This is a genomic window from Pseudoflavonifractor sp. 524-17, from assembly GCF_009935845.1.
Taxonomy (GTDB): Bacteria; Bacillota; Clostridia; order Oscillospirales; family Oscillospiraceae; genus Pseudoflavonifractor_A.
Genome location: NZ_QWEK01000023.1, coordinates 1 through 57,671 on the forward strand (window position 1 = coordinate 1; position 57,671 = coordinate 57,671).

The 57,671-nt window shown below is 59.5% G+C and carries 51 protein-coding genes, 3 tRNA genes, 1 other RNA gene and 1 pseudogene (1 of these 56 running past the window's edge); 31 read left to right on the forward strand and 25 right to left on the reverse strand.

Annotated elements, in window-relative coordinates; all coding sequences use genetic code 11:
* Nucleotides 1–189 precede the first annotated feature (189 nt).
* Nucleotides 190–477, forward strand: a complete 288-nt coding sequence (locus D1159_RS09885; RefSeq protein WP_161845511.1) for a hypothetical protein — start codon at nucleotides 190–192, stop codon at nucleotides 475–477.
* A 310-nt stretch (nucleotides 478–787) separates the two neighbouring features.
* On the opposite strand, the gene D1159_RS09890 is transcribed toward D1159_RS09885, so the two are convergent.
* The 7 genes from D1159_RS09890 to D1159_RS09920 form a co-directional block, all read right to left on the reverse strand.
* Nucleotides 788–1,699, reverse strand: coding sequence for a tyrosine-type recombinase/integrase (locus tag D1159_RS09890; RefSeq protein ID WP_347563673.1), 912 nt, complete (start codon nucleotides 1,697–1,699; stop codon nucleotides 788–790).
* 252 nt (nucleotides 1,700–1,951) lie between these two features.
* Nucleotides 1,952–3,559 (reverse strand): molybdopterin cofactor-binding domain-containing protein, encoded by a 1,608-nt coding sequence (locus D1159_RS09895; protein ID WP_161845513.1) that lies wholly within the window; start codon nucleotides 3,557–3,559, stop codon nucleotides 1,952–1,954.
* Nucleotides 3,523–3,897 carry a hypothetical protein gene (locus D1159_RS09900; protein WP_161845514.1) on the reverse strand — a complete coding sequence of 125 codons (375 nt, stop codon included), beginning with the start codon at nucleotides 3,895–3,897 and terminating at the stop codon, nucleotides 3,523–3,525. Before D1159_RS09900 ends, D1159_RS09895 begins: the two co-directional genes overlap by 37 nt.
* An 8-nt stretch (nucleotides 3,898–3,905) precedes the next feature.
* Nucleotides 3,906–4,385: a (2Fe-2S)-binding protein gene (locus D1159_RS09905; RefSeq protein ID WP_161845515.1), complete on the reverse strand. Its 480-nt coding sequence runs from the start codon at nucleotides 4,383–4,385 to the stop codon at nucleotides 3,906–3,908.
* Between the two features lies 1 nt (nucleotide 4,386).
* Nucleotides 4,387–4,899 carry a hypothetical protein gene (locus D1159_RS09910; protein WP_161845516.1) on the reverse strand — a complete coding sequence of 171 codons (513 nt, stop codon included), beginning with the start codon at nucleotides 4,897–4,899 and terminating at the stop codon, nucleotides 4,387–4,389.
* 88 nt (nucleotides 4,900–4,987) lie between these two features.
* A tRNA-Met gene (locus D1159_RS09915) sits at nucleotides 4,988–5,064 on the reverse strand.
* A gap of 3 nt (nucleotides 5,065–5,067) precedes the next feature.
* Nucleotides 5,068–5,156, reverse strand: a tRNA-Leu gene (locus tag D1159_RS09920).
* A 750-nt stretch (nucleotides 5,157–5,906) separates the two neighbouring features.
* Here D1159_RS09920 and D1159_RS09925 point away from each other — a divergent pair.
* Genes D1159_RS09925 through D1159_RS09940 form a run of 4 tightly spaced genes read left to right on the forward strand, consistent with a single transcriptional unit; the run spans nucleotide 5,907 to nucleotide 9,459 of the window.
* Nucleotides 5,907–6,518, forward strand: a complete 612-nt coding sequence (locus tag D1159_RS09925) for a ubiquitin (protein WP_161845517.1) — start codon at nucleotides 5,907–5,909, stop codon at nucleotides 6,516–6,518.
* 12 nt (nucleotides 6,519–6,530) lie between these two features.
* Entirely contained in the window at nucleotides 6,531–7,214 is a 684-nt protein-coding gene (locus tag D1159_RS09930; protein ID WP_161845518.1) for a response regulator transcription factor, read from the forward strand.
* A gap of 44 nt (nucleotides 7,215–7,258) precedes the next feature.
* Nucleotides 7,259–7,756, forward strand: coding sequence for a hypothetical protein (locus D1159_RS09935; protein WP_161845519.1), 498 nt, complete (start codon nucleotides 7,259–7,261; stop codon nucleotides 7,754–7,756).
* Nucleotides 7,757–7,797: 41 nt separating this feature from the next.
* Nucleotides 7,798–9,459 carry a HAMP domain-containing sensor histidine kinase gene (locus tag D1159_RS09940; RefSeq protein WP_243152219.1) on the forward strand — a complete coding sequence of 554 codons (1,662 nt, stop codon included), beginning with the start codon at nucleotides 7,798–7,800 and terminating at the stop codon, nucleotides 9,457–9,459.
* A gap of 95 nt (nucleotides 9,460–9,554) precedes the next feature.
* Here the strand turns inward: D1159_RS09940 and rpiB are convergent, their stop codons facing one another.
* From rpiB to D1159_RS09995, 11 genes are all read right to left on the reverse strand, one after another.
* Nucleotides 9,555–9,992, reverse strand: coding sequence for a ribose 5-phosphate isomerase B (gene rpiB, locus D1159_RS09945; protein ID WP_161845520.1), 438 nt, complete (start codon nucleotides 9,990–9,992; stop codon nucleotides 9,555–9,557).
* Nucleotides 9,993–10,043: 51 nt separating this feature from the next.
* Nucleotides 10,044–10,844 carry a histidinol-phosphatase HisJ family protein gene (locus tag D1159_RS09950; RefSeq protein ID WP_161845521.1) on the reverse strand — a complete coding sequence of 267 codons (801 nt, stop codon included), beginning with the start codon at nucleotides 10,842–10,844 and terminating at the stop codon, nucleotides 10,044–10,046.
* Between the two features lie 15 nt (nucleotides 10,845–10,859).
* Nucleotides 10,860–12,836, reverse strand: a complete 1,977-nt coding sequence (locus D1159_RS09955; protein ID WP_161845522.1) for a phospholipid carrier-dependent glycosyltransferase — start codon at nucleotides 12,834–12,836, stop codon at nucleotides 10,860–10,862.
* 120 nt (nucleotides 12,837–12,956) lie between these two features.
* A complete protein-coding gene (gene dnaJ, locus D1159_RS09960; RefSeq protein ID WP_161845523.1) occupies nucleotides 12,957–14,120 on the reverse strand; it encodes a molecular chaperone DnaJ in 1,164 nt (387 codons plus the stop codon).
* A gap of 69 nt (nucleotides 14,121–14,189) precedes the next feature.
* Nucleotides 14,190–16,037 carry a molecular chaperone DnaK gene (gene dnaK, locus D1159_RS09965; RefSeq protein ID WP_161845524.1) on the reverse strand — a complete coding sequence of 616 codons (1,848 nt, stop codon included), beginning with the start codon at nucleotides 16,035–16,037 and terminating at the stop codon, nucleotides 14,190–14,192.
* A 70-nt stretch (nucleotides 16,038–16,107) separates the two neighbouring features.
* Nucleotides 16,108–16,464, reverse strand: a complete 357-nt coding sequence (locus D1159_RS09970; protein ID WP_161845525.1) for a hypothetical protein — start codon at nucleotides 16,462–16,464, stop codon at nucleotides 16,108–16,110.
* Nucleotides 16,465–16,494: 30 nt separating this feature from the next.
* Nucleotides 16,495–17,082 (reverse strand): nucleotide exchange factor GrpE, encoded by a 588-nt coding sequence (gene grpE / locus D1159_RS09975; protein WP_161845526.1) that lies wholly within the window; start codon nucleotides 17,080–17,082, stop codon nucleotides 16,495–16,497.
* Between the two features lie 16 nt (nucleotides 17,083–17,098).
* Nucleotides 17,099–18,142 carry a heat-inducible transcriptional repressor HrcA gene (hrcA, locus tag D1159_RS09980; protein ID WP_161845527.1) on the reverse strand — a complete coding sequence of 348 codons (1,044 nt, stop codon included), beginning with the start codon at nucleotides 18,140–18,142 and terminating at the stop codon, nucleotides 17,099–17,101.
* Between the two features lie 165 nt (nucleotides 18,143–18,307).
* Entirely contained in the window at nucleotides 18,308–19,084 is a 777-nt protein-coding gene (locus D1159_RS09985) for an MBL fold metallo-hydrolase (protein ID WP_161845528.1), read from the reverse strand.
* A gap of 68 nt (nucleotides 19,085–19,152) precedes the next feature.
* A complete protein-coding gene (locus D1159_RS09990) occupies nucleotides 19,153–20,535 on the reverse strand; it encodes an MATE family efflux transporter (protein WP_161845529.1) in 1,383 nt (460 codons plus the stop codon).
* A 163-nt stretch (nucleotides 20,536–20,698) separates the two neighbouring features.
* The gene (locus D1159_RS09995; protein WP_161845530.1) at nucleotides 20,699–21,835 is read right to left on the reverse strand and encodes a cysteine desulfurase family protein; all 1,137 of its coding nucleotides are present in this window, start codon (nucleotides 21,833–21,835) and stop codon (nucleotides 20,699–20,701) included.
* 82 nt (nucleotides 21,836–21,917) lie between these two features.
* On the opposite strand from D1159_RS09995, the gene D1159_RS10000 reads away from it, so the two are divergent.
* The 3 genes from D1159_RS10000 (at nucleotide 21,918) to D1159_RS10010 (ending at nucleotide 27,510) form a co-directional block, all read left to right on the forward strand.
* Nucleotides 21,918–22,076, forward strand: coding sequence for a rubredoxin (locus tag D1159_RS10000; protein ID WP_161845531.1), 159 nt, complete (start codon nucleotides 21,918–21,920; stop codon nucleotides 22,074–22,076).
* Between the two features lie 236 nt (nucleotides 22,077–22,312).
* Nucleotides 22,313–24,934, forward strand: a complete 2,622-nt coding sequence (locus tag D1159_RS10005; protein WP_161845532.1) for a GAF domain-containing hybrid sensor histidine kinase/response regulator — start codon at nucleotides 22,313–22,315, stop codon at nucleotides 24,932–24,934.
* Between the two features lie 98 nt (nucleotides 24,935–25,032).
* A complete protein-coding gene (locus tag D1159_RS10010) occupies nucleotides 25,033–27,510 on the forward strand; it encodes a response regulator (protein WP_243152220.1) in 2,478 nt (825 codons plus the stop codon).
* Nucleotides 27,511–27,869: 359 nt separating this feature from the next.
* On the opposite strand, the pseudogene D1159_RS10015 reads toward D1159_RS10010, so the two are convergent.
* The 3 genes and pseudogenes from D1159_RS10015 to D1159_RS10025 form a co-directional block, all read right to left on the reverse strand.
* Nucleotides 27,870–28,448: pseudogene (locus D1159_RS10015) on the reverse strand (helix-turn-helix domain-containing protein); the annotation flags it as partial.
* 406 nt (nucleotides 28,449–28,854) lie between these two features.
* Nucleotides 28,855–28,931, reverse strand: a tRNA-Ala gene (locus D1159_RS10020).
* Between the two features lie 325 nt (nucleotides 28,932–29,256).
* Nucleotides 29,257–30,027 carry a hypothetical protein gene (locus D1159_RS10025; protein ID WP_161845535.1) on the reverse strand — a complete coding sequence of 257 codons (771 nt, stop codon included), beginning with the start codon at nucleotides 30,025–30,027 and terminating at the stop codon, nucleotides 29,257–29,259.
* 195 nt (nucleotides 30,028–30,222) lie between these two features.
* Here D1159_RS10025 and D1159_RS10030 point away from each other — a divergent pair, with 195 nt between their 5' ends.
* From D1159_RS10030 to D1159_RS10120, 20 genes are all read left to right on the forward strand, one after another.
* Nucleotides 30,223–31,281 carry an FAD:protein FMN transferase gene (locus D1159_RS10030; RefSeq protein WP_161845536.1) on the forward strand — a complete coding sequence of 353 codons (1,059 nt, stop codon included), beginning with the start codon at nucleotides 30,223–30,225 and terminating at the stop codon, nucleotides 31,279–31,281.
* On the forward strand, nucleotides 31,250–31,669 hold the full coding sequence (locus D1159_RS10035) for a NusG domain II-containing protein (RefSeq protein WP_161845537.1): 420 nt from the start codon (nucleotides 31,250–31,252) through the stop codon (nucleotides 31,667–31,669). Before D1159_RS10030 ends, D1159_RS10035 begins: the two co-directional genes overlap by 32 nt.
* Nucleotides 31,670–31,727: 58 nt before the next feature.
* On the forward strand, nucleotides 31,728–33,242 hold the full coding sequence (gene glpK / locus D1159_RS10040; protein ID WP_161845538.1) for a glycerol kinase GlpK: 1,515 nt from the start codon (nucleotides 31,728–31,730) through the stop codon (nucleotides 33,240–33,242).
* A 215-nt stretch (nucleotides 33,243–33,457) separates the two neighbouring features.
* Nucleotides 33,458–33,723: signal recognition particle sRNA large type (gene ffs, locus D1159_RS10045), an RNA gene on the forward strand.
* 115 nt (nucleotides 33,724–33,838) lie between these two features.
* Complete coding sequence (gene dnaX / locus D1159_RS10050) at nucleotides 33,839–35,542, forward strand: DNA polymerase III subunit gamma/tau (protein ID WP_161845539.1); 1,704 nt, start codon at nucleotides 33,839–33,841, stop codon at nucleotides 35,540–35,542.
* A gap of 30 nt (nucleotides 35,543–35,572) precedes the next feature.
* Complete coding sequence (locus D1159_RS10055) at nucleotides 35,573–35,920, forward strand: YbaB/EbfC family nucleoid-associated protein (RefSeq protein WP_161845540.1); 348 nt, start codon at nucleotides 35,573–35,575, stop codon at nucleotides 35,918–35,920.
* Nucleotides 35,921–36,102: 182 nt separating this feature from the next.
* Complete coding sequence (locus D1159_RS10060; protein WP_161845541.1) at nucleotides 36,103–37,230, forward strand: DUF362 domain-containing protein; 1,128 nt, start codon at nucleotides 36,103–36,105, stop codon at nucleotides 37,228–37,230.
* Between the two features lie 87 nt (nucleotides 37,231–37,317).
* Nucleotides 37,318–37,965: a deoxyribose-phosphate aldolase gene (gene deoC / locus D1159_RS10065; RefSeq protein ID WP_161845542.1), complete on the forward strand. Its 648-nt coding sequence runs from the start codon at nucleotides 37,318–37,320 to the stop codon at nucleotides 37,963–37,965.
* Between the two features lie 216 nt (nucleotides 37,966–38,181).
* Nucleotides 38,182–39,369, forward strand: a complete 1,188-nt coding sequence (locus D1159_RS10070) for a BMP family ABC transporter substrate-binding protein (protein ID WP_243152221.1) — start codon at nucleotides 38,182–38,184, stop codon at nucleotides 39,367–39,369.
* Nucleotides 39,370–39,516: 147 nt separating this feature from the next.
* Nucleotides 39,517–39,819, forward strand: coding sequence for a hypothetical protein (locus D1159_RS10075; protein ID WP_161845543.1), 303 nt, complete (start codon nucleotides 39,517–39,519; stop codon nucleotides 39,817–39,819).
* Between the two features lie 602 nt (nucleotides 39,820–40,421).
* Complete coding sequence (locus D1159_RS10080; RefSeq protein ID WP_202621023.1) at nucleotides 40,422–42,290, forward strand: C69 family dipeptidase; 1,869 nt, start codon at nucleotides 40,422–40,424, stop codon at nucleotides 42,288–42,290.
* 107 nt (nucleotides 42,291–42,397) lie between these two features.
* Entirely contained in the window at nucleotides 42,398–44,311 is a 1,914-nt protein-coding gene (locus tag D1159_RS10085; protein WP_202621024.1) for a C69 family dipeptidase, read from the forward strand.
* A 73-nt stretch (nucleotides 44,312–44,384) separates the two neighbouring features.
* Entirely contained in the window at nucleotides 44,385–45,074 is a 690-nt protein-coding gene (locus D1159_RS10090) for a DUF6305 family protein (protein WP_161845544.1), read from the forward strand.
* A 74-nt stretch (nucleotides 45,075–45,148) separates the two neighbouring features.
* Entirely contained in the window at nucleotides 45,149–46,486 is a 1,338-nt protein-coding gene (locus D1159_RS10095) for a hypothetical protein (protein WP_202621025.1), read from the forward strand.
* Between the two features lie 3 nt (nucleotides 46,487–46,489).
* Nucleotides 46,490–46,663 carry a hypothetical protein gene (locus tag D1159_RS19185; protein ID WP_202621026.1) on the forward strand — a complete coding sequence of 58 codons (174 nt, stop codon included), beginning with the start codon at nucleotides 46,490–46,492 and terminating at the stop codon, nucleotides 46,661–46,663.
* 15 nt (nucleotides 46,664–46,678) lie between these two features.
* Nucleotides 46,679–47,851, forward strand: coding sequence for a succinylglutamate desuccinylase (locus tag D1159_RS10100; protein ID WP_202621027.1), 1,173 nt, complete (start codon nucleotides 46,679–46,681; stop codon nucleotides 47,849–47,851).
* Nucleotides 47,852–47,935: 84 nt separating this feature from the next.
* Complete coding sequence (pgsB, locus tag D1159_RS10105; RefSeq protein WP_161845545.1) at nucleotides 47,936–49,015, forward strand: poly-gamma-glutamate synthase PgsB; 1,080 nt, start codon at nucleotides 47,936–47,938, stop codon at nucleotides 49,013–49,015.
* Nucleotides 49,012–49,440 carry a poly-gamma-glutamate biosynthesis protein PgsC gene (gene pgsC, locus D1159_RS10110; protein ID WP_161845546.1) on the forward strand — a complete coding sequence of 143 codons (429 nt, stop codon included), beginning with the start codon at nucleotides 49,012–49,014 and terminating at the stop codon, nucleotides 49,438–49,440. The genes pgsB and pgsC overlap by 4 nt, the downstream gene beginning before the upstream one ends.
* A gap of 12 nt (nucleotides 49,441–49,452) precedes the next feature.
* Nucleotides 49,453–50,577: a poly-gamma-glutamate system protein gene (pgsW, locus tag D1159_RS10115; protein ID WP_161845547.1), complete on the forward strand. Its 1,125-nt coding sequence runs from the start codon at nucleotides 49,453–49,455 to the stop codon at nucleotides 50,575–50,577.
* Nucleotides 50,578–50,619: 42 nt separating this feature from the next.
* Nucleotides 50,620–51,765 carry a peptidylprolyl isomerase gene (locus tag D1159_RS10120; RefSeq protein ID WP_161845548.1) on the forward strand — a complete coding sequence of 382 codons (1,146 nt, stop codon included), beginning with the start codon at nucleotides 50,620–50,622 and terminating at the stop codon, nucleotides 51,763–51,765.
* Between the two features lie 172 nt (nucleotides 51,766–51,937).
* On the opposite strand, the gene D1159_RS10130 is transcribed toward D1159_RS10120, so the two are convergent.
* The 4 genes from D1159_RS10130 to D1159_RS20030 all read right to left on the reverse strand — a co-directional run bounded on the left by D1159_RS10130 (nucleotide 51,938) and on the right by D1159_RS20030 (nucleotide 56,223).
* Nucleotides 51,938–53,239 carry an FAD-dependent oxidoreductase gene (locus D1159_RS10130; RefSeq protein WP_161845550.1) on the reverse strand — a complete coding sequence of 434 codons (1,302 nt, stop codon included), beginning with the start codon at nucleotides 53,237–53,239 and terminating at the stop codon, nucleotides 51,938–51,940.
* Between the two features lie 346 nt (nucleotides 53,240–53,585).
* The gene (locus D1159_RS10135; RefSeq protein ID WP_161845551.1) at nucleotides 53,586–53,981 is read right to left on the reverse strand and encodes a DUF4368 domain-containing protein; all 396 of its coding nucleotides are present in this window, start codon (nucleotides 53,979–53,981) and stop codon (nucleotides 53,586–53,588) included.
* A gap of 17 nt (nucleotides 53,982–53,998) precedes the next feature.
* On the reverse strand, nucleotides 53,999–55,219 hold the full coding sequence (locus D1159_RS10140) for a PD-(D/E)XK nuclease family protein (protein ID WP_161845552.1): 1,221 nt from the start codon (nucleotides 55,217–55,219) through the stop codon (nucleotides 53,999–54,001).
* Nucleotides 55,219–56,223 (reverse strand): WYL domain-containing protein, encoded by a 1,005-nt coding sequence (locus tag D1159_RS20030; RefSeq protein WP_161845553.1) that lies wholly within the window; start codon nucleotides 56,221–56,223, stop codon nucleotides 55,219–55,221. The genes D1159_RS10140 and D1159_RS20030 overlap by 1 nt, the downstream gene beginning before the upstream one ends.
* A 138-nt stretch (nucleotides 56,224–56,361) precedes the next feature.
* On the opposite strand from D1159_RS20030, the gene D1159_RS10150 reads away from it, so the two are divergent.
* The 3 genes in view from D1159_RS10150 to D1159_RS10160 are tightly spaced (each overlapping or abutting the next) and all read left to right on the forward strand, a layout consistent with a single transcriptional unit that may run on beyond the window.
* Nucleotides 56,362–56,787 (forward strand): hypothetical protein, encoded by a 426-nt coding sequence (locus D1159_RS10150; RefSeq protein ID WP_161845554.1) that lies wholly within the window; start codon nucleotides 56,362–56,364, stop codon nucleotides 56,785–56,787.
* Nucleotides 56,787–57,500 (forward strand): metallophosphoesterase, encoded by a 714-nt coding sequence (locus tag D1159_RS10155; RefSeq protein WP_161845555.1) that lies wholly within the window; start codon nucleotides 56,787–56,789, stop codon nucleotides 57,498–57,500. Before D1159_RS10150 ends, D1159_RS10155 begins: the two co-directional genes overlap by 1 nt.
* A protein-coding gene (locus D1159_RS10160; RefSeq protein ID WP_161845556.1) for a PHP domain-containing protein crosses the window boundary here: on the forward strand, nucleotides 57,418–57,671 show its start. The gene runs 934 nt beyond the window's last position; 254 of the gene's 1,188 nt are visible here — the first part of the coding sequence; it begins with the start codon at nucleotides 57,418–57,420; its stop codon lies beyond the right edge, outside the window. The genes D1159_RS10155 and D1159_RS10160 overlap by 83 nt, the downstream gene beginning before the upstream one ends.

Consider the following 57,671-nt stretch of genomic DNA (forward strand, 5'->3'; position numbering starts at 1 on the left):
TATTTATCTTCCTTGCGAAAATGGAGAATTTGAAACATTTACATACAAAATAAGATAAATATAAGGCGGCTAGTATTGACACAACTAGCCGCCTTGTATTTTGCCTATTGACAAATAGAAAACTAGCCGCTATAATACAAGACAATCAAGCAACAAAATAATAAACAATATCTGAAAGGGGAATAAACAATGGACACGCCGAAAACCTTAAAGGAAATCAAGATGGAATTTATCAAGGAATACGTCATGGAGCAGGGAAATGAAGATATTCAATGGCTGATTGATACCATCAAAACAGAGGTTGACGCAAAGGACAAGGACGGAAAACCCATCAAGCGCAAAGCAACCTATATCGACATTAGAAACGCTTTCGCCCGTAAATACTTCCCTGACCTTGCCCCAAAGGGAACAAGCAAAAAGGCAAACATGATGAAAGATACCCTTGCCGAATTGCAAGCGGCCCTAAAGAAGAAATAACAATCAAGCGGGAGCGGCGCAAGCCGCCCCCGCTTTCCTTATGCGCCCAGCGGAGCGGGAGCAAAGGCCGACAAGCCGCCAACGGCGGCGCAGTCGGCCACATCGAGCGGGAGCGGGACTTGTTCGGCGGCTGGATAGCATAGAACGCCCTACAAGGCCCATAGAAGTCCCTAGGAGCGTTTCTAGTCCCTAGGAAATACCCAACACTACCCACGCCACAAAAGCCGCCTAGCGGTCCTTACAAGCGGCCCAGCGGCGGCGGTAGCAAAAAAGAGGGGGAGCGGCTAGGCCGTTCCCCCTGTCTGGTGTATTAGTCGTTCCTTTGTACGTTCTTTCTCGGCCCGCTCCTAGTTAGGCTTTCAAGCGGATTGTTTTCTATAAACCGTTCCTTTACAGAGTTAGCGTAAACGTGCATATAATGCTCACTCATTCTTAGTGTTGTATGCCCTAATACCTTTGATAGCTGTACTACATCGCCGCCGTTTTCATACCATATTCTAGCGAATGTGTGCCGCAATCCATGTATATTAGTCCTGTTTACGCCCCTACTCTTTGTAAATTGCCCGTATCCAATACGAAAAGCCCCTTTAGAAACTTGTTCGCCGCTAATATTGCAGAATAAGTAATCTTCTGGCTCTGTGTCCTTTGTTCGCCACATAGCTATATAGTCTGTTAATACCTTTATCAACTGCGGCGGCAAATTAACAATTTGGTCTTTTCTATTTTTTGTGTGCTGATAATGTACTGTACCCTCTTTCAAATCTATATCTTTCATTTGTATTTCTACAAGTGTTCCCATTCTTGCCCCTGTTCCAATTACAAAACATGAAGCCGCCCAACTTCTCCATTCAACAAAATTAGCTTTCTTGTCTGGCTTTTTCAATAATAGTTTTACTTCTTCGGCGGAGTAATCTTTTTCTTTTGTAGTATCATCCTGTTCTCTAGTCCTTACAAGCCTTATTTTGCAATGCTCTGTTAGATAATTGTGATTATCTTCCATGCACCAATTCATAAAGGCCCTTAATATAATCAGATAATGATTGATTGATTTTGTTCTCAATCCTTCCTCTTGCATAGCCGCCGCCCATTCTGGAAACATGGCCCCGTAAATATCGCCTATGTATTCTACCCTGTCCCCAAAATACCGACAAAACTTTTTATAGCCATACTCATATGTTTGTATTGTTTCCGGTACTGCCCCTAGTGCTTTCTTTTCTGTTATAAACCTGTGCCATACGTTATCAGTCCATTCTTTTGTTTCTTCCTCTACTTTTTAAGATATTTTTTCTAGTCGGTGGTTGCTCATCACCGTGTACCCTTTGTTCCTCTCCACGCGGAATACTGGCATGGTTCTCCGCTCCTTTCGGTGTCTGGACATGAAAAAACGCCGCAGGCTTTTCTAAATCTGCGGCGTTGGCCGGGACGCAGAAACGGGCGGTGTCTTGCCGACATCGCCCGTTTTCTGTGCTGTTGTTCACTTGTTTGCGCCGCCCCGTTTTCCGCTGCCCTTAAAAAACATTGATTTTACTGGGTTTCTCCATGTTTTCTTATGGCAACGCCCTCTGGAGACGCCGCCTTTGATCTGGCCGATAACCTCTTCCCGATCAAAGGCGTGGCCTACATCATGGGCGGCCACAAATTTCTCTACAGAAACCTGTCCTGCGGCCAGGTCCACCTCTACCTCGGCCATGCATACGCCGTAGGCATAGGACTGATAAGCCTCGCCGCTGCCGTTGGCCCGGTCGTATTTCAGGCCGGCCACTGCATACCAGCCGTGGCCATAGGCGTTCTGTGCCCGGGCGTGGAGCTCCTGCACCAGGTGGAGATAAGTAACATATTTCTCAGGGTGGGCCGGGTCATAGACCTTCTCATCCCGGAATTCCAGACAGTCCGCGCTGACGCCCAGCTCCTCGGCGGCAACAGCGGACATCTTGTCCCGCACCTGCTGCGCGGCGTTGCGCATGGCGTTGCCCACCACTACAGTGGTGCGGGTGGCCACAGTGGCGCCGCTGTTGGGAACATAGTTGGTGTCCACAGGGCACACCACCACCCGCTCCCGGTGGACGCCCAAGGTCTCGCACAGGACATTCACCAGCATGGTGTGACAGCCCATGCCCACTTCGCTGACGCTGGTGAGGATGACGATACTCCCATCCCAGTTGGTGAGCCTGGATACGGCGGAGGTATCCAGGCCCTGTCCGGCGGCACCGAAAGCCTCCCCACGGTGGAGCAGGGCCATGCCCACACCGCGGACTTTGCCAAGACCCTTATTGCTGCGGCGGCTCTCCGCCGCGCGGGCTCTGCGCGTGTTCCAGCCAAATTCTTCATCTGCTTTCTCCAGACACTTGTCCAGAGAGACGCAGGTCATAGTCTGGCCCACCGCGGAGATATCATTCTCCCGGATATGGTTCTTTTTGCGGAATTCCATGGGATCCATACCCAGTTCCCGGGCGACTTCGTCCATTATCAGCTCACAGGAGAAGTCCACCTGGGGGGAGCCGAAGCCCCGCATGGAGTCGGAGTAGAGATTGTTGGTATAGGCAAAGGTCAGATCCGTGTGAGTGTTGGGGACCACATAGGGTCCGCAGGACTCAATGGCGGAGCGGGTGGCCACCGGGTGGGACTTGGAGGTATAGGCCCCGCTGTCCCCCAGAATCGTAACCTGAATGGCGGTCAAGGTACCGTCATTTTTATAGCCTACTTTGTAATGGCAGCGGTAGGGGTGGCGTTTGGTGCCCTCCAGGATGGATTCCTCCCGCGTACAGACCAGCCGCACCAGCTTTCCTGTCACAACCGCCGCCACTGCCGCGCGGGAAGCCATGACCGCCAAATCGTAGTTTTTGCCGCCGAAGGAGCCGCCAATGGTGGGAATGCGCAGACTTACCTGGTTTTCCGGCAGGCCCAAAGTCTCGCAGACGGTCTGGCGGACATTATAGGCACTGTTGGTGGGGGCACAGACCACCATAGACTGGAACTCCGGCACCGCCACCACGGCCTCCGGCTCGATGGGCATGCGCTCCTGCCGCTGTGTGGTGTAATCCCGGACTAAAATGTGGTCGGCGGCGGCAAAGCCGGCCTCCACATCTCCCTTTCCTGTCTGATAGTGGCACAGAACGTTACCATTGGGCTGGAGCTGGGGAGCGCCCGGCTTGAGCGCCTCCTCCTGGTGACGGCGGGAAGCTCCTCATACTCCACCCGGACCAGCTTTGCCGCCTCCCGGGCCTGCTCCAATGTAGCGGCGACTACCATAGCCACGCCCTCCGCGCACTTGGCGGCGGAGTCATCAATGGAAATTACTCTTGCGTGTGGATACGGGCAACGGACCACAGCGCCATGAAGCGCGTCGGGAAAGCGCAGATCGTTGACATACTTGGCCTTATCCAGCACTTTCTCCAGTACGTCGATCCGGTTGTTCGTCATTGTTTACCTCAATTTTCTCCCCGCATCACACGGGCGGCGTCTTCGGCGGCCTCGATAACCTGCTGATAGCCGGTACAGCGGCACAGATTTCCCGAGATAGCCGTCTTAATCTCCTCGCGGGTGGGGTTGGGATTGCGATCCAGAAGGGATTTTACGGACATCACCAGACCGGGAGTGCAGAAGCCGCACTGAAGGGCGTGATGGTCCAGAAACGCCTGCTGAATAGGGTGGAGGGATTCGTCGGCGGAGATGCCCTCCACGGTCTGGATAGATTTGCCCTCCATAGAGGAGGCCAGCACCAGGCAGGAGTTCACGTTTTCTCCATCCACCAGCACGGTGCAGGCGCCGCACTCGCCCACGCCGCAGCCCTCTTTGGTGCCGGTGAGGCCCAGGTCCTCCCGCAGCACGTCCAGCAGACGGGCGTAGGGCTTCACCTGAAGCTCGACCGGCTGGCCATTGACGGTCATATGTACAGATACCAGTTCCATATTAACCAACCTCCAACACTTCTTCCAGCGCCCGGCGGACCAGAGCGGTAATCACGGGCTGCTTGTACTCTGTGGACCAGCGCACCCCGGTGCGCTCGATCATCTCGCCGGCCACCGCTTTGGCGGCGGCGCCAATCAGGGCGGCGTCCGGCTTCTTGCCCAGCAGTACGGACTCGGCCTGTTTGGCGCGCTCCGGCGTGGCAAAGACACAGCCGGGGGCCAGACGGATGTGGTTCACCGTTCCCTGGGCGTCCTGATGCGCCACCACGGCCACATTCATCCGGGAGATGGACAGGGCCTTTCTCCGGCCCAGCTTGACAAAGGTAGTGCGCATGGAAGCCACCGAGGAGAAAAAGACCTCTGTAATAATCTCATTGGCGGCCAGGGCGGTTTTGCCGGGCTTGACAATGATCTCGCTGACAGGGATGGTGCGCGGTCCGTTGGCATAAAAATAGGCGTTGCCAGACCAGCCAGCAACGCCGAGAATGCCACTTTTTTGGAGTGAGTGCCACAAAAATGCCACAAACCTAAAAACCATTCATCTGAATATCTGCCAAAAGTTATAAAAACAGCCGATTTCTTATAGAAATCGGCTGTTTTACTGGTTGCGGGAGTAGGATTTGAACCTACGACCTCCGGGTTATGAGCCCGACGAGCTACCAAACTGCTCTATCCCGCGATATGGTGCCGGAGACCGGGGTCGAACCGGCACGGGAAAAAAGTCCCACAGGATTTTAAGTCCCGGGCGTCTGCCAATTCCGCCACTCCGGCATATCCGCCCTCATGCCGCGCTCCGTTCTCTTGAATACTTAGACAGCATACCACAGCGTCAAGGGTTTGTCAAGCATAAATTTCAACTTTTGCGTTATTATTTTTTTCGCCCATGTTTGCCGCGGTTCCTTTTGTTGTCCCGTCTGCCTCTTGCTTGACCTTTTCTTTTATGAGAGGTATCATATAGCTGACCAAAGGCAGAGCACCGGCGCCTTGCTGTCCATGCTGCCAAAGACAGGACCAGGGTGCGCCCTGTTTCAAATCATTTTCGGGAGTGTTTTAAATGGGAAAACCACTTAGGACGGCAATTACCCTTCGGATAGTTGTCCGTCATCTTTACCGCAAACGTCTGTGGCATTGATTTATACGTTGACGGGCTGAAAGAAAACCCGGATGTCAGCCCGGTTTGCTGTAAACAGCCAGGGGAAAATAACGTTCCGCTTACAATTGGGGCCGTCTGCCGCATATGTGAACAGAATTCCAATATAACCCCAACTGCAAGGCGGTATCTATTTCAAAAGCACACTGTCCCACGCAAAGTGCGCCAAATAGCGCGGCCCAGGGCACTGTTAGGGAGGAGTGGTCCTCTCCAATAGTGCTTTTTGCAGCGGTTCTTTTCCCCCATCGTTTGACGCCAGGAATCTCCTGCCTGATCATTTTTAATTGCATTTTAAGAAATCCTAAATGCCTCAGCCGGTTTTCTGCGGTATAATGACCGTACAGACAACCCCGGCGAAAGGAGCTTTCATTATGGAAATTACGCTGGAACAGGTGGAGCAGCTGCGTCAAAAAGCCGACGTCACCTACGAGGAAGCCAGGGCCGCCCTGGAATACAGCAAAGGGGATCTGCTGGACGCCCTGATTATGCTGGAGCGTCAGGGCAAAACCCGGGCCGGCCGGGGCGGAAGCTATACCACCCGGCCCGGCGGGCAGACGCAGCCCCCCGACAGCTGCGCTGGTGTTCCCACCGGGGCTTGGGAGAAGGCGGGGGGCTCCGGCGGGCGGGGCTCTGACACGTTCTGGGAGCCGGTGAAGGCTGCCGCCCGCACCAGCGTCACTGTCCTCAAGCCCAGCACCCGCAACCGGCTGGAGCTGTGGCGGGGCGGCCGGTATGTTACTTCCATGCCCATTCTGATTCTGCTCATCGCCCTGCTGTGTATCTTCTGGATCGCCGTCCCCCTGCTGATTTTGGGGCTCTTTTTGGGGTACCGCTACCATTTCACCGGCCCGGACGTGGGCCGGAAGGAGCTCAACCAGGTGATGGACACCGTGTCCGACACTGTGGACGACTGGAAGGAAACAGTAAAGCGGGAGTACCAGGACAAGCACCGCAATTCCAAACAAAAGAAGCCCACCCCATAAGGAGGAGAGATCATGGCGGAACAGATTCTGCTGATAGAGGATGAGGAAAAGCTGGCCCGAATGGTGGAGCTGGAGCTGCGCTATGAGGGCTATGAGGTAGAAAAATCCTTCGACGGCCGGGACGGGCTGGAGAAGGCCCTCTCTGGCCGGTATGACCTGATTCTGCTGGACATTATGCTCCCCCTGCTGTCCGGGATGGAGGTGCTGCGCCGCCTGCGGCGGGAGAGCCAGGTGCCTGTCATTATGCTTACCGCCCGGGACACTGTGGTGGATAAGGTGTCCGGTCTGGATTCCGGGGCGGACGACTATATTACAAAGCCCTTCGCCATTGAAGAGCTGCTGGCCCGCATCCGGGTGGCCCTGCGCAAGCAGTCCGCCCCCGCCGCCCGGCCCGCCAACACCCTGTCCGCGGGCCATCTGGTGATGGACACCGACCGCCACGCCGTCACCGTCAAGGGCGCCCCGGTGGAGCTCACCCGCCGGGAGTTCGATCTGCTGCGCTACCTGCTGGAGAACAAGGAGAAGGTCATCTCCCGGGAGTCCCTGCTGGACAACGTGTGGGGCTTTGACTACGTGGGGGAGACCAACGCCGTGGATGTGTACATCCGCTTCCTCCGGGCAAAGCTGGAGGAGCCCTTTGGCGAAAAGCATATCCACACCGTCCGGGGCGTGGGCTATGTCATCCGGGAGGACTGACGTCCCGCCGCTGATCTCATCTTACCGCAAAGGAGTGTTCCCCCATGGCGCCTTCCGCGATTGTCTATACCTCTCACACCGGCTTTACCGCCCGGTACGCCGGGATGCTGGCCCGGGCCTCCGGCATCCCATCCTATGATCTGGCCTCCGGCGAACAGCCCCCCGCCGGTACCAGTATTCTGTTCCTGGGCTGGCTGTGCGCCGGGCGGATCCGCGGCCTGGCCAAGGCCCGGCGGCGCTGGAGCGTCCAGGCCGTCTGCGCCGTGGGCATGGCTGAGTACAAGCCGGAGAACACGGCAAAGCTGATTCAGGACAACAATCTGGGGGAACACCCCTTTTTCTACCTCCGGGGCGGCTATGCCCCGGAGCGTCTGCGGGGAATTTACCGGCTGATGATGGCGCCTATGACCCGTTCCGTCCTCCGCGCCCCCGCTGAGACGCAGGAGCAGCGGGCCATGCAGGAGGCATTCCGCTCCGGCGGCAGCTGGATGTCGGAGGAACAGCTCTCCTCCGTCCTGGACTGGCTGGACCAACAGCGTTAACCCTGACGCTTACTCATACACCTATTTTGGCAGGTGATCCTATGGCGAAACAAAAAAACGATTCTTCCAACCCTCAAAAGCCCCTCAGCCGCCTGAAGTCCTCCATTGTCACCCGGCTGAACACCAAGCTGTTCTTCCGCCTGCTGCGCATCTACGTGGGGATGGACCTCCTGCTGGCCCTGCTGGCCTTGGGGGGCATTCTGGTGTGGGCGGAGTACCAGTGCGCCGACATTGCGGCCCTGGTGGAATGGCGGGGCGTCCCTTCTGCCGAGGCCACCGTCTGGATGCAGGCGGGGGACTACACCGTGGCCGCGTTGGATCGCGCGCCCCGAGGGACCGGCGCCTTCTCCCGCTTCTCCCCCTCGGAGCGGCTGTACACTGCCAGGCGCACCCTCTGCCTGGGGGGGCACATCCTCTTCGGCGACCGGCAGGCCGCTCAGGAGCCGGACGTGGCCTGGAGCGTCCTGGACACGGAGCACACCTTCGATCTGGTCACTTTTCTGGAGGAGGGCGCCGTCTCCTACGGCTGGGTAGAGCAGCCTGTCACAGAGGACGCGCCCCTTCTGGATTCTCCCCGGGCGGAGCGGCAGAACCACACCCTCTATATTGTGGAGCTTACTACCTCCGGCGGCGCGCCCTATGCCATTTGGCTGAACATCCACTGGCCTGTATCCCTCTTCCTGCTGGCCCTGCGGATTTTAATGATCTGCCAGCTCCTCTCTCTGGTGTGCAACCTCTTTAAAAACGCAGGTACTATCCGCAAGACCCTCAAGCCCATTCAGGAGCTGGCCGCCGCCGCCAACCGGCTGGGCCATCCCGGGACCATGTCCCCGGAGGAGCTGCGGGCCCTGGCGGGGAAGCTGGATGAGATCAACGCCACCCATCTGGACACCCGCATCTCTGTCCCCGGCACCCAGAAGGAGCTGCAAACGCTGGCCCAGGCCATCAACGCCATGCTGGACCGGATCAATGAGGCGTACCATTCCCAGATGCGCTTCGTCTCCGACGCCAGCCACGAGCTGCGCACCCCCATTGCGGTCATTCAGGGCTATGCCAACCTGCTCAACCGCTGGGGCAAGGACGATCCTGCCACCCGGCAGGAGGCCATTGACGCCATCCAGGGGGAGGCCGGCGCCATGAAGGAGCTGGTGGAGCAGCTGCTCTTCCTGGCCCGGGGGGACAACGACTCCATGCACATTGAAATGGAGCTGTTCGACCTTACTGAAATGGCCGCCGAGGTACTGCGGGAGACTGAGATGATCGACCGCACCCATGTGTTCGCCGCCCAGTGGGAGGGGGCCGTCCCCATCCGGGCGGACGTGGGCCTCACTAAGCAGGCCCTTCGCATTCTGGTGGACAACGCCATCAAATACACTCCGGCGGACGGGAGGATCACCCTCTCGGTGAAGTCGGAGGGGAACTCCGCCCGGCTCACCGTCCAGGACGAGGGTCAGGGCATCGATGCCGCCTCTCTTCCCCATATTTTTGACCGATTCTACCGCACCGACGAGTCCCGCACCCGCCAGACTGGCGGCACCGGCCTTGGCCTGGCCATCGCCCGGTGGATTGTAGAGCGCCACGGCGGCTGGTTTGAGGTCACCTCTTGGGAGGGCGTGGGCACCCGCATGGCGGTTGTCTTTCCTCTGGACTGTCCCGCCGGGGCGGATCTCCCTGAAGACGCCGCCCCGCCCCGCAGTGCGTAACAACAGAATCCCCGCCGATCCGAGTTTGAATTCCGGATCGGCGGGGATTTTTTACTCCAAACTGTATTCTTTTGACCTTTTATGCCTCTGACCTTTTATGCCTCAATGTCTCCGATCAGGTCCACCCGCCGCTGGTGGCGGCCCCCCTCGAACTGGGTGGTAAGGAAGGCCTCCACAATGCGCTCCGCCAGATTCCGGCCCACCATGCCGCCCCCCAGGGCCAGCATATTGGCGTCGTTGTGGCGGCGGGTCATCTCGGCGGACAGGGGCTCGGAGCACAGGGCGCACCGGATTCCCTTCACCTTGTTGGCGCAGATGGAGATGCCAATTCCGGTGGTACACACCACAATCCCCCGCTCACACCGGCCCTCCGCCACTGCCAGGGCGGCCGCCTTTCCGTAGACGGGGTAGTCCACGCTCTCCGCAGAGTGACAGCCGCAGTCCTCCACCTCATAGCCGTGGTCCGTCAGCCAGGTTTTGATGTGCTCCTTTAAGGCAAAACCGCCGTGGTCGCTGCCAATTGCGATTCTCATCCGACATAACCTCCTAATATAATGCCCTTTGTTGTCAAACTTCCTGGTGTCTTACGGGATGATGGGAATGAACCCCGGCCTGCGCTTCTCGTAGACCGCTACATACCGGAAGCCCAGTTCAGCCAGCAGGGCATAAGCCTCCGGGATGCCCCGGCCCACCATCTGAGGGGCGTGGGCGTCGGAACCCACCGTCACCAACTCTCCCCCGTGGGCCCGGAAGCGCTCCAGCACCGGACGCCAGGGCTGGATGGTCCGGCCGCAGTAGGTATTGACCTCCATGCCCCGTCCGGCCTCCGCCACCCGCTTCAAAATGGCGTCAATCCGCTCCAGGTAGGGATCGATGGCCACATCCTGGGGCATATAGCGCAGGGGATAGATGACGTGACCCAAAATGTCATAGGTCTCCGCCAGCTCCGCCAGCTCCGCCATGGAGGCAAAGTAGTCGTCCAGCACCCGGCGGCACACCTGCCGGTCCTGGTAGTCCAGGAAGAAGAAGTCCCGCCCCCCCTGCTGGGGGCTGAGGTTGTGGAGGGAGCCGATGACGAAATCCAGCTCCGGCAGACTGGTTATCTCTTTGGCGTACGCCGGGTCAAATGGGGCGCCGCCATACTCAATGCCCAGCTTCACGTTCAGCTTCCCGCCCAAGCTGTCCTGGACCGCCTGGTACTGAGCCAACGCCGGGGCCCAGTCATAGCCGGGGGCGAAGTCCCCCTCCTCGGTCAGCCGGTCATAGTGGTCAGTCACGCACAGCTCGGCCAGCCCCGCCTGGACCGCCCCCTGGGCCATGTCCGCCAGGGGAGCCTCGCTGTCCGGGGAGAGGACGCTGTGGGTATGGTAGTCAATATAGTACATAATTCACACTCCAAATCAAAGGGGCCAGGAGGGCAGCCACTGGAGCACATTTGTGGTGTACCACCGGGGAACCGCCAGGCCGGTGAGCACCGGATAAAAGGCCCCGTACACCACTGCCGCCAACACCGCCAGACTGTATACCTCCCGCCGGGCCCTGGGGGGCGCCAGCTCCAGAAAGTCATTACATACATAAGCAAGGGCCACGCAGAGGAACAAAATAGAGGGGAAGTAGTGGTAGGCAAAGGTCGTGCGGGTGATAAAGAACCAGGGCGCCAGCTGGGCCAGATAGGCGATGAGAATAAACAGCGCCTTTCCGCACCGCCGCCGCACCCCCTGCACCGCCACAGACAGGACAGCCAGCAGGCCCCCCCAGCATACCACCGGGTTGGAAAAAGCGGCAAAGGCGGATTTCAGATTGGGTCCTACGTTGTAGTTGAGGTAGTACAGAATCGGCCGGGCGTCCACCACCCACTGATACCAGCGGGACTCATAGGGGTGGACGTCATGCACCCCTTTGTGGTAGTTGAACATATAGAGCTGGTTGTCCCACATCTCCTGAAAGGCCGCGGACAGGGAGGGCGTTCCTTTTGCCGCGGCATAGGGCAGGTAGGACAGCACGTAGATGCACGCCGGAATAAGGACAAAGCACAGTACCGAGAAGGCCAGCGTCTTCCACAGCCAGGGCCCCAGCCGCTCCCGCCGGTTCCCCTCATTGTCCCGGGGCCAGTCCCGAATTTTGAACCACAGGCCCAGGAAGTAGAGCAGAGCCAGCCCCGCGCCGCCGTAAATCACCGTCCACTTGCTGGCCGTTCCTACTCCCCAGGCCAGCCCGGACAGGAAGAGCCACACCGCCCCCTTGGCAAAGGAGGTCCCCGCCGGCAGGGCGAGGTACCGGTACATGAGCCAGTACATGAGCAGGATAAAGAAAACGCCGTAGGTATCGATGGTGGCGATGCGGGTCTGGGTCAGGTGCATGAAGTCGAAAGCAAAGAAAGCCGTGCCGCACACCGCCGTGCCCGTCCGGCCAAAGAGATTTTTCAGAAATACATAGAGCACCGGCAGCATCAGCACGCCGAACAGCACCCCCATAAACCGCCAGCCAAAGGGGGTCATGCCGAAGAGCTGGATGCCTATGCTCAGAATCAGTTTGCCCAGAGGGGGGTGAGAAATTTCATAAGGCGCCGCCCCGCGCACATGCTCATAGGCGGTGCGGGCATGGTAGATCTCGTCAAAATAGGTGGAGTTGGTCCAGTAGGGCGCCTCAGGCACTGTGTCCTGCTCGTCAAAGAGGGGGGACGGCTCCGCCAGCAGAGCGCCCATGTCCAGCCGCCCGCCGTCCTGACCATAGAGAGCCAGCTCCCCCAGCTCCATAGGGGTGCGGTCCGCCCGGCCGGTAATGCGGATAAACTGAACCTCAATGGCGTTTTCCGGCGTAATTTCCAGCCATTTGAACAGGTCCACATAGTGCTGGGGCAGGGCGTAGCTGGGGTCGTATCCCTGGGCATCCGCCCAGTAGTACCCCGTTACCCCGCCGTTTTCGTCCTTCCGGGCCCAGAGGGTGGACCAGTGCTGGCCGTCCGCAGACAGCTCCACATTATAATCCCCGGTGCCCAGTCCAGGGTAGTACATCAGCTTGGACACAATCACCGGCTGGGACAGGGTGAGCTCCACCGGCTGCCGGGTGGAAAAATCCTGAAAGGACTGGGGATTGCGCAGGGACCCCAGCTGAAAGAAGGCAGTGGCTGCGTAAACCGCCGTCAGCACCAGCACCCACACCAAGTCCAGCCGCTCCATGGGGTGGCAGGTTCCCGCAAAGGTAAATTTCCCCCGGTGACGTTCCACCGGCGTTCCGTTGTGGCGCAGGATACGCTCGTGGATACTCTTGGGTCCCAGAGCCAGCTGCCAGTAGTGGACAAAAAAGAACAGTAAAACCGTCAGCAGCGCCAAGGGGAGCAGCAGCGTAGGGGACAAATAGGACAGATAATTTGCCATAGGGACCTCCGGTGATTCAAAACTGGCGGATACCTCCGCATTGCACAGACGAAAAGGGATGGATCCCTCTGTCTGTCCCTTTTCAGACGTCTGGACAGCGCTCAGGTTCCATCCCCTATTTTATTTCTTTTTCTTGCGTTTGTCAAAAAATCCTTTCAGGCCATCTTCCCCTGTCACGCCGCTGTCGGGGAGCTCACCCATAGCCCGGCCAAAGCCGCGCAGGGCCTCCTTCTGGCTTTGGGACAGGCCCCGGGGGACCTCTACCAGCACGGTGACGTACTGATCGCCCCGGCCCCGGCCATTGACGGCGGGGATGCCCTTCCCCTTCAGGCGGAAGGTGGCGCCGGGCTGAGTGCCTTCCGGCAGGGTCCACTTCACCTTGCCGTCGATGGTGGGGATCTCCAGCTCCGCCCCCAGCGTGGCCTGGAGGAAGGAGACCTTCTGGTCCAGGTAGACATGGACCCCGTCCCGCTTAAACTGGGCATGGGGCTTCACGGTGACGCCAATCACCAGATCTCCGGCGGGTCCGCCGTTCTTGCCGGCGCCCCCCTGTCCCCGCAGGGAGATAGCCTGGCCGTTGTCGATGCCAGCGGGGATTTTTACGGTGATCTTCCGCTGCTTGCGCACCGCGCCGGCTCCGTTGCAGCTCTTACAGGGGGTGTGGATCAGCTTGCCCGTTCCGCTGCACTTGGGGCACTGGACCTGGGTGGCAAAGGAGAACGCGCCGCCGCCCCGCTGAATCCGCACCACGCCGCTGCCCCGGCAGTCGGGACAGGTCTCCGCCGTGGTGCCGGGGGCGCAGCCTGAGCCCTTGCATGCCTCACAGGGCTCGCTGCGGGTGAGGCTGATCTCCTTTTCACAGCCGAAAGCCGCCTCCTCAAAGGAGATGGTCACGCTGGCCCGCAGGGTCTCTCCCTTTACAGGACCGTTACGCCGGGCGCCCCCGCCGAAGCCCCCGCCAAATCCGCCGCCGAAGAAGCTGCCAAAAATATCGCCCAGGTCGATATCCCCCATATCGAACCCGCCGAACCCGCCGCCGGGGTTGAAGTTGGGGTCCACCCCTGCGTGGCCGAACTGGTCGTAGCGGCCCCGTTTTTCCTTATCCGACAGCACCTCATAGGCCTCGTTTACCTCTTTGAACCGGGCCTCTGCCGTCTTGTCGTCCGGGTTCAGGTCCGGATGGTACTGCTTGGCCAGTTTCCGGTAGGCCTTTTTCAGCTCGTCATCTGTGGCCCCCTTGCTTACGCCCAGGACCTCGTAGTAATCTCGTTTCTGTTCAGGCATATATGTCCTCACCTCTTTGCGCGGAAAGCGGCGGGGCCGCAGGCCCCGCCCTTTTACCGTTTCTGATCCTTATTTGTCGTCGTCCACTACGGTGTAGTCGGCGTCCACCACGTTGGGGTCGCCGGAATCACCGCTGCCGCTGTCCTGGGCGGCGCCGCCCATATCGGGGCCGCCCTGCTGCTGGCCGTTCTGGGCGTACATCTTCTCGGCGATGGGGTAGAACGCCTTGCTGGCCTCCTCCGTGGCGGTCTTGATGGCCTCGATATCGCTGCCCTTCAGGGCGTCCTTCAGCTTCTGGATGGCGCCCTCTACCGTGGCCTTGTCGCCGGCGTCGATCTTGTCCCCCATGTCCTCCAGAGCCTTTTCTGTCTGGTAGACCACCTGGTCGCCCTGGTTGCGCACATCTACCTCTTCCTTGCGCTTGGCGTCCTCAGCGGCGAACTGCTCCGCCTCCTTGACGGCCTTGTCGATGTCCTCCTTGGACATATTGGTGGAGGAGGTGATGGTAATATGCTGCTCCTTGCCGGTGCCCAGGTCCTTGGCGGAGACGTTTACGATGCCGTTGGCGTCGATGTCAAAGGTGACCTCAATCTGGGGGACGCCCCGGCGGGCGGGGGCGATGCCGTCCAGGTTGAACCGGCCCAAAGTCTTGTTGTACTGGGCCATATCCCGCTCGCCCTGGAGCACGTGGACCTCCACGCTGGTCTGGTTGTCGGCGGCGGTGGTGTAGATCTGGCTCTTTTTCACGGGGATGGTGGTGTTGCGCTCAATGAGCTTGTTCATCACGCCGCCCATGGTCTCAATGCCCAGGGACAGGGGGGTCACGTCCAGCAGCAGCAGGTCCTTCACGTCGCCGGTGAACACGCCGCCCTGGAGCGCCGCGCCCATAGCCACGCACTCGTCGGGGTTGATGCCCTTGAAGCCCTCGCTGCCGGTAATCTTCTTCACCGCGTCCTGTACGGCGGGGATACGGCTGGAGCCGCCCACCAGCAGTACCTTGTGCAGCTGGCTGGCGGACAGGCCGGCGTCGCTCATGGCCTGGCGCACGGGGCCCATGGTGGCCTCCACCAGATGGGCGGTGAGCTGGTCGAACTTGGCCCGGGTCAGCGTCAGGTCCATATGCTTGGGGCCGGTGGCGTCGGCGGTGATATAGGGCAGGTTGATGCTGGTGGACATCACGCCGGACAGCTCAATCTTAGCCTTCTCCGCGGCCTCCTTCAGGCGCTGCATGGCCACCTTATCGCCGGTGAGGTCCACGCCCTCGCTCTTCTTGAACTCGTCCGCCATCCAGTCCATGACGCACTTGTCAAAGTCATCGCCGCCCAGGCGGTTGTTGCCGGCGGTGGCCAGCACCTCGATCACGCCGTCGTCAATGTCCAGAATGGACACGTCGAAGGTGCCGCCGCCCAGGTCGTAGACCATGACCTTCTGAGCCTCTTCCTTGTCCACGCCGTAGGCCACGGCGGCGGCGGTGGGCTCGTTGATGATGCGCTTGACCTCCAGGCCGGCAATTTTGCCGGCGTCCTTGGTGGCCTGGCGCTGGGCGTCAGTAAAGTAGGCGGGGACAGTGATCACGGCCTCGGTGACAGTCTGGCCCAGATAGGCCTCGGCGTCCGCCTTCAGCTTCTGGAGGATCATGGCGCTGATCTCCTGGGGGGTATAGTTTTTGCCGTCGATGCCTACCTTGTAGTTGCTGCCCATCTCCCGCTTGATGGAGATGACGGTGCGGTCGGGATTGGTGATGGCCTGGCGCTTGGCCACCTGGCCCACCATGCGCTCCCCGTCCTTGGAGAAGGCCACCACAGAGGGGGTGGTCCGGTTGCCCTCCGCGTTGGGGATGACCACGGCCTCGCCGCCCTCCATCACCGCAACGCAGGAATTGGTGGTACCCAAATCAATGCCAATAATCTTAGACATAACAGAATTCCTCCCAAAATATAGAAATTTATGTTTTTACAAAGAAAATGGGGAAAACGCGGGGCGCGCCTTACCGGCACTTGCAGCACCGGCTCTGATCCCGCTGCATATCCGTGCGGCGGCCGCTCTTGTCAAATTGGGACAGAGGCTTCTTTCTTTTGCACTTGGGGCACCGCTTGCGCAGCTCCCCCTTTTTCGCCCCGGTCAGGTTGGTGATCCGGACCAGCTCTCCGGTGTCCTGGTCAATATAGTAGCCGTTGGCCCGCTGGCCCTGGATGGAGAACGAGCCCCGCTTCAAGTGGCAGTCCTGCAGCTGGAACGTATGAATCTTTTTACCGTCTTTTTTATACCGCAGGGTTACAAGCCGCTGGGTATTTCTCCAGCCCCTGCCCCGTTTGGTAAAATAAATTGGAAGCTGCTGCTCCATACCGGCACCCCTTTCTCTTTCAGGCAGCCGTTAATTGGCCACCTTCACCATGGCAAAGCGGATGACCTTCTCCCCGCACTGGAAGCCGGTCTGGAAGACCTCTACCACGGTGCTGGCGCCGGCGGACTCGTCCTCCACATGCATCACCGCGTTGTGGCGGTTGGGGTCGAAGGTCTCTCCCAGGGCGGGGATCTCCTCCACGCCCAGCTTGGCCAGAACCTCTTTGAAGCCGGCCATGGTCAGCTCCACGCCCTTTTTGTACGCCTCATCGCCGGTCTCCTGCTTCAGGGCCCGCTCCAGATTGTCGTAGACGGGAAGGAATGCCACAACCGCATCTGCTTTGGCATTGGTATAGGCGTCGGCCTTCTCCTTCTGGGTGCGCTTGCGGTAGTTGTCGTACTCGGCGGCCAGGCGGAGGTACTGGTCCTCCTTCTGGGCCAGGGCCTCCTTGGCGGCGGCCAGCTCAGCCGCGGGGCCGCAGGTCTCTTCCCCGGCCTCCTCCGGCACAATGGCCTCGGGGGCTTGGGGCACCGCGCCGCACTCAGGGGCCTGCTCCTCTACGCACTCGCCGGCCTGCCGCTCCGGGACTTCGCCGGTGTCTTTCTTCTGTCTGCTCAAAGGAAATACCTCCTAGTTATCGTTCTTCCTCTATCCCCGGCCCCTGGCCGAAGAGGCGGGACAGCCCCTCCGCCAGATAGGTCAGCCGGGCGGTAATTTTCGCGTAATCCATCCGGGTGGGGCCCACTACGCCGATGACCCCCCGCATCCCCTCGCCGATGTCGTAGCTGGCCACCACCACGCTGGTGTCCTTCAGGGCGTCGGCCACGTTCTCCGGGCCGATGAGGATGTTCATGGCCTCGTCCTTGGGCACGGGGAAGCGTCCGGCGTCCTCCGCTTCGGACAGGTAGCTCATCAGCGGCTGGGCCCGCTCCAGGTTCTGGTATTCCGGCAGCTCCAGCAGGTGGGCCAGGCCGGAGGTATGCACCCGGCGGTGCTCCAGACTCTCCAGCACCTCCATGGCGAAGGACACCACCAGGCTGATCAGCCCGTAGGCCTCGCCCGCCGCGTGCTGGGCCACCCGCATCAGCTCCGGCGTAATCTGCTCCAGAGTCAGGCCGGTAAACGTGGTGTTGAGCAGGGTATTGAGCATCTGCAGCTGGGCCGCCGTCAGATCGGAGGGCAGCTGGACCAGCTTGTTCCGCACCACGTTGGTGCCGGTCATCACCACAATAATGAAGGCGTTGCGCTCCACCATCAGCAGGTCAAAGCGCCGTATCGTCACCTGGGAAAATCCCGCTGACAGGGCGAAGGCGGGATAGTTGGTCAGCTTGGACACCACCCGGCCCGCTTCTGAAATCACCCGGTCCAGCTCCGCCATTTTCATCCGCAGGGCCTGGTTCATCCGCTCCGTCTCCTGAAGGGACAGCTTGTGGGCCTCCATCAGCTCGTTGACGTAAAGCCGGTACCCCTGTGGAGAGGGGATGCGCCCGGCGGAGGTATGGGGCTTCTCCAGCAGGCCCAGGGCCTCCAGATCTGCCATTTCGTTTCGGATGGTGGCGGAGGAGACAGACCGCCCCAGGAATTCCGCAATGGCCTTGGAACCCACCGGCTCGGCGGTGGCGATATAGCTTTCAATGATGGCACGGAGTATTTTCTTTTTTCGCTCGGTGAGATCCATGCCGCCACTTCCTTTTTCAAAGGCTTTAGCACTCTTTGCTCCTGAGTGCTAAAGATAATGTACCACCCTCCCAAATAATTGTCAAGGGGCGGGTTGTAAATTAAATATGAACACCAAGCCAAAAAAATATCCCTTGCCCAAATCTGGACAAGGGACGGCGGCGGCTTATTCAAAGGAAATTCTGTCTCCGGTGTGCAGGGGGAAGAAATGTCCCGGCGCCGCGCGCTGGAGCAGGTCCAGGGCGGGACTGCCGGTGCAGTGGCCGGTGTAGATCCGCTCCACGCCCAAGCCTTGGGTGAGGGCCAGGGCCAGGGCGCGGACCTTGGCAGGGGCGGTACCCAGAGAGCCCATACCGTGCCGGCCCACCAGATGGAAGCCCCCCAGCAGGGCGTATACCCTCTTTTGGGGGAAGTACTCCAACACCTGGGCCACAATGCGGTCTGCTCCGGCGTGGCAGCAGGAGTTCAGCACCACCAATCCCCTGGCAGTCTCCGCCACCAGAGACTGCTCGTGGTCCACGCTGTCTGGCACCAGGTGGAGGCCCTGTGCCAAAGGGCGGGGTCCGTCGGCCAGGTCAAAGCGGTCCCGCCAGTTGGGAAACAGATCCGGGTCCACTCCGGCGGGCCGGCGGGCTTCATCCGCCGTGTCCAGCGCGTAGGCCGGCGCCGCCTGGGGCCGGGCCAGCACCTTGGCGGCGGCGTTGATCTTCAAAAAAGCGGCCAAACCGCCGGCGTGGTCGTCGTGTCCGTGGGAGAGGGCGGCCCCCTCCACCTGGGCCAGGTCGATCCCCAGCCGCCGGGCGTTCTCCAGCAGGGCGCCGCCCCCGGTCCCCCCGTCCAGGAGGAAGGTCCGCCCCCCGCAGTCCAGATGAAAGGACAGGCCGTGCTCCGCAATCAGGTGCGGCGGCGCGGAATTCTCCACTAAAACCGTAATTTTCAGCACAGGCAGCACCCCTTTCCCTTCGTGCTCAGGTATTGTGCCATTTATCAAGCAAGAACCTGGCCGCGAGGTCAGCTTCCCGCCCGGGTGATGTCGTTGATCCATGCGTGGGAACGGAAACGCAGGATACCCAGCGTGCTCTTTACCAGCTGCTCTGCCGATATGGCCACATACACCCAGAAGATACCCCACCGCAGCACCAGGGCGAAGAAGGCGGCCAGCGGGATGGCCACCAGCCACATGGCGGACACGTCGATAAAGGCGGCCACCCGGATATCCCCGCCGCCCCGGAGCACCCCCACCGTATTGGTGGTGTCAAAGGCGCGCAGAGGCATGGGGATGGACACGAAAGTAAGGATTAGGGTGGCCACCCGGCCCGCCTCCGGGGAGAGGTGGAAGACGGGGTAGACCAGCGCCGGCAGCCAGGTATGGCAGGAGAGCAGCAGCACTCCGCCGATGACCACGCCGCACAGCACGGATAAAAGGTTCAGCGCCGCGGCCACCTCATACACCGTGGACCGCCGGCCTGCGCCGATCTCCCGGCCCACGATAATGGCGGCGGTGCCGGCGATGGCGAAGACGGCCACCATGGTTACATCCTCAATGTTGCCTGTAATGGCCCGGGCGGCTAAAATCTCCTTGCTGCCCTCCATATGGCCCATGATCACCTTATACATGGAAGTGCCCAGACCCCAGAGGGTCTCGTTGAGCACCACCGGCGTGCCGAAGCGGAGGAACTTTTTCAGCAGCGCCTGATTGGGCCGGAGCATCAGCTGAGGTTTTAAGCGGAAGCGCTTGTTGCACAGGGCGTAGGCCGCCATGGCGGCGAATTCCACAATGCGGGAGATCAAAGTGGCCAGAGCCGCCCCCTCCACCCCCAGCCGGGGTGCGCCCAGGTTGCCGAAGATGAGCACCCAGTTCAAAAAAGTGTTGGTTCCCATGGAGACAGCGAAAATGATCAGCCCCAGCTTGGGGTTCTCCATGCTCCGATGGGCCCCCACGTACACGCCGGTGACGCTGTTGAACAGATAGGACAGGCCCACAATGCGGGCGTACCGCGCCGCCAGGGGGATCAGCTCCTGATTGTCGGTGAGCAGAGACATCAGCTCCACCGGGAAGCAGGTCATCACCACCGCGAATACCGACGAGATGGCCAGGGCAAAATACAGCCCGATGCCCATCACCCGGTTGATGGCGTCCGTATCCCCCTTGCCCCAGTACTGACTGATGAGGACGGAGGACCCGCTTTGCAGTCCAAAAATCACCAGCTGGATGATAAACACCGGGATGTTAGCCTGGGCGACCGCCGCCAGGGGCGCTTCCCCCAGCGTGCCCACCATAAAAGTATCAATCATTCCCAGGGAGGTGGTAATCAAATTTTGAAGCAGAATGGGCAGTGCCAGCGACACCACATTGCGGTAAAACGCGCTGCCCCGCCTGAGACAGGAAAACATAAAGCAAACCAACTCTCTACAAATCTATCAATGGACATACTCAGATATGAGAACCTGGACTTATAACCGTGGAATGGCGGATGACCGCGGGAGTTTCTGCCGCCGCGGGGGCGGCAAAAGACCCGGCCGGACAGCGTTCAGCGGCTGTGGATACAGGTTCTTTTTATGACAGTCCCACCCGGCCGGCCTGAATCTCTTTCAGCGCGGCGATGAGGGCGCCGGCCTCCTCATAGGTGCTGTCCGGCCCGAAGGACAGGCGCAGCACCCCCATCCGGGTCCGCTTGGGCAGATCCAGAGCGGCAAGGACGTGACTGGGCCGGCCCTTGTGGCAGGCGGAGCCGGAGGAGACGCAGATCCCAAAATCTCCCAGGGCCCGCACCAGCATCTCGCTGGGGTAGCCCGGCAGGGACACGGCGCAGATATGGGGCGCCTCTCCGGCGGATACAATCTCTATCCCCGGCACGTTTGCGCACAGCTCATTCAGGGTATACTCTTTCAGGGAAGCCATGTGGGCGCGGTAGGCCGGGGCATGGGCGGTCCAGTCCCGGCAGGCGGCGGCCAGGGCGGCAATCTGGGCGGTGGCCTCTGTGCCGGAGCGCAGGCCCCCCTCCTGTCCGCCCCCCCGCAGCAGGGGGGGCAGCTTTAACCCTCTGCGGATATACTGCGCCCCAACCCCCTTGGGCGCGCGGATCTTGTGTCCGCTGACGGTGAGCAGGTCCACCCCCAATTCTGCCGGGGTGAAGGGGATTTTTAAAAATCCCTGCACCGCGTCGGTGTGGAAGAGGATATCAGGGCAGAACGCCTTTACCATTCTGGCGCACCCGGCCACCGGCTGAATCGTCCCCAGCTCGTTGTTCACCAGCATCACGGACACCAGCACGGTCTCCTCCCCCAGGGCGGCGGCTAACTCCTCCGGGCGGATGCGCCCCTGCCGGTCCGGCTTGAGCCGGGTGACGGTATATCCCTTCCGCTCCAGGGCTTTGATGGGCTCCAGTACGGCGGCGTGCTCAATGGCGGTGGTGATGATGTGCCTGCCCCGGCGGCGGCCGTGGTCCGCGGCGGCAGCTACCGCCCAGTTGTCCCCCTCGGTGCCGCAGGAGGTAAAGCAGATCTCCCCTGCCTCACACCCCAGGGCGGCGGCGACAGCCGCCCGATATTCCCCCAGCCGTTGGGCGGCCGCCCGTCCGAAGGCGCACTGGGCGGAGGGATTGCCGAACTGCGCCGTCATCTCCTCCGCCGCGGCCTGGACGGCGGCGGCGCACACCGGCGTGGTGGCTGCGTGATCCAAATAGGCAAACATCCCGAGCGCCCCTTCCCATTGGTAATTCAGTTATTGTATCCTTCCAGCACAAAAAAGTCAACCACACAGAGGAGTGAAAGGTATGGAATCCTATGTCTGCGGCCCCTGCGGCTATGTATACGACCCCGCTGTGGGGGATCCGGAGCACGGCGTCGCCCCCGGCACCCCCTTTGAGGCCCTCCCCGACGGCTGGGTCTGCCCCATCTGCGGCCTGGGCAAAGAGGTCTTTGAAAAGCAATAAGCTGCCTGAAACCGCCCCCATGGGGCGGTTTTTCGGTGCGCAAGCGACCGCCGGTGCATCTGAAAAACTCCGGCAGGCGGGCTGCCCTTTGTCAAGCGATGGCATCATAGATTGAGATAACTTAGATGGGCTTATTATTGACGTAATCGAGGGTATATGATATTATGACAAAGATTTTCTGACTTTTGCGGCGAAGCTGTGGGAACAGGGCGGAAAGCGGTCTGGAGGGTAGGCGTATGGAGCATTCAGAGGGATTTTGGGAACAGACTGGAGAAGGCGCTCCGGACTTTAGGGTCCATGAGCAGCAAAGTGGTATGCGGAGCGTGCAGAATCTGGAGGTTATTATCAACGAGGGCCTTCGCGTCGCCCTGTTGGAGGAAACGCCGGATGATTCACTCCAGGTGCTGCTGAAGCACCTGGGAAAGGCCCTGAACGGGGCGCGGACCTATATCTTTGAGCAGAATGAGTCCGGTGGCGATGACAACACCTACGAGTGGACGGCCGATGGGGTGGCGCCGGAAAAGGAGAATCTTCAAAATGTCCCTGCGGAGGTGTGCGCCAGCTGGTATCGGAATTTCAGCACCGGCAGGCACATTGTCATCAAGGACCTGGAAAATATCCGGGAGACCGAGCCCCTTCAATACGAGAACCTGAAGCGCCAGGGCATTCATTCCCTTGTCGTGGTCCCCTTGTATGACGGCAAGCGGATCGTCGGCTTTTACGGCGTGGACAATCCCCCTGTAAAATCGCTGGAATACGCGTCAAATATGCTTCAGACAGCGGCATACTTTATCGTATCCTCTCTGAAACGGCGCAACCTGTTCCGGGCGCTTCAAAAGCGCAGCTACAACGTGCTTCACGCCCTCAGCGTGGATTATCTGGGCATCTATCAGGTAAACTTCGACACAGGCGAGTGCGAGATCTACCGGAACAGCAAACGGGTGGGCTTGGATTGGGCGGCCCATTTTATTAAGGATGGCTATCAGGCGGCGATGGAGCGGTACATTTCCAAGTGCGTGGCCCCCCAGGACCAGGAACGCCTGCGCGCCATGACGAAGAAGGACTATGTGCTCACCCAGCTCCGGACAGAGAAGAAGTTTTCTGTCCGATACCAGGTAAGTGAGAATTTTTTTGGACTAAAATACCTGGAGATTCATTTTTCCGCCACAGAGAAGACCCAGGCAGAGAACTGCGCTATTTTTGCCCAGCGGGACGTCAACGCCGTGGTGGAGCAGGAGGAGACGTACAAGCTGGAGGCGAGGCAGAGCCTGGAGGACATTCTGGAGGGCGCCAGAACCGGCATCTGGACCATTGAGCTGGAGGAGGGGTGCCAGCCGAGGATGTACGCGGACCGGACCATGCAGATTCTTCTGGGCGTGCCGGGCGAGATCGAGCCGGAGGCGTGCTACCGGCACTGGTTTGAACATATTGATCCGGACTATGTGGAAATGGTACAGGAATCCGTACAGGAAATATTGAAGACCGGGCGTTCGGAGGTAATTTACCCCTGGAATCATCCGGAGCTGGGGAAAATTTATGTCCGTTGCGGCGGTGTGCCGGACAAGGCTTTTAAAAAACCGGGCGCCTGCCTGAACGGATACCATCAGGACATCACGGAGACCATGGTGGCGCGGAAGAAGCAGGAGCAGTCCATCATGGAGCTTCTGGAGCGGGTGAGGCAGGCAAATTCGGCAAAAAGTGAATTCCTCTCCCATATGTCCCACGACCTCCGCACGCCGATCAACGGGATTCTGGGAATGCTGGCCATTTTGGAAAAAAGCCAGGATGACCCGGAGCGGCAGAGGGACTGCCAGAGGAAAATTCGTGCGTCAACCGAGCATCTGCTGTCTCTGGTCAACGACGTTCTTCAGGTCAGCAAGCTGGAGAGCGGAAGGCCGGCGGCGGTGGAGGAGCCCTTCGATCTCCGCAATACCTTGGAAGACTGTATCACCATTCTCTCCCCCCTGGCGGAGGAGCGGGGCATCCGGCTGGAGCTGGAGGCGTCCGGCCTGCGCCATAACAGGGTCATTGGGAATCCGCTGCACTTGAGGCAGATCCTGATGAATGTCATCGACAACGCCCTCAAATATAACCGCCCCCGCGGCTCTGTCTTTGTCCAGGCGGAGGAGACCGCCTTCCAGGACGGCACCGCAACCTGCCGGTTTGTCATCAAGGACACCGGCATCGGCATCGGAGAGGACTTCAAGGCACACATTTTTGAGCCCTTCACCCAGGAGCATCAAGGCGCCAGGACCAACTATAACGGCGTTGGGCTGGGCATGTCTATTGTAAAGAAATTGGTAGACCAGATGAAGGGAACCGTTACAGTAGACAGCCAGCCGGGCGAGGGAAGCGTGGTCCAAATCACCCTGCCTGTTCGAGTGGATGAGACATGGGACGGACAGCCCGCAGATGAAGAGGGCGATGTTGCCGGGATGTGTGTCCTTTTGGTGGAGGACAACGAGATCAACTGTGAAATCGTAGAATATATTCTCAAGGAGGCGGGCGCGCAGGTGGTAACCGCCAACGACGGAAAGGCCGCCGTAGATGCGTTTACGGCGTCCGCTCCGGGGACGTTTGACTGCGTACTCATGGATTTGATGATGCCGGTTATGAGCGGGTATGAGGCGGCGCGGGTGATTCGCGGCCTGAACCGGGCGGACGCACAGGCCGTGCCCATCATAGCGCTGTCGGCCAACGCATTTGAAGAGGATATCGCACTGGCAAAGGACGCCGGGATGAATGAGCACCTGGCAAAACCGGTGGACATCCGCAGGATGCTCCAGGTCATGAGCCGGTTTCGAGGCCAGTATCAGGCGGCACAAGAGTTAAAAACTGTGGAGATGGAAGAAATATGAAAAGCATGACTTTGCCGCGCTCGTTAAAAATCAGCATAGCGGTAGTTATTTGTCTCATTATTTTCGTGTTTTCCCTCCTTGGAGTATCCATTCACAATATGAGCGAAAACACCATCGAGGATATTGGCACTGCATATATGGCCGGAATGAACCAGCAGGTGTCCTTACACTTTGAAACCATCATCGAGCTCCGCCTGACGATGGCGGAATCCATCGCGCACATCGCGGCAGGGGAGGGAGCGCCCAATTACGGCTCGAAGGAGGAGATCGAATACGGCGCAAGGGCAAGGCATTTTTTGTGCGCCGCCCTATATTCGTCTGACGGCGAAATTGAAATGATCTACGGCGACCCTGTGGCGCTCAACCACCCGGAGCCGTTTTTGGAGAGCCTGAGGAAGGGGGAGCGCAAGGCGGCGTCCGCCGTTGACAGCAGCGGCGCAGGGGTTATTTTGTTCGGTGTTCCCTGTAACTACCCCATGTCCGACGGAAGCGACAGTCTGGCCATCATTGTGGGGCTGTCTACCAAATACATGGGCGAGGTTCTCTTCCTCGATTCAGACAGTTCGCTGATGTATTCCTTCGTCATACGAAAGGATGGCAGCTACGTTGTCGGGAACGAGGGCGACGGCCACGAAACTTATTTTGACCGGCTCTACAGTATCTTTGACGGCCAGGACCTGGAGGCGGCCTTCTATATTAAACAGCTGACGGCGGCCATGAATGCCAACGAAGACTATTCCGTTATTGTGAAAAACGGCGGGTCGCGCCACCATGTATATTGTACCAACCTCCCCTACTGCGAGTGGTACTTGGTGACAGTTCTTCCCTTCCAGGGGCTGGATTACGCTATCTCCGGCATGGGGGTTCGTTGGCTCGCCATCGTCTATGCCTCCTCGTTTGCGGTAATCGCCATGCTCCTCTACATATTCTGTCAGTGTCTGAAGCTATTCCGAAACCAGGTATCTGAGCTGAAGCGCATGAACACGGAAATGGATGCGGCGCGGAAATCTGCCGAGCAGGCACGCAGAGAGGCGGAATATGCCAACGCGGCGAAACAGGGCTTCCTCTCCAGCATGAGCCACGACATACGCACCCCCATGAATGCCATCATCGGTATGACCTCTCTGGCCATAGACAATATGGGCAACCCAGAACAGGTTCAGGATTACCTGCATAAAATTGCGCTGTCCAGCAAGCATCTGCTGGGTCTTATCAATGATGTGCTGGATATATCGAAGATTGAAAGCGGCAAGATGACGCTGAACATTGAGCCGGTGTCGTTAAGGGATGTGATGGACAGCATTGTCAATATGATGCAGCCCCAGATTCAGGCGAAAAATCAGAGGTTCCACGCAACGGCCTACGAAATTCTGTCGGAAGATGTATGCTGTGACAGTGTGCGGCTGAATCAGGTGTTGATTAACCTGCTGGGGAACGCCGTCAAATTTACGCCGGAACAGGGCTGTGTTGAGGTGTCAGTCTATCAGGAGGCGCTGCCGGAGGATACTGCCTGCGTTCGCACCCATTTCCTGGTGAGCGATACGGGGATCGGCATGTCAGAAGAGTATCAGAAGGTAATCTTTGAGTCCTTCAGCAGAGAGGACAACACCCGTGTACAAAAAATAGAGGGTTCCGGGCTGGGAATGGCGATTACCAAGCGTATTGTAGACGCCATGGGCGGAACCATTTCTGTCCGCAGCGAACAGGGCAAGGGCAGCGAGTTCCATGTCACCCTTGACCTGGCAAAGGCGGCACGGCGGGAGACCAGCGCGGAACGTCCAGATTGGAATGTGCTGGTGGTTGACGGCAATCAGCGGTTGTGTGTCAATGCGGTTCATGCGCTGCAGTCTGTCGGCATCCGGGCTCAATGGTGTCTGAGCGGGGAGCAGGCGGTGGAACAGATTGCGCAGCACCGCCGCGATGACAGCTATCAGCTGACGATTCTGGGCTGGGACCTGCCGGATATGAATGGGATCCAGGCGGCCCGGGCGATCCGGCTCAGCTGTGGAGAGGACGGTCCGGCTATGCTGCTCTCGGCCTGCGATTGGAGCGGGATAGAAAAGGAGGCCAGGGAGGCGGGAATTTCCGGGTTTATCTCCAGGCCGCTGTTCAAATCCACCTTGCTTGACGCCCTGAGCGCATTTTCCGGCACTGCCGTTGAAGAAGCTTCCGCCGAAAAGGCGGCGGACCTGGTGCTCCGCGGGAAACACATCTTACTGGCAGAGGATAACGAACTTAACTGGGAGGTTGCAAGGGAGCTCCTTTCCGCCCTTGAGATGGAGCTGGATTGGGTGGAAAACGGGAAAATCTGCGTTGCGAAATTTGAGGCATCCCCTGTCGGGTACTATGACGCGATTATTATGGACGTGCGGATGCCTGTTATGGACGGCTACGAAGCGACCGCGGCCATTCGCGGGCTGAAGCGTGAGGACGCGGGCATTCCCATTATCGCGATGACCGCCGATGCGTTTTCAGAAGATATTCAAAGGTGTCTGGAGTGCGGTATGAACGACCACCTGGCAAAACCGATTGACATCCAAACCGTCGCCTACAAATTAAAAAAGTATCTCAGATAAGAGAGATTGAATAGATAAAAAAGAGATTGCCTGCCCCCTTTGGGGGGCAGGCAATCTCAAAGTGTCAAAAAACGCAAAATTTGAAGGTTTCGGAGGGAGGGATAGTGTGAAAGGGAACCGTCAGGGTTCCCTTTCGCGTCCAGGCAAATCAGTTTTCAGAACTTTTTGAAGTTCTGAAAACTGCCCCCAATCTGTCAAAAAAGCCTCGCATTTTAGGAATAGACTCAAAAAGGCTTTGACCCTGATTCGGATTTTGTATCTGAAGATGATGCAATACGCATTCGAAACGGTTGCGGGTTATGGCGATTCCCGGGTTTTTCCTGGAGCCGTCTGTTCCGGTTCAGCAAAACGTCAAGCTCATACTTCATCAATCCGTGTTTGGTGCAGTACAGATATAGGCTTCCTCCGCCCCACATATCGGGGAATCGAAAATTGGGACTTTGTTCAGGGTATAGCCTGTTAATCCAAACGCGGTCGTCGTTTACACAGGCTGCAAAAAGGAGATAATGCTCCCGCCGCATGTCGTGCTGTACAGTGGCATAATATTCAGCATCAACGTCCTCTATCTGCGGCGTGTGTTTAGGGGCGGCTGTGTTCGGGAGCAGCGGCTGCAGCTGACGCCCGCAGCAGGCAATCGAAGCGGCCCCTGTGCTGGTGAGGATATTTCCGCAGACAGGGCAGACGTAAAATTGTATCCGATCCATTTTCCCCACGTCAGGGCGGTTGGGATTCAACTCCCCCTGGAGCAATTTGAGAATATCTGCGCCCAGGACATTCGCCAGCGCTTCCCAAAGTGAAACGTCGGGGCATCCCAGGCCGCACTCCCATTTTGAAATCGTCTTATTGCTGATATTCAGCTGATCGGCAACCTGTTTTTGCGTTAGACCTTTTTCTGTACGAAGCTGAAGGATGAGCTTTCCAACCTTTGCACAATCCATCTGTTCGCCTCCCTATCAAGTACAGCTATTGTGCAGTAATTTGAACCAAACGTATTGGCGGCGGCTCATGCAGAGGAGCACCACTGCACGACGTTTGAATGGTAGACAAGGAGAGCTGTCAGAGCGAAATCCAGGGCCTTGTATATCAGCTCGAAGTGCCTGGAGGTTGATACGGTCTGTCAGCTCTTTGCAGCAGCCGCCTATTTATGTTCTCCTCTGCGATTGCGATAGAATATAGCAAATATTTTAGAATTTTTCAGATAAATGCAAAAAAGGCCGCTACCCTGGAAGCACCAAGGCGGCAGCCTTTTTTCACTTGTCCATGGCATAAACCAGAGGACACACCAGCACGAACAGGCTCCCGGCCACATAGATGACCGGCTCCTGGGTTCGTCTGGCGCACTTTTGGTGGACCTGAAGGGGATCGAACCCTCGAACCTCACGGATGCGAACCGTGCGCTCTCCCAGCTGAGCTACAGGCCCATATCATAAACCCTAACTAAGCCCTAATGGGGCGACTGGCCTATGGGACTTGATTATTATAGCACACTTTGGAAAAAAGTAAAGCCTTTTTTTAAAAAATATAAAAATGTGCTTTCCTGTTTGGAAATACAGCCTTTCATGGCCAATAGGGCCGCGCGGGAAAGCCATCGCTGGTCAGCTTTTCCGCCAGCTGCCGGGTCCGTTCCGTCCGGGAGACGCAGACAATGGCGGTGCAGCAGAAAAAGGGCTTGTCACCTGTGAATCACAGGCGGCAGGCCCTTTCAGACGCATATCGAACCTTTTTTATCTTCTCCCAGGAGAGCTGTTACATGAGACGGGCGGTGTAGTAGACTGCCATTACCAGGAGCCACACGATGAGAGCCACATAGAGGAACATCATAGCGCCCACAATCAGACCTACCACCTGAATCAAGGCCACCACCAAGCAGTTAATATACAGCATGGTATAGCTGGCGTGCTTGGACAGCAGGGCCATAGGCTTGCCCTTGACGGAGATCGTGCCGCCGTTGGTCTGGAGGGTGCGGGTGAGCAGAGCCACCGCGGCCAGCAGCAGACCCTCCGCCACCAAATAGGAGTAGACCACCGCGCCGTGGGCGATCCGCCGCTCCAGCAGCCACAGGCCCAAAAAGCCGGCCACACCCATCAGCGCCACAAGGAAAAACTCCCGCTGGTAGAGGTAGTAGATCAGCGCCAGCACCGCCATGCAAGGCACTGCGGTGTAGAGCACCCGGATGCCGGTAGAGGGGTACAGCCGCAGGATCACCGCGCAGGCCGCCAGCACTGCCAGCACCGTGGTGACAATCTGGGGCAGAAGGGTGGGCTTGCCGTCCTTGCGGCTCTTCAGCCACCAGGCGAGGGAGGCGGCGAAGCAGAGGGGCAACGCAATGGCCAGAACTTGAAAGACCTTATCCAACGCCAGACGCAGGGGAATCTGCGCTACGGTGTAATTGACATAATACCGGCTGAGGAAGAGCAGCAGGGCCTCCAGTACAACGGAGCCGGCGATCCACACGAGAACGCGGTTAAGAATCGCGTCTTCCTGCTTGCTCCGCTCCGCTTTTTCTCTCTTGTTCATGTATTCATCTCCTGTATTTTATCTCATGTTTTTACATTTTAGCAGATTGCCCACCAATTTGCAACAGGGAAAAGCGGGTTTGGTTGAGAGAAGGCTTTACCCCCACCCCGTGCTATGCTACAATAGGCTTCAGGCAAAACAGGGGGGTTTCTCTTGAATGAGAGACTGTTTTTTACAAGGGACAGGAGTATGTTGATGAAAAAGATCGGTTCACTGCTGGGATTGGGCGTCCTCACTCTTTTGCTGGGGGCCTGCGGGGCGCCGGGGCGGGGGAGTGCGGCGCAGACCCCGGCGGTGCGTGAGTTCTTTGCTATGGATACCTTTATGTCGGTGCAGGTGTGGGGCGCCGGGGGAGAGGCGGCGGCCGCTGCCCTCCAGACAGAGACGGTACGGCTGGAGGGCCTGTTCTCCCGCGCCAGAGCGGAGAGCGACATCACCCGGCTCAACGCCCGGGCGGGGGACGGGACGCAGGTGCCCCTGTCGCCGGAGACCGTACAGGTGCTGGCGGCAGCGGGGGAAGTCCGCCGGGCTGTGGGCGGGACCTTTGACGTGACCGTCGCTCCGGTAATGGACCTGTGGGGCTTTGGGGCCGGGGGGACAGGGTGCCGGGTGCCGGACCCGCAAGCCCTGTCCCGGTGTCTGGCCCTGGTGGACGGGGGAAAGCTGGAGACCGGGGACGGCTGGGCCCGTCTGGAAGAGCCGGGAATGGAGGCGGACTTGGGAGGCATCGCCAAGGGGTATACCGCCGGCCGGCTGGTGGAGCTGCTGGGGGAGTATGAGGTGTCCTCCGCCCTTCTGAACCTGGGTACCAGCACTATTGCCGCCGTGGGCGCCCGGCCGGACGGCACGCCCTGGCGGGTGGCCCTCCGGGATCCCCGGCAGGAGGAGGGGCAGATCATGGTGCTGGCGCTTTCGGACCGGATTTTGTCTACCTCCGGGGGCTATGAGCGGTTTTTTGAGGCGGATGGCAGTATCTATCACCACATTCTGGATCCCCGCACCGGCTGGCCCGCCGGCAGCGGCCTGCTGTCGGTGACGGTGGTGGCGGAGGATGGCGCCCTGTCCGACGTCCTGTCCACCGCCCTGTACGTCCTGGGACCGGAGGCGGCGGTGGACCTGTGGCGGACCGCCGGGGATTTTGAGTGCGTGCTGTGCCAGACAGACGGCGTAGTGCTGGTGACGGAGGGGCTGGAGGACCAGATGACGTTTGGGGGGGAGGACTATGGGTACACCTGTGAGATCGTCCGCCGCTGACCGCCCGGGGCCCCGTCTGTGGGACGGGGCGGTGGTGCTGGCGGTGCTTATCGCCGCCGGAGCGCTGTTCTGGTGGCTGAGACCGGCGGGGGGCGGGGCGCTCACCCTCACCATCCGCCTGGACGGCGCAGTCGCCGCAGCCTATGACATGACTGCCCCCGGCGTGCCGGAGACGATCTCGATTGACGCGCCGTGGCCCCTGTGGCTGGAGCGGTCTGGGAACCGGGTGCGGGTGGCGCAGAGCAGCTGCCCCGGCCGGGACTGCGTCCACACCGGCTGGATTGGCCGGGCGGGAGAGCAGATCATCTGTCTTCCCAACAAGCTCATTATTTCCCTTACAGGGGGACAGGATACGTCCACAGACAATTTTGACGTAATTGCCGGATAAGAAGTTCCCGCCAGAAGAGAAAAAGAGACAGCCTTTATTATTTAAGGAGGGCAATTCTATGGGTCCCTATCTGCTGGCCCTGGACCAGGGCACCACCAGTTCCCGCGCGATTTTGTTTGACCGGGAGCAACGTATCTGCGCGATCTCCCAGAAGGAGTTTACCCAGTTTTACCCCCGGGAGGGGTGGGTGGAGCACGACGCCATGGAGATCTGGTCCACCCAGTACGGGGTGATGATGGAGGCCATCGCCCAGTCCGGCGCGGCGGCGGGGGAGATCGCAGCCATCGGCATCACCAACCAGCGGGAGACCACGATCCTTTGGGACCGGGAGACCGGCCGGCCCATCCATAACGCCATTGTGTGGCAGTGCCGCCGCACCGCCCCTTTGGTGGACGGGCTGCTGGAGCGGGGGCTGGGGCCGTATATCCAGACAACTACGGGTCTGGTGCCTGACGCCTATTTCTCCGCCACCAAGATCAAGTGGCTGCTGGACCATGTGGAGGGGGCCCGGGACCTGGCCCGGCAGGGCCGGCTGTGCTTTGGCACGGTGGACGCCTGGCTGCTGTGGAAGCTGACAGGCGGGGCAGTCCACGCCACCGACTACACCAACGCCTCCCGCACCATGCTCTACGACATCCGCCGCCTGCGCTGGGACCAGCGTTTGCTGGACGAACTGGACATCCCGAAGGGCATTTTGCCTGAGGTGCGGCCCTCCAGCGGGATTTACGGCTATACGGACATTCAGGGGGAGAAGGTGCCCATTGCCGGCATCGCCGGAGACCAGCAGGCCGCCCTCTTTGGCCAGACCTGCTTTGAGCCGGGGGACGCCAAGAACACCTACGGCACCGGCTGCTTCCTGCTGCTCAACACCGGGGCGGTCCCCTGCGAGAGCAAAAACGGCCTCATCACCACCATCGCCGTGGGGCTGGAGGAGGGGGTGCAGTACGCGCTGGAGGGCTCCGTCTTTGTGGGGGGCGCGGTGATCCAGTGGCTGCGGGACGAGCTGCGCTTTCTGGACGAGAGCCGGGACGCGGAGTATTATGCCCAAAAGGTGCCGGACACCGGCGGAGTGTACCTGGTCCCCGCCTTTACCGGCCTGGGGGCGCCCTACTGGGATATGTACGCCAGGGGGTGCATGGTGGGGCTCACCCGGGGCACCCGGCGGGAGCACATCATCCGGGCGGCCCAGGAGTCCATCGCCTATCAGGTGGCGGATCTGGCCCGGGCCATGGAGGGGGACACCGGCCTGCCCCTGTCCCAGCTCCGGGCCGACGGCGGGGCCAGCCGGGACGGCTTTTTGATGCAGTTCCAGGCGGACATTCTGGGCCGGCCTGTCCACCGCCCCGTCATCCGGGAGACCACCGCCCTGGGCACGGCCTATCTGGCCGGTCTGGCGGTGGGGGTGTGGCGGGACCGTGCGGAACTGAAGCAGCTGTGGCGGGAGGACCGGGCCTTTGTCCCCGCCATGGCGGAAGACCGCCGGTCCGCGCTGTTCGCCGGCTGGCACAGGGCGGTGGGCCACAGCCGGGGCTGGGCGGCGCCGCAAGGCGGGGGAGAGTTTGGCCAGCAATGAGGCCCTGGGGAAGATATGCCAGTCAGGTATTGCCGTCTATATTAAGGAAGTATTTGCTTTTTCAAAATCCCCCTGCTCTGCGCCGCGTCTCCGGGGAGCTGTGTGGGAAAAGAGATAAAAATATGAAAAGCCATATTGCGAAACAGAGAAAAATGATGTATGATAACAAGCGGAGCTTTCCGAAAGCCGGGACGGCGGTCCGGCTTACGGCAAGGCCGCACTAGTCGGGGAGATAGCGGTGCCCTGTTACCTGCAATCCGCTACAGCAGGGATGAAGCCCGGCCCCCGGATTTTCGCTGTGTCGTCTGACCCAGGCAAGCGGTGATGATGGATCGGTCCCGCGCAACGGGACCCCGTGAACCGTGTCAGGTGGGGAACCAAGCAGCACTAAGCGGACTGTCCCGTGTGCCGCGGGAGGCCCGCTCCTGAGCTGGCTGCCTGGGTAACGGACAGGGCGGAAACTTCAAAGGCCGGTGTGCGGTCTTGCCATAAGCCGGCACAGTCGGAAGCGCAGGAGCGAAGCGGCGGGGGTGCCCCCATCCTCGCTCCTTTTCTCTATTTTTATGGCGTTTATGCCGCGGAAGAGGTGAACCGCTTTGTATCAGGCCCTTTATCGAAAGTGGCGGCCCCGCACCTTTGACGATGTGGTGGGGCAGTCCCATATTACCGATACCCTCAAGCGGCAGGTGGCGGCGGGGCGGCTGTCCCACGCCTACCTGTTCACCGGTACCCGCGGGACAGGGAAGACCTCCTGCGCGAAAATTCTGGCCCGGGCGGTAAACTGCGAGCACCCAGTGGAGGGAAACCCCTGCAACCAGTGCCCGTCCTGCCTGGGGATCGAGAATGGCTCCATTCTGGACGTACTGGAGCTGGACGCCGCCTCTAACAACGGCGTGGATCAGGTCCGGGCCCTGCGGGACGAGGCGGTGTACACCCCCGCGGCGGTGCGCCGGCGGGTGTACATTGTGGACGAGGTCCACATGCTGTCCACCGCGGCGTTTAACGCCCTGCTGAAAATCCTGGAGGAGCCGCCGGCCCATTTGATGTTCATCTTAGCCACCACAGAGCTGCATAAGGTGCCGGCCACCATTAAATCCCGGTGCCAGCAGTTCGCCTTCAAGCGCATTCTGCCCTCGGACATCACCCAGCGCCTGGGCTATGTGGCGCAGCAGGAGGGCATGGAGCTCACCCAGGAGGGCGCGCAGCTGCTGGCCCGTCTGGCGGACGGGGGCCTGCGGGACGCCCTGTCCCTGCTGGATCAGTGTACCAACCCCACCGGCGTGGTGGGGGAGGCGGAGGTGCTCAGCGCCCTGGGCCTGGCAGGCAATGTGGAGACGGCGGCGCTGATGGAGCGCATTGCCGGCGGGGACACCGCCGGCGCCTTGGAGACGTTGGGCCGGCTCTACGCCGCTGGGAAGGACGTGGGCGCCCTGCTGGGGGAGCTGGCCTCCCTGACCCGGGATTTGCTGGTGCGCAAGACTGCACCCCAGGGGGGCGCGGCGCTGCTCACCGGCGGCTATGAGGAGCGCGTCATGGGACAGTTGGGCGGCCGGCTGGCGGCGCCCCGGCTGATGCAGATGCTGGAGCTGCTGCAATCCACCCTGGCGGACCTGTCCCGCAGCAGCAACCGCCGCACCGATGCGGAGCTGTGCCTCATCAAGCTGTGCGACACCACGCTGGACCACAGCCCGTCCGGCCTGAGCGCCCGGCTGGCCCGGTTGGAGGGGATGATTTCCGGCGGCGGGGCGGAGTGGCCGGCGCGGCCGGAGCCGGCCCCGGTATCCCCGGCCCTGGCGGCAGAGCCGGCCACTCCCGCTCCGGCGGAGAGAGCGCCTGCGCCGGCGCAGGCGGAAAAGTCAGACTCCCAAAAGGCGGAACCGCAGAAGGCAAAGGCTCCCCCGGCCCGGCCCGGCGGGGATCTCTGGCCCAGGCTGGCGGAGGCCCTGCGGGGACAGGTGCCCATGAGCGTCTACCCCTTCCTCAGCAACCCCGCCATGGTGCAGGGACAGCTGGAGGATGAGCGGCTGATCCTGTGGGTGGACAGCGAGTTCACCCGGGACCTTGTGGGCAAGGCCGCAGTTGTGGAGGCGGTGAAGCGGACGGCGGAGGGACTGCTGGGACAGAGCGTGGGCTGCACAGTCTCCGTGGGCAGGCCCCCAGAGGCGGCGCCCGTGCCGGGACAAGCCCTGGCTTCACAGACGCGGCCGGCAGCAGAACACCCTGGGGAGCCGGCCCATGACAAGCTGAAGGACCTGGCAGCCCGCGGGGCCCGGTTTGATAATATTATTGTGCAAGCGTGATCGGACAGAGATGAAGGAGGAACCACAGCCATGGCAAAAGGATACGGACGGCCCGGCATGGGCGGTATGGGCGGCGGCATCAATATGAATATGATCAAGCAGGCCCAGAAAATGCAGCAGGACATCGCCAAGAAGCAGGCGGAGCTGGAGGAGAAGGAGTACACGGCCCAGGCGGGCGGCGGCGTGGTGGAGGCCAAGGTCAACGGCCAGCGGACGCTGCTCAGCGTGACCATCAACCCGGAGGCGGTGGATCCGGAGGATGTGGAGATGCTCCAGGATCTTATTGTGGCCGCGGTGAACGAGGCTCTGCGCACGGCGGAGAGCGAGATGGCGGCGGCGATGCAGAAGATCACCGGCGGCCTGAGCCTGCCGTTCTGAGAGCCTGTACGGCTTGGCGAGGACCCCGGATTCTGGCCGCAAAGATTTGCGCTGAGGCGGTTGGCACCGCATCCAGGACGGAAAACCAGCGGCGGGGCCGGCCCGCTGCGGTACAGCAACAAAACCTCCACAAGCGGGAGGTTTTTTGTTTCTTTTCAACCGAAACAGACAGGGAGGTTTTTATGGAACAGGCGAAGGTATACTTTACCGATCTGCGGGTAACAGCAGGAGACAGTCTGCCCAAAAAGCTGGCGCGGCTGATCCGGACGGCGGGCATTGAGACCATTGACTTTACGCGGAAGATGACGGCCATTAAGCTCCACTTCGGCGAGCCGGGGAATCTGTCCTACCTGCGGCCCAACTACGCCAAGGCGGTGGCGGACGTGGTGAAGGAGCTGGGGGGCGTTCCCTTTCTGACGGACTGCAACACCCTGTACGCCGGACGGCGGAAAAACGCCCTGGAGCACCTGGACAGCGCCTATGAAAACGGCTTCTCCCCCTTCTCCACCGGGTGCCAGGTGATCATCGGGGACGGGCTGAAGGGCACCGACGACATTGAGGTTCCGGTGGAGGGAGGCGTCTATGTCAAAAACGCCAAGATCGGCCGGGCTATCATGGACGCGGACGTGTTCCTCTCCCTGAGCCACTTCAAGGGCCACGAGGCCACCGGGTTCGGCGGCGCGCTGAAAAACATCGGCATGGGCTGCGGAAGCCGGGCGGGAAAGATGGAGCAGCACTCCGCCGGCAAGCCGGAGGTGAACCAGGCCAAATGCGTGGGCTGTAAGCAGTGCGCCAGGCAGTGCGCCCACAGCGCCATCTCCTACGGAGAAGGCCGGAAGGCCGCCATTGACCACAGCAAATGCGTGGGCTGCGGGCGGTGCATCGGCGTATGCAATTTTGACGCCATCCACAACCCCAACGACTGCGCGAATGACGAGCTCAACGCCAAAATCGCCGAGTACAGCAAGGCGGTGGTGGCAGGACGGCCCCATTTCCACATCAGCCTGGTCATTGATGTGTCCCCCTACTGCGACTGCCATGGGGAAAACGACGCCCCCATTCTGCCGGATGTGGGCATGTTCGCTTCCTTTGATCCGGTGGCCCTGGACCAGGCCTGCGCGGACGCCTGTCTGCGGCAGACCCCCCTGCCCAACTCCAGACTGACGGACAACATGCAGGCGGCGGACTTCCACGATCACCACGACCACTTCTGCAACAGCTTCCCCGAGACCAACTGGAGAACCTGCCTGGAGCACGGGGAGCGCATCGGCCTGGGTACCCGGCAGTATGAGCTGATTCAGGTAAAATAGGGAAGGGATCGATTGACTTTTTGGGGCAATCAGGATATAGTTGGCGTGTAGCATGGATAGAATAGGGTAATAGAAAGGGATGAATTTATGGATATCGCCAATATTCTCTCACGGTGCGACCATACGCTGCTGAAGCAGGACGCCACGTGGGAGCAGATTAAGACCATCTGTGATGACGGCATGGCCTTTCATTGCGCATCAGTGTGCATCCCGGCTTCCTATGTGAAGCAGGCCTCCAACTATGTGGGGAACGAGCTGAAGATCTGCACAGTGATCGGCTTCCCCAACGGCTACTCCACCACCACGGTGAAGGTGTTTGAGACGGAGGACGCCATCCGCAGCGGCGCGGACGAGATCGATATGGTAATCAATCTGGGCTGGGTAAAAGACCAGCGTTGGGACGACGTGCTGGAGGAGATCAAGACCATCAAGGCGTCGTGCAAGGGCCGCATTCTCAAGGTCATTGTAGAGACCTGCCTGCTGACCGAGGCGGAAAAGATAAAGATGTGCGAGCTGGTCACCAAGGCGGGGGCGGAGTATATCAAGACTTCCACCGGCTTTTCCACCGGGGGGGCCACTGCCGCGGATGTGGCGCTGTTCAAGGCCCACGTGGGGCCGGACGTGAAGATCAAGGCCGCCGGCGGGATACACTCTTTTGAGGAGGCCCAGGCCATGCTGGACGCCGGCGCGGATCGGCTGGGGGCCAGCGCTCTGGTAAAGCTGGCCAAAAACTGAGATTTGCAACGATTTATGCTCTTTGGGCGGGCTTCTGCGCTGGCAGAGGCCCGCTTTGTTACTCATGTAACAATTCTGAAACTTTTTTCGGAAACCGGACAAATGTAGTTGCTCTTTGAACGGACATATTGTATAATACACCTATCCCCAGACCGGTGCGGGACAGACCGTCTTACGGATTGGGGTCCTGTATTTAGGAAAGGAAGGTCGATTACATTGAAGAAGTTACATAAGGCCGCGGCTTTGCTGCTGGCCCTCGGCATGGTAGGCCCCCTGGCCGCCTGCGGCGGCGGCAGCACCCAGCCCAGCAGCGCCCCCACCCCCGCCAACAGCGACGCACCCGCTCCCTCCAACGCCGGCGGCCCGACCGCCAGCAGCCCCATCACCAAGGTGGCCCTGGTCACCGACGTGGGCACCATTGACGACGAGTCCTTTAACCAGGCCTGCTGGCAGGGCGTGGAAACCTGGTGCAAGGCCAACGGCGTGGAGTACAACTACTATCAGCCCACTGAGGATTCCGACGACGCCCGTCTGGTCTCCATCAACCAGGCTGTGAATGAGGGCTACAATACCATTGTTATGCCCGGCTACCTGTTTGGCCCCTCCCTGGCTACGGCCCAGGATCAGTTCCCCGACACGTACTTCATCGCCGTTGACGTGAGCGAGGGCGACCTAAACACCGCCGCCGGCCCCAACACCGTGTGCATTACCTTTGCCGAGGAGCAGGCCGGCTATCTGGCGGGCTACGCCACGGTAAAGGATGGCTACACCAACTTGGGCTATCTGGGCGGCATGGCCGTGCCTGCCGTGCAGCGCTTCGGCTACGGCTATGTCCAGGGGGCTGACGCCGCCGCCCAGGAGATGGGCACCAACATCACCATCAACTACACCTATGGCGGCCAGTTCTTCGGCGACCCCTCCATCACCTCCAAGATGGAGGCCTGGTACTCCAACGGCACGGAGATCGTCTTTGCCTGCGGCGGCGGCATCTACACCTCCGCTGTGGACGCCGCGGTGCTACATGACGGCAAGGTCATCGGCGTGGACGTGGACCAGCACTATGTGGGTGAGGCCAAGAATGAGGACGGCTCCAACAAGTACCCCTACAATCCCTTTGTTACCTCTGCTATGAAGGGTCTGCAGAACGTCACTGAGAGCGTTCTGGACGATCTGAGCAAGGGCAACTGGTCCAACTACGGCGGCAAGTTCATGACCTTCTCCCTGAATGAGGGCGATTATGTGGGCCTGCCCACCGACGCCGGCTCTTGGGGGTTTAAGACCTTTACCCTGGATGAGTATAACGCGGTTGTGGATCAGATCAAGAGCGGCGCCATTGAGGTAAGCAACGATATCACCAAGATGCCCGCCGTCTCCGCTAATACTACCGTCAACGAGATCCCCTAATTGCTCTTTGCGATAATCAGAGATAATAAAAAGGTGCGCCGCCCCCGGGCGGCGCACCTTTTTTCCCGCCGCTTGGATCCTGAAAGACCATGCCCGGTCAGCCGGCGGTGATGGAACCGCATCAATGAGAATAGGGAGTGAATGGCAATGGAAGAAATTTATATCCCCGTGCTGTCCCATTTTGAAAATGGAAACCTCTGGACAGCCAGTGACGGCCGTATGCGCTATCTGGTCCGGCCGGAGGAGAATGTTCTCACCGCCCAGGTTTGGGAGGGGCCGTGGAGCTATGAGTTCAGCACGGTGGAGGAGACCCGGCAGTTTCCTATGGACCTCCAAGGGCTTGACCAGCTGGCCCAGTGGGTCCGCGCCTGGGCGGCAGCGATCAACGCCCGCCCTGTTCCCACGCTGGAGCAGAGCATCGCCCGCCGGGCAGAGACGGTCGCCGAATAAGAAAGCGGCCGGCGTCCATCCAAATTGGCCGGTAAAGGAATTCTTTCACTGGCGGACATATGAACCGCTTTACAGGGAATGAATAGTTTCTGAAAGATAGTGAATATATCCGGGAATATAGACATAATATGAATGGTTGGATGGGGATAGTTTCGGTCAAAATTCATGAATTATTTGAGTTCTGCTTGAAGAAAGAGAGCCGCTTTAGTACTTATTTCTATTTCCAAAGTCTATATGGCTTTTGTAGGACTCTCAACGGGATGAATTTGTATAAGTTGTATATTCTTTGTCTATAATTTAGCATACTTTTATTTTGGATTGACGATATTAGGGGTTCTGTGTTATACTCTTATCTGCAACAAGAAGTGGGCGGCACCGATGATCAATTCCATATGCTCCCACAGGTATGCAAGCAGTGTGTCATGTCAGATCAGAACAGACCATGCGCGACTGGCCAACACAGGCCCTTATTATGGCCTTGATTTGTCTGCGCCCCAGCAGGATATGTTATGACTGACGCGGGAAAGAGGGTGAAGGAAGGAAGAGTGCTCTTGCACCGCAGCAGAGAAACACAGCAGCCCATTATTGAGTAGGAGGAAACTATGAAAAAGAACAAGCTTTTCAGAAGCGTCGTCTCCCTGTCAATGGCTTGCGCAGTTACTCTAGGCACAATGCAGAGTGCCAGTGCCTGTACTACCGTGGCCGTCGGCAAGGACGCCTCTGATACCGGCTCCGTACTGGTGGCCCACACCTGTGACGGCTGGTATGACCACCGGATCCAGATCGTAGAGGGCGGCACCCACGCCGCCGGCGAGATGGTGGACATCTACAACGACCCCTGTACCGCCACCAAGAGCGAGGTTACTCTCGTGGGCCAGGTCCCCCAGGCGGAGGAGACCTATACTTACTTCAACATCGCCTACCCCTTCATGAACGAGAAGGGCGTGGTCATCAGTGAGTTTACCTGGAGCGGCCGCAGCGAGGTGGGCTCCCCCGAGGGCATGATGGTCATCGCCAACCTGGAGATGCTGGGCCTGCAGCGGGCCGCCACCGCCCGTGAGACCATCGAGGTGATGGGAGCCATGGCGGAGAAGTACGGCTACTGCGACGGCGGCGAGTGTCTGCTGGTGGCCGACCAGAACGAAGTGTGGATCTTTGAGGTCTGCGGCGGCGGTCCCCTGTGGACCCAGGGCAGCGAGGCCCCCGGCGCCCACTGGGCCGCCCGGAGAGTGCCTGACGACCAGGTCTTCGCCGGCGCCAACCGGTCCCGCTTGGGCGTGATCGATTTCAACGACCCTGACAACTATATGTGGTCCACCGACATCACCGCCCTGCCCAAGCAGATGGGCTGGTGGAACGACGGCGAGGAGTTCAACTTTACCAAGATCTTTAACCCCGAGCCCTATGGCTATGAGTTCTACGCCAGCCGCCGTGAGTGGCGGGTGTTCAGCCTGCTGGCGCCCTCCCAGGACTTCCCCGTACTGGACCGCCAGAGCCACTACGACTTCACCATCGTCCCCGATGAGCTGGTCTCCATCCAGGACATTATGGACATCTACAGCGACCACCTGGAGGGCACCGAGTACGACATGACCAAGGGTCTGGCCGCCGGCCCCTTCGGCAACCCCCACCGCTGGCAGGTCCCCGGCAGCATGAAGCCGGAGTACGCCTCCTCTGAGGACTGGGAGCGCGAGATCGCCCAGTTCCGCTGCACCTACGCCTTCGTGGCTGAGCTGCGGCCCGACATGCCCGGCGAGATCGGCAGCGTGCTGTGGTTTGGCGAGGACTGCCCCGATACCACTGTGTATACCCCCATCTACGCCGGCACCACCCGGGTGCCTGAGGAGTGGTCCACGGGCGACCGGAAGTCCTTTGACCAGAACTGTGCCTGGTGGGCGTTCAACTTTGTGGGCAACTACGCCCAGCTCAACTGGAACGCCATGTACCCCGTCATCCGGGAGCGCAAGGCCGGTATCGAGTCTGAGTACTTCGCCGAGCAGGCCGAGATCGACGCCAAGGCGCTGGAGCTGTACAATACCTCCGGCGTGGACGCCGCCAAGGAGTACCTGACCAATTACGTTTACAGCAACATGGAAGAACTCAACGACACCTGGTGGGCCTTTGCCTGGGAGCTGGTTGGCACCTACTACGACGGCATCCAGATCAACGAGGACGGCTCCTCCACCACCCTGGGCTATCCCACCGAGTGGCTGGAGGCCGTGAAGTTCGGTGAGACCAGCCTGGCCGACAAGGGTGAGAGCATCCCCGGCGGCGAGGAGCCCGCTCCCTCCGCTGAGCCCACTGCCGCTCCCGCTCCCTCCGCCGCCCCCGCGCCCGCGGATCCCGGCCCCAGCAGCGCCCCCGCGGTGAACACCACCTCCAGCAACTCCACCGCGCTGCTTATCGGCTCTGCCTGCGTCATTGTTGCCGCCATTGCCGCTGTAGTTATTCTGCAGAAAAAGAAGCAGTAAAGCATCTTCCATAAGCCCGCGCCGGCCGCTGTGCATAATATCTCCGGCCGGCGCGGGAAAGAGACAGAGAACCATGCAGGCAGCCCATTATTGAGTAGGAGGAAACTATGAAAAAGAGAAAATTTTTCAGAGGCGTTATCTCCCTGTCGATGGCTTGCGCGATTGTGTTTGGTACCATGCAGAGTGCCGGCGCCTGTACCACCATTGCGGTGGGCAAGGATGCCTCGGCGGATGGGGCGCCTATGATCGCCCACTCCGTTGACGGCTGGTACGACGAGCGGATTGAGGTTGTCGCCGGCGGCAAGCATGCGGCCGGTGAGATGGTGGACATTTACCGGGATCCCTGCCAGGACGGCTATCAGCCGGTAGAGCTGGTGGGTCAGATTCCCCAGGTGGAGGAGACCTATACTTATTTTGACACGGGCTATCCCTTCATGAACGAGAAGGGCATCACCATTGGCGAGCACACCTGGAGCGGCGACTATGCCGCGTTCTATAACGGGGAGCAGGCCATGATGGTGATTGCCAACCTGCAGGCGCTGGGCCTGCAGCGGGCCTCCACCGCGAAGGAGTGCGTCCAGATCATGGGCGAGCTGGCCGAGAAGTACGGCTATGCCGACGGCGGCGAGACCTTGCTGGTGGGCGATTCCAACGAGGTGTGGATCTTTGAGATCTCCGGCCCCGGCCCCCTGTGGACGCCTGACAGCGGCAGACCCGGCGCCCACTGGGCCGCCCGCCGCCTGCCTGATGACGAGATCCACTCCGGCGCCAACCGCTCTGTCCTGCGCGAGATCGACTTCAACGACCCGGACAACTTCATGTGGTCCACCGATATCACCCAGTATCCCAAGGAGCTTGGCTACTGGAAGGAAGGCGAGCCCTTCAATTACTCTATCATTTTTGATACCGTAGAGGGCAACGAGGCCTACACCTGCTCCGGCCGTGTGTGGAGAGTGTATGACCTGCTGGCCAACTCCCAGAATTTCCCCATCTGTAATGAAGAGCAGGCGCTGACCGAGCTGCCCTTCTCCACCAAACCCGATAAGAAGCTTACCATTCAGGACATTATGGCCGTCTATTACGACCACTATGAGGGCACCCCCTTTGACATGACCACCGGACTGGCCGCGGGCCCCTGGGGCAACCCCGTCCGCTACCGGGCCAAGAAGGACAACAAGCCCGAGGATGTAGCCAAGTTTGACTGGGAGCGCTCTATCGCCATCTACCGCTGCTCCTATTCCTTCGTGTCTCAGATGCGCCCCAACATGCCAGCTGAGATCGGCACGGTTCTGTGGTACGGCTGCGATTCCCCCGACACCACTGTTCACGTCCCCATCTACGCCGGTACCACCGAAGTCCCCAAGGAGTGGTCTGAGAGCGACCGCTGGAAGTTTGACACCAACTGCGCTTGGTGGGCGTTCAACTTCGTGAACAACTGGGCCACAACGGGCTGGAACATTATCTACCCCGACATCGCAGCCAAGCGCGACAGCATTGAGTCCAAGCTGTTTGCCGAGCAGGCCGAAGTGGACGCCAAGGCGCTCGAGCTCTACAACAGCGGCGATGTCGCCGGCGCAAAGGCGTATCTCACCGGTTATGTCTGCGACACCATGGACGATGTCTATGACCAGTGGTGGGCCTATGCCTGGGAGCTAGTAGGCAAGTTCAACGACGGACAGTCCTACAATGCGGAAGAGCACAGCACTTCCGGCTTCCCCTACAGCATGGAGTATCTGGACGCGGTTGACTACGGTCACAGCCACCTGGACGCCTCCAAGGGTCTGAACGGAGCGCTGCCTGCCGGCGGTGCCGCAGAGCCCGAGCCCTCTGCGCAGCCCGAGCCCTCTGCGCAGCCCGAGCCCTCTGAGGCTCCCGCCCCCTCTAAGGCCCCCGCTCCCAGCGGTGATTCTCAGCAGACTGCCTCCAGCAGCTCCGCTGCCCCGGTTATCATCGTGGTCTGCCTGATCGCTGTGGCCGTTGCCGCTGTGGTCATCCTTCAGAAAAAGAAGAAGAAGAACTAACCTTTATTCGCCTGCGTACATGCGGGCAGAGGCCCCGCTTCTGCCCGCTCATTTATCAAGGAGGATACGAACTATGAACTTCAGCAAAAAGCTTGCCGTTTCTCTGCTGGTCCTGTCCATGACCGCCTCTCTGGCCGCCTGCGGCGGCGGTGGCGGACAGGGCAGCGCCCCCTCTGCCGCGCCCTCCACCGCCCCTGTGGAGTCCACCACCCCCGACGCCAATACGCCCAGCGGCGGCGGCAGCTCTGGCGGCGGCGCCTCCTCTGCCGAGTTTGACGGCAAGCTCCACGGCCCCTTCGTGATGACCACCTGCGGCCAGTCCACCGGCTCTGTCATGTGCCATATGGTGGCCACCCAGGCCGGCGTGACTTCTGTTGATGAGCACCAGCTGATGGCCAGCGAGCTGGACACCCTGGCTCCGGACGCGAAGACGCTGATCATCAGCACCGGCACCTCCGGCAAGGGCATGGGCGCCGCGGGCACCGACGTGGGTGACGAGATCGAGCGCTGCACCGCCGTGGCCCAGGCCGCAAAGGAAAAGGGAATGGTAGTTGTCTGCGCCCACGTGGAGGGCATGTCCCGCCGCACCGACGCCAACGACCAGGCCTCCATCGACGCGATTCTGCCCTTGGCGGATGTGATCGTCTGTGTTGAGGAGAGCGACAGCGACGGCCTGTTCTCCAACTATGCCCAAGAGCACAGCATACCCATCATCACCGCCAAGGATACCCTTAGTCTGAGTGATTATATGACTGCGGAGTAAATCTACCCGCGATTCTTGTCTAGGACTGCGGGCTTGTTCTCACAGCCCGCAGTCCTACCTGAGGAGGTAATTTTGTGACTATGTTCCAGCACTCCTTGGCCGTCATTGCTGTAATCGCGATTGTTTTCGCCGTGGCGAAGAAAATGAAGGTCTGCACTGAGCTCACCCTGCTGCTAGCGGCACTGGGCGCTTTGGTGGCCCATCTGATTATCCCCATGGGTGTGGATGAGCGCTCTGCCTTGCCCTTTACTGAGATCATCCGGCACCTGGTAGAGGGTACCTTCAATTACTTCGACGTGTGTATGACCTTCCTGACGGCTACCTTCTTTATGACCCTGTACAAGGAGACAGGGGGCGTAAACTACCTGGTCCGCCAGATCGTGGGCCGCTTCTATAAGAAGCGTGTATTCTGCCTGCTGCTTCTCCTGGTGGTCATGATGGTTCCCGGCGCTGTCACCGGCTCGGGCGCCACCACCGTGCTGACTGTGGGCGGCTTGGTGGGCGCTGTGCTGGCCGCCATGGGCGTGGCGGAGGATCGCCGCGTCGCGCTGGTCTTCATTCTGGCCGCCATGAGCGCCGCCTGCCCCCCCATCAACTTGTGGACCATGATGGCCGCCGCCGGCGCCAACATGCCCTATGTAGGCTTCACCGCCCCTCTGGCGCTGCTGTCCATCGTGGGCGCCCTGTTCGCCACCTTCTACCTGACCCGGGGTACCAAAAGCGATTCCCCGGTGGACGCCGTCCTGGATACCCTGCCTGAGGCGCCCCAGGGGTGGAACGCCCTGCGCGCTTTCGTTCCCTTCGTAGTCATGCTGGTGCTGATTCTGGGCGCCCGGGTGGTTCCCGCTTACTGGCCTGTGATCGGCCTGCCTATGATTTTCATGCTCAGCGCCGCCGCGGTGCTGCTGTGCAGCCCCAAAAAGGTCAACGTACTGGACGTGGCTGTCACCACTGTGGTCAACCTGAAAGAGCTGGTGGGCATCATGGTTGTAGTGGGTATCCTGAACCAGATCCTCACCCTCACCGGCGCACGGGGCCTTATCTCCCTGGGCGTGGTCATTCTGCCCATCTGGCTGCTGTTCGCCGCCCTGTGGCTCATCCTGCCCGTGGCTGAGGGTGTGCTTCAGTACGCCGTCGCCCCCCTGCTGGGTGTGCCCTTGATTATGCTGTTCAACATGAAGGGCTTCAATGCCGTCATCGCCCTGTCCACTTGGTCCGTCATGTGGCCTTTGGGCGACTGCCTGCCCCCCACCGCCGTGGTCGGCCGGGCCACTGTCATGCAGCTGGACTACAAGGGCAACTACTATAAGGGCTTTGTCAAGGCCGCCTTGGTACCTATCCTGTTTATCCTGGCGCTGTGTACGGTCTCCATGATCTTCAACAACCAACTGGGCAATTTACTGGGGGTGTAACGTATGGATATTCTGGTTATTATCAATGCCATATTCACGATCCTTACCTATGCCACCGCGCTGTTCTTCCTGGTCGCGATTGTCCGCGCGTTCTTTAAGACCAAGAACGTGCAGAACGCCTTGGTGTACTGCATCATCATGGTTCCCTTCGTACTGCGTCTGCTGCGCTTGAAATAAGGGGGAGGGATACAGTTGAGGAATCTGAATATCAATACGGTGAAAGCCATCGCCGTCATCATTGCCGCTTTCTGTATGGGCGTATCCGGCTACCTGTTCTGGGAGCACCGCAACTATAAGGAACCTGTGGTGGTCAGCGAATATATTACCGAAGTCAAGAAGCTCAGCGACTACAGCGATGTGGTTAAAGGCACAACCAACGACTGCAATGTGTATATCTTTGACAGCGGCGTGGAGGGTGGCTGTATGCTCATCTGGGGCGGCACCCACGCGGAGGAACCCGCCGGCGTCATGGCCGCCAACCTGCTGGTAGAGAACCTGAAGGTCACCCAGGGCAAGGTCATCCTCATCACCCGGGAGAATAACAGCGGCTCCACCGTCAGCCGCGTGGGCGAGGCCTACCCCCGGTTCTACAGCTATCAGACCCCCTGGGGCACCAAGACCTGGCGCTTTGGCGACCGCCACGCCAACCCCCTGGACTCCTGGCCCGACCCCGAGGTCTACATCCACTATCCCAGCGGACAGACCTTGGCCAACGTGGACATCCGCAACACCAACCGCAATTGGCCCGGCAAAGAGAACGGCCTGCTCACCGAGCGGACCAACTACGCCGTGACTCAGCTCATCAAGGCTGAGGGCGTGGACATGACGCTGGATTTCCATGAGGCCGAACTGGAGTACACGGTGGAGAATACCATCGTGGTCCATGAGAAGGGCCAGGCTGTGGCCGCCATGGTGTCCATGATGCTCACCTCCCAGACCTTCGACGTGCCCATCGGCATGGAGTTCTCTCCCACCGCCCTCCACGGTCTGAGCCACCGTGAGGTAGGCGACCACACCGACGCTGCGTCCTATCTGGTAGAGGTGGCCGAGCCCATGCTGGATCGCATCCGCGGCATCACCGACGAAGAGCTGCTGATGAGCGGCAAGGATGTCTTCGTGATCAAGGCCGGGGAGCGGGGACTGCTCTACGCCCCCATTGACGAGAACGGCTGGCCCATTGACAAGCGCGTGGCCCGCCACGTCACCACCGCTCTTACCATTATGGAGGTCAACAACACCGTCAACCCCGACCAGACCATTCTGATTGAGAACGTCCCCTCTTACGAGGAAATGATGAGCAACGGACTGGGTATCTACTACCACAACCCGCTGGCCGTCCCTGCCGACCGGGTGTACTATGACTGACCGTCCGTGAACTGAAAACCTGCTTGGAAAGCCCTTCGTCTTGCGGCGAAGGGCTTTCCAAAGGCTAGGGAGGAATACAGCCCTATGCTTGTGATTTCACTGCTTCTGTTTGCAGGGTATCTCGCCTGGCTGCTGTGGGAGGGCTATGCCAACCGGCGGGCCCGGCGAACCTTCCGGCATGTGATCCACGTCAACGGGATCCGGGGCAAAACCGCCACCTGCCGCTTGATTGACGCCCAGCTCCGCCAGGCCGGCTTCAAGGTGTTTACCAAGACGACCGGCACCGCCCCCTTGTACATTGACACCAGCGGGGCGGAACACCCTATCCGCCGGCGCGGCCCTGCCAACATCATTGAGCAGGCCGCCATCCTCCGGCGGGCCCGGCGGGAGGGGGCGGAAATTCTGGTGGTGGAGTGTATGGCTGTGGCGCCGGAGCTCCAGCGTGTGGCCCAAGAGAAGATTGTGCAGGGGGATTGGAACGTCATCACCAACGTGCGCTATGACCACGTTTTCGAAATGGGAGAGCGCCTGGAGGACATCGCCCACAGCCTGAGCGCGGTGATCCCCAGAAGCGGGGTACTGTTTACCGGGGACGAGAACTTTTTCCCCTTTTTTGAGGAACAGTGCCGCGCCGCCGGGACACAGGCCGTACTGTGCCGGGGCGGAGAGGGCGCGGGGAGCGAGAATCTGGCCATCGCCCAGAGCATCGCCCGGCGGCTGGGGGTGCCTCAGGAGCGGCTTCTGGGGGCGGAGGACTGCCGGCAGGAGTTTGGCGCCTGCAAGCGGTACCCCCTGGGGGAGCGGCAGTTCCTCAACCTCTTCTCCGCCAACGATCCCCAGTCCTCTCTGCTGCTGCTCCGGGAACAGTTCCCCCAGCCGGGGGAGCTGACGCTGATTTACAACCACCGGCTGGACCGGCCCGACCGGCTGCTGCTCTTTATCCGGTACTTCTTCCCCTATGTGTCCTGTCAAAAGCTCATTGTTATGGGCGGGGGACGCCGGCTGGCCCGGCGGTTGCTCCGGAGGGCGGGGCTGGAGGCGGAGACCGCCCCCAGCTGGCGCGCCGCCCTGGAGCGGGCGGACACCCCCCTTGTGGCCGGGATCGGCAACATCAAGGGCTGGGCCTGCCAGATGATTTGCGCCCTTGAGGAGGGAAGCCTATGAACGAACTGGCCATTCTCTCCCTCCTGGTGACCCTGATCTTTACCGAAGTAACTCAGATCATCCCAGGGGGGATTGTGGTGCCCTTTTATTTTGCCCTCTACCTGGAGGAGCCGGTAAAGGTAGCCGCCACGCTGGTGTCCGCCCTGATTGCCCTGGGGGTGGTAAAGCTCATCGGCAGCGTCACTATCCTGTATGGGCGGCGGAAGTTTGCCCTGTACATTATCGTCGGCCTGCTGGAGAAGGCCCTGTTTACCTACCTGTATTTCGGAAACTCCTACCTGTTCTACAATCTGTCCATGACCATCGGCTATCTGGTGCCGGGCATTCTGGGGGGACAGATGGAGAAACAGGGATGTGTGAAGACCCTGTGCGCCCTGGCGGCAGTGGTATTCCTCATCAAGCTGATTCAGATTATTGTGACATAAGAGCCTATGAAGATGACAAAGACCAAACTGCTGGCAGCCTGCGCGGCCATCCTGGCAATCACCTGGCTGCTGTTGATGCTCACCAGGGCCACCGCCCCCGCGGCCCACTGGGCGCAGAAGCTGGAGGCTGCGGAGCGGACCCAGGCCTGCCTGGCGGCGGTGCGGCAGCTCAAGGAGGACCGGGGCGTCCCCATCAGCGCCGTCAACGATATCAATCACACCGGTGTCATCGGGCAGGATTACTCCCTCATTACCACCACTCTGGGCAACCTGGAGGCCAAGCGGACCTCCACCAATCCCAACATGGCCGCTATGGTGGTAGATATGTTCTGTGAGCTGGGCCTGGAGCCTGGAGACAAGGTGGCGGTGAACTGCTCTGGCTCCTTTCCGGCCCTGAACCTGGCGGTGCTGTGCGCCATTGAGGTCATGGAGCTGGACCCTCTGCTGATGACCTCCTTTGGCTCCTCCACCCACGGGGCCAACGATCCAGAGCTGACCTACCTGGACATGGAGTACGCCCTCTACCAACAGGGCTTGCTGGGGATCCGGAGCGATTGCTTTTCTATCGGCGGTCTGGAGGATGTGGGAGGAGACATGAACCCGGCGGTGGTGCAGACCATTGTGGACCGGCTCACTGGCTGCGGCTATCCCTTCTACTATGAGGCCGACCTGCTGGACAACATCCACCGGCGCTTTGAACTGTACCAGGATTATGGGGACATCCGCTGCTTTATCAATGTGGGGGGCAACGACGTGTCCTTTGGCAACAGCAAGATCATTGTGTACAGCGACGGCGGCATTCTCACCGCCCTGCCGGAGAACGACCATTCCACCGGCCTGGTGCAGCTCTTTCTGGCCGAAAATACGCCGGTGATCCACCTGCTCAATGTAAAGAGCCTGGCCACGGCTTACGGACTGCCCATCGATCCCAGCCCCATGCCACTGCCGGGGGAGGGGGGCGTCTACTTCCAGTACACCTACCACAAGGCTGTCGCCTGGGGAGGGCTGGCTCTGACAGCGCTGATATGCGGCCTGGGGTGGAACAGCCTTCGGACGCCCGAGCCCCGTTGGAGAGGGAGGGGCCGGCCCAAAAGCCGGCGGAACGGGCCGCCCACAGATACGCGGGAGAAAATTTGAATGCGATTTGCGCCGCTTAGAGCGGCAGGATGGTGAATTCATATGAAAAAAAGAGTGTTTCTACTGTTTGTCATGGCTGCTGTGCTCCTCACGGCCTGCGGAGGCCCGGAAAAGGGGGAGACCATGGGGGTCTATCACCAGATCACCGGGGTGAAGCCGGAAGAAGTGGTGCTGGTGCTGGACGGCAATGAGATTTCCGCAGAGCTGTACTGCTATTGGACGGCCTTCAATTGCAGCGCCCTGGAGTATCAGCTCAACATGTATCACGACTATGGCATGTATCAGGAGCTTTTCCAGGAGGACGGCAGCCTCAACTGGGGGGCGGAGTTCCCCGCCGGCTCCGGCATGACACTCTCCCAGTATGCCAAGACCATGGCAGAGGACACGATCTTTTTCTACGCCGCCATTGAGAATCTGGCAAAAACCCACGGCGTCGTGCTCAGCGCGGAGGATGAGGCCGTCATTGAGACGGAGCGGCAGAATATGGAGGAGGCCCTGGGCGGACCGGAGGGCTTTGAGAACTACCTGACAGAGATGGGGCTGAGCCGGGAGAGCCTGACCCGGGTCATGGCGGTGACCAGCCTGCTGGACGGGCTGATTGAGCTGGCCGGACAGCAGGACAGCCCCCTCTATTTGCCGGAGGCGGACTATCCAAAGTATCTGGGCTATACCGACTTTCTTTTCTTCGCCGTGGACGCGGATAAAGACCAGGAGCAGGCGCGCAAGGAGGCGGAGGAGATCCACCAACAGCTCGGCCAGGCCGAAAATCCGGCGGCCCGCTTTGGCGAGCTGGCGGTACAGTACACTGCGGAGGGCCGGGCCATGACGGACTATTTCTACACGCCGGGCTCCATGCCAGAACCCTTTGAAGCCGCCGCCGCTCAGCTCCAGCCCGGCCAGCTCAGCCCTGTTGTGGAGACGGAAAGCGGCTGCTATATTTTGTTGGGCAAGTCCCTGCCAGAGGGGCTGGAGCGCCAGCCAGAGCAGCGCAAGACACTGCTGGAGAACTACATCGTCGCCCAAGCGGGCCAGTACCAGGAAGAGATGGAAGTGGTGCGGAAAGGGGACCTGACCAGCCTGGACGCGGGGAACTTCTATCAGGACTACCTGAAATATATGGAGGACAGGGCCGTGGAAAATGCCACCGCCATACTGTCCGGGAAGGAAAATGGGGCGTCTGAGTCATAGTGTCTGTTTTAAAACCTGCGCAATGGCCAAGGCCGCTGTGTACCCCGCCATTTATCAAACAAAGCCTGGTAAAGATGGGCGCGTCCTCCCCCAGAGACGCCAGTCCACAGGATTTTCCGCGTGCTGGAGGAGGTAGGGGCTGGTCTCGCGTTGCAGGTGGTTTGACACTGGCTTACATCTTCTTTTTGTCGTCTGCCGCCGGGTTGTCAATAAGAGTTCCGTCCTCTCCAAAGCGGGAGCCGTGGCAGGGACAGTCCCAGCTGTGCTCGGCGGCGTTGTACTTCAGGGCGCAGCCCATATGGGGGCAGCGAGGTACGGTGGGAGTAAGGAGCCCAAGAGCGGACAACAGCCCGTTCACCGCCAGCTGAGGGCGTAGGATGGTGCGGGCGGGGGAGAACACGGCGGCATACGGATTATCTCTTCCCAGCACCAGGTCCGTTAAAATTCCGGCCGCGGCCATAGAGGAGGTCATGCCCCATTTGTTGAAGCCTGCCGCCACATAGAGTCCCGGCGTGCGCTGGGAATAGGGTCCGATATAGGGGATTTCATCCAGGGACATGCAGTCCTGTGTGGCCCAGCGGGCGGTCTCTTGGGCGTCGGGATAGCGGCTTCTGGCAAAGCGCGTCAGCTCCTGCCAGCCGCCGCCTTGCCTGCCGGTCCGGTGGCTGCCGCCGCCCAGGAGCAGCAAATCGCCATAATTGCGGAAGGACAGCCCCTTTTTGTCCGCATCTAAATACATGCCGCAGACATCCGGGGCGTTTTTCAGGGAGAGGACATAGGAGCGATGCTGGTACAGCTTCAAAAAATAGCCGCCGTGCTTGTTGAGAAGGGGGAAGTGGGTGGCAGCGATTATTTTGTCCGCCGAGATGGTTCCGGCGTGGGTGACCGCTCTGCCGGGGGCCAGCTCCAAAACCTTGGTGTACTCAAAAATACGCAGAGGCTTGGCGAGAGCGGCGATGAACTTGAGGGGGTGGAACTGGGCCTGGCGGGGGAATTTTACCGCCCCGGCCACAGGAAAGGGGAGGGGGAGATTCTCCGAACACACCGCGGGAAAGCCCAGCCGCTCCAGCGCCGCCAGCTCCCGCTCCACCTTCCGCCGGCTGTCTCTGGAGTAGACAAAGGCGTCCTTCTCCTCAAAATCACAGTCAAACTCCCGGCACAGCTTGCGGTAGGCCTCTAACGCCCCCAGGTTAGCCTCCAGGCAGAGCCGGGCGCGCTCCGCACCGAATCGCTGTATGAGCTTGTGGCAGATCAACCCGTGCTGGGCGGAGATCTTGGCCGTGGTGTTCTTGGTGATGCCGCTGCCGATGCGGTCTGCCTCCACCAGGGCGCAGTCCACACCCGCCTGGGCCAACCGGTAGGCGCACAGCAGGCCCGCCATGCCGCCGCCGATGATCAATACATCGGTTTTCAGGTCTGACCGGAGGGGAGCGAATTTGGGGAGCTGTACCGTTTGAAGCCATACGGAGTCCATCTCATCACCTCAATGGAATTAAGAAGCGGGATTCATAACCGGAGAATGCTGGAGAGCCATTGGATTTTGCTGTCCCGCAAGGAAAAAGACCGGCTGGACAACGTTCTGCGGTTGTGAATATAGGTTCTAAGGTGTCCGCGAACTTGACGGATTATACCCCAAGAGATGCCCTGCGCCCACAGTGCAATCAAAAGAAATCATCCGAACCATTCCCCACAGAGGAGACCTGGTTCGGATGATCTTCAGAAATCCCAAAACGCCGGTTGAATTACTGACTGCAAGCAAAAATCCCGCACAAATGGGGCGGTGGCGTAAGAAAACATTTTAAGCGAGGGTCGGCGTAGCGTTAAGCTGCGCCGACTTTCGCATTATTTGTGTCTTGGGCAGTTTGAGATTGCTCCCGAGCTCCCTCAAAATCAAACGCACCTATGAAGTTATAGACAATTTCGATTTCCCGGATTTTCACCCGCTTCTGCTGTTCGTCGGTCGTGTAGGTGTCGGACACCCTGATCTGTTCCACGAACTCACGCAGGATAGTGGCGTCAAGCTGGGTCATGTCCGTATATTTCTTCACCACGGAAATGAACTTCCTGACGATGGTTTTCTTCTGCTCCTGCTGTTTCACTTCCCGCCCCAGGGTTTCCACGACGGCCTTTAACTGTTCCTGCTCCTGCTCGTAGTCACGGGGACAGCTTGCCAGAAATGTTGTCCTCAGAGAGCTTTTGTCAAGGGTAAATCTCAAAAAAACGGTTCGTCTGTCTAGACGAAGACAGACGAACCGCTTTTGAATCTATGATGTATCCACAGCTCAGGTGGGGACTTTAGATACTGCAAAAGCTGCTCCTCAAAGATTTGAAGCGTTTCTTCCGCAAATTCTTTCAGCTTAACTGGGTCACGCAAGTCCACGGCACATTGGTTCATGGTCTTAAAATTAGGCACGTCATCGTAGGACACGGCCTGCTTACCGTTGGAGTAGCGCCAGACAAACCACCAATAGTTCCGGGAAGCAATGACGCGGAAAGCAGGAAACTGCTTGTTGACCGTCTCCATGGCTGCGTCATCTACTTTTACTGGCATCCAACCGTTTTCTCTCTTCTTCTCCACCAGACAAAAACCACCAACCAGATAGCCGTCGTCAGATGCCTCAATGCGGAACCACATCTCTTGGTTCGAATCAGAAAATTCCAGTCCCTCCGCTTTTACCTTGTAGTTCACGCCGGGGCAAAAGTTCAAACATTGTAGGTTCGTTTTCTTTTTTTCCTTCAACTCCGCACTGCAATAGGACTTGTAGGAATCCTCCAACCATTCCAACTGGTAGGTTTCCGCAATCGCTTTCCTGTCGATTGCTTCCTTGAATGTCTCTAATACAGTACAAGCCAAGCTGCTATCCGCTGATTGCTTTTTCGAGTCGGACAAAAACCACTCAATAGCCTCTATGTACTGCCGAACTTGTTCCAAAAGTTCAGCGTTTTGGTCAGATTTAGGCTGTCTCGTCCTCCATTCCTCCAGCCATGTGCAGATACTTTTCCAGGAGATGCATGTGACAGCGTTTTCTTCTAACGTATTCCCCTTATCCTTGGACTGCATGGTCCACAGGGAGGGTTTCGTTTTATCGTCCTTCGTCAAATAAACCAATTTGGCGTTTCGGGAATAGAAGTGATAGTCATAGCATTGAGCCTCTTGGTCACCAGCGTTGATCTTGACCTCAATCGGAACAGAAAACTGGGGATGTTGGAGCATGATATCGATTCTCCGCCCGTTATCAATCAGGTATTCCGTCATGACGCAGGTTCTTTCCAGGTTTTTCAGCTTCGCACTGTCCATTTGCAAAGGCACTTCCAGGAAGGACTTCAAGAAGGACGTATCCGGCTTGCTCCCAGCCGACCTGTGTCCCTTTGGGTCCAGCAGATCCGCCAGAAAACGGCACATCAACACCTCGTCCTGTGCCACTCTCAGCGCCTTGAAAATATTGCTTTCCATCACGATTTCTCCTTCTCTTTTTTTAATAGCCAAGAAATTTTCTGATACCTCTCCCATCCATTCCGCAAAATTTCTCCAATCTCCCGCCGCAGCCACTCCGGCTCCAGGACCTGGCACACCGCTACATATTGCAGCGCCCAGAATTTCAGTCCAGCCGCCCCGGTGGACACCATGGCGTCAAAGGTTCCGTCACCATTGTCCCGAAGCTGCGTCTCCATGCCAAACCGGTCCAGCACGTCGCTGACCAACTCCGCTTCGCAGCGCAGCACCGCCTGGACAGCCTCGCCGGGAAAGGGGTACACACGCTCCCGAACATACCGCTCCAGGTCCAGTCCGGGCGGCAGAGGAGCTATGGACTGGTCCTCCAGCAAAACCGGCGACTGAATCCGGTCCACCCGATAGTGGCTGATGTTCTCTTCTCCCTGATACCGGAAGATAAGGTAATAGTTTCCATTTGCAAAGAAAAGGCCATAGGGCGACACCCGATAGGGCTGCTCCCGGCGGGGATGGAGCCGCTTGTCCATGCCGTATTCCATGTACTGAAACTCCACCTGACAGCAGCGTGACACCGCCTCTTCTAGCACCTCCACGGACAGAAAGGTCTCCTGATTGATACCGCGCCAGGGTGTTCCAACGGACAGGGGGCGGCACTGTTCCCGCTGCCAGCGGCTCAGGCCCCGCCCCAGCTTCTTCAGCAGCCGCTCACACTGACGCCGGGAAATGCCCGGAAAAGCGGAGGCGGCGTCCGACAGCAGACGCACCTCCGACGGCTCCAACGGGCGGGACAAAAGCCGGTAGCCCTCGCCGTCATCCTGATACTCCGGAATATGACAGCCCACAGCCCGCAGCTTGTCCAGGGCGGCGTAGACCGCCCGCCGGCCACAGCGCAGGCCGTACTCCGTTCGCAGCAGACGGAGCAACTCTCCCATGGGCAGGGCGTGGTCGGCGTCAGTATGCTCCGAGAGAACCTGATAGACCCGGAAGGGAAGGATGTTTATGGACACGGCGGCGCCTCCTTTTCCTGATGGGTTATTGTACCATAAACGCGGCGCGGATAGCAACCACCCCCCTGTACTTGTTTCGGTATAGGGGGGTGTGCTAACATTACGGAAAATCCATTGGAAAGGAACGACTGTGCGTTTATGGAAAAGAGGTCAACAGGAAAGCGGCTTCTCAGAGAGACGGATTACGCGCTTTTGAAACGAGTGCTATACGGTAATTTCAGTTTGATCTGCTTGGATGTGGATGATCTGACGGTTCTGCGGGATGGCGAGACCGCTTTCCTTTGGGAATGCCCTCCCTGCGCGTCAATGGACGAACTGATAAGCATGGCCCTGCTGGTGGCGGCTGAAATGGATCCAGAGCGGGGCCGAAAAATCGTATCTGTAGTGCTATATGTCAATGTGCCTAGGGATATGAGCCTCGAAAGCCTTGATGAAATATGCCGCGCAATTCAGTGGCCGATTCCAAAAGACGCGGATATTAGATTCGGCCGCGGTTTTCACAAAGAAGCTCGTTTCCTGCTTGCCACTTCTGAGGGAAGAGCAAAGAAGAGGAGGAAAACGTAATGACCTATGTGATGTCGGATATTCACGGCTATTATGAAAAATACCGGTCCATGCTGGAGACCATTGAGTTTGCGGAGGATGACACCCTCTATGTGCTGGGGGACGTACTGGACCGGGGGCCGGACGGGTTCAAGATCCTGCTGGATATGGCGGCGCGGCCTAACATAATTGGGCTTCTGGGAAACCATGAGCTGCTGGCCGCCGCGGTGCTGCCCTCCCTTTTGCGCACCATACGCCGGGGCGAGGAGCAGCCTTTGGCTAAAGCGGAGCAGGCGCAGATGCAGGAATGGCTTCAAAACGGAGGGAAGGCATCCATCCTGCAATTTCTCCAGTTCAGTGGGGAAGAAATGGAGACCGTGTGCGAGTATCTGCGGTCACTGTCCGCCTATGAGGAAATCACGGTACAGGGACGGCGGTTTGTGCTGGTCCACGCCGGGCTGGAGCATTTCTCCGCCGCCCGTCCTTTGGAGGAATATGACCTGGAGGATTTCCTGTTCTGCCGCCCAGACCCGGAGACCGCCTATTTCCCGGACAAAACCCTCGTTTTCGGGCACACCCCCACCCGGCTGCTCTTCAAACAAATCGGGAAACCGGAACTGCCGGACCGCATTTTCCATCGTAATACAATGATTGGCGTCGACTGCGGGTGCGCCTATCCCGGCGGACGGCTGGGGTGCTTATGCCTGGATACAATGGAGGAGTTTTATGTGTAAGCAATTTATAAAAAGAGTTCATTCAATTTGCCGCACACATTTCAGGAGAAATTCCGCGCACAGGAAATCGGTGGAAAGGACTGAGTTGAGCTGCCACACAGATTTTACCCCGGGGGAGGGTATTCTTTCTCCGAAGGAGTGGATCAGCAGTGCCCGTGAAGCCGGCATCCG

Coding starts and splice junctions, on each gene's coding strand:
- D1159_RS09885 (WP_161845511.1), top strand. CDS start 190: ATGGACACGCCGAAAACCTTAAAGGAAATCAAGATGGAATTTATCAAG.
- D1159_RS09900 (WP_161845514.1), bottom strand. CDS start 3,897: ATGACGAACAACCGGATCGACGTACTGGAGAAAGTGCTGGATAAGGCC.
- D1159_RS09905 (WP_161845515.1), bottom strand. CDS start 4,385: ATGGAACTGGTATCTGTACATATGACCGTCAATGGCCAGCCGGTCGAG.
- D1159_RS09925 (WP_161845517.1), top strand. CDS start 5,907: ATGGAAATTACGCTGGAACAGGTGGAGCAGCTGCGTCAAAAAGCCGAC.
- D1159_RS09930 (WP_161845518.1), top strand. CDS start 6,531: ATGGCGGAACAGATTCTGCTGATAGAGGATGAGGAAAAGCTGGCCCGA.
- D1159_RS09935 (WP_161845519.1), top strand. CDS start 7,259: ATGGCGCCTTCCGCGATTGTCTATACCTCTCACACCGGCTTTACCGCC.
- D1159_RS09940 (WP_243152219.1), top strand. CDS start 7,798: ATGGCGAAACAAAAAAACGATTCTTCCAACCCTCAAAAGCCCCTCAGC.
- rpiB (WP_161845520.1), bottom strand. CDS start 9,992: ATGAGAATCGCAATTGGCAGCGACCACGGCGGTTTTGCCTTAAAGGAG.
- D1159_RS09950 (WP_161845521.1), bottom strand. CDS start 10,844: ATGTACTATATTGACTACCATACCCACAGCGTCCTCTCCCCGGACAGC.
- D1159_RS09955 (WP_161845522.1), bottom strand. CDS start 12,836: ATGGCAAATTATCTGTCCTATTTGTCCCCTACGCTGCTGCTCCCCTTG.
- dnaJ (WP_161845523.1), bottom strand. CDS start 14,120: ATGCCTGAACAGAAACGAGATTACTACGAGGTCCTGGGCGTAAGCAAG.
- dnaK (WP_161845524.1), bottom strand. CDS start 16,037: ATGTCTAAGATTATTGGCATTGATTTGGGTACCACCAATTCCTGCGTT.
- D1159_RS09970 (WP_161845525.1), bottom strand. CDS start 16,464: ATGGAGCAGCAGCTTCCAATTTATTTTACCAAACGGGGCAGGGGCTGG.
- hrcA (WP_161845527.1), bottom strand. CDS start 18,142: ATGGATCTCACCGAGCGAAAAAAGAAAATACTCCGTGCCATCATTGAA.
- D1159_RS09990 (WP_161845529.1), bottom strand. CDS start 20,535: ATGTTTTCCTGTCTCAGGCGGGGCAGCGCGTTTTACCGCAATGTGGTG.
- D1159_RS09995 (WP_161845530.1), bottom strand. CDS start 21,835: ATGTTTGCCTATTTGGATCACGCAGCCACCACGCCGGTGTGCGCCGCC.
- D1159_RS10000 (WP_161845531.1), top strand. CDS start 21,918: ATGGAATCCTATGTCTGCGGCCCCTGCGGCTATGTATACGACCCCGCT.
- D1159_RS10005 (WP_161845532.1), top strand. CDS start 22,313: ATGGAGCATTCAGAGGGATTTTGGGAACAGACTGGAGAAGGCGCTCCG.
- D1159_RS10010 (WP_243152220.1), top strand. CDS start 25,033: ATGAGCGAAAACACCATCGAGGATATTGGCACTGCATATATGGCCGGA.
- D1159_RS10025 (WP_161845535.1), bottom strand. CDS start 30,027: ATGAACAAGAGAGAAAAAGCGGAGCGGAGCAAGCAGGAAGACGCGATT.
- D1159_RS10030 (WP_161845536.1), top strand. CDS start 30,223: ATGAAAAAGATCGGTTCACTGCTGGGATTGGGCGTCCTCACTCTTTTG.
- D1159_RS10035 (WP_161845537.1), top strand. CDS start 31,250: ATGGGTACACCTGTGAGATCGTCCGCCGCTGACCGCCCGGGGCCCCGT.
- glpK (WP_161845538.1), top strand. CDS start 31,728: ATGGGTCCCTATCTGCTGGCCCTGGACCAGGGCACCACCAGTTCCCGC.
- D1159_RS10055 (WP_161845540.1), top strand. CDS start 35,573: ATGGCAAAAGGATACGGACGGCCCGGCATGGGCGGTATGGGCGGCGGC.
- D1159_RS10060 (WP_161845541.1), top strand. CDS start 36,103: ATGGAACAGGCGAAGGTATACTTTACCGATCTGCGGGTAACAGCAGGA.
- deoC (WP_161845542.1), top strand. CDS start 37,318: ATGGATATCGCCAATATTCTCTCACGGTGCGACCATACGCTGCTGAAG.
- D1159_RS10075 (WP_161845543.1), top strand. CDS start 39,517: ATGGAAGAAATTTATATCCCCGTGCTGTCCCATTTTGAAAATGGAAAC.
- D1159_RS10080 (WP_202621023.1), top strand. CDS start 40,422: ATGAAAAAGAACAAGCTTTTCAGAAGCGTCGTCTCCCTGTCAATGGCT.
- D1159_RS10085 (WP_202621024.1), top strand. CDS start 42,398: ATGAAAAAGAGAAAATTTTTCAGAGGCGTTATCTCCCTGTCGATGGCT.
- D1159_RS10090 (WP_161845544.1), top strand. CDS start 44,385: ATGAACTTCAGCAAAAAGCTTGCCGTTTCTCTGCTGGTCCTGTCCATG.
- D1159_RS19185 (WP_202621026.1), top strand. CDS start 46,490: ATGGATATTCTGGTTATTATCAATGCCATATTCACGATCCTTACCTAT.
- pgsB (WP_161845545.1), top strand. CDS start 47,936: ATGCTTGTGATTTCACTGCTTCTGTTTGCAGGGTATCTCGCCTGGCTG.
- pgsC (WP_161845546.1), top strand. CDS start 49,012: ATGAACGAACTGGCCATTCTCTCCCTCCTGGTGACCCTGATCTTTACC.
- pgsW (WP_161845547.1), top strand. CDS start 49,453: ATGACAAAGACCAAACTGCTGGCAGCCTGCGCGGCCATCCTGGCAATC.
- D1159_RS10120 (WP_161845548.1), top strand. CDS start 50,620: ATGAAAAAAAGAGTGTTTCTACTGTTTGTCATGGCTGCTGTGCTCCTC.
- D1159_RS10130 (WP_161845550.1), bottom strand. CDS start 53,239: ATGGACTCCGTATGGCTTCAAACGGTACAGCTCCCCAAATTCGCTCCC.
- D1159_RS10140 (WP_161845552.1), bottom strand. CDS start 55,219: ATGGAAAGCAATATTTTCAAGGCGCTGAGAGTGGCACAGGACGAGGTG.
- D1159_RS10150 (WP_161845554.1), top strand. CDS start 56,362: ATGGAAAAGAGGTCAACAGGAAAGCGGCTTCTCAGAGAGACGGATTAC.
- D1159_RS10155 (WP_161845555.1), top strand. CDS start 56,787: ATGACCTATGTGATGTCGGATATTCACGGCTATTATGAAAAATACCGG.